66 protein-coding genes and 1 tRNA gene (1 of these 67 cut by a window edge) are annotated in these 53617 nt (G+C 68.2%); 16 read left to right on the top strand and 51 right to left on the bottom strand.

All coding sequences use genetic code 11. The features are described 5' to 3' along the window. The first annotated feature begins 8 nt into the window (after window positions 1–8). Both AC3IYI_RS17630 and AC3IYI_RS17625 read left to right on the top strand, forming a co-directional pair. Complete coding sequence (locus tag AC3IYI_RS17630; protein WP_489411080.1) at window positions 9–218, top strand: hypothetical protein; 210 nt, start codon at window positions 9–11, stop codon at window positions 216–218. A gap of 254 nt (window positions 219–472) precedes the next feature. Next, window positions 473–1105, top strand: a complete 633-nt coding sequence (locus AC3IYI_RS17625) for a sortase domain-containing protein (protein ID WP_489411079.1) — start codon at window positions 473–475, stop codon at window positions 1103–1105. Between the two features lie 132 nt (window positions 1106–1237). Here the strand turns inward: AC3IYI_RS17625 and AC3IYI_RS17620 are convergent, their stop codons facing one another. Next, window positions 1238–2218 carry a helix-turn-helix transcriptional regulator gene (locus AC3IYI_RS17620; protein ID WP_489411078.1) on the bottom strand — a complete coding sequence of 327 codons (981 nt, stop codon included), beginning with the start codon at window positions 2216–2218 and terminating at the stop codon, window positions 1238–1240. Window positions 2219–2515: 297 nt separating this feature from the next. Between AC3IYI_RS17620 and AC3IYI_RS17615 the strand changes: the two genes are divergently transcribed. The 5 genes from AC3IYI_RS17615 to AC3IYI_RS17595 all read left to right on the top strand — a co-directional run bounded on the left by AC3IYI_RS17615 (window position 2516) and on the right by AC3IYI_RS17595 (window position 8201). Continuing rightward, complete coding sequence (locus AC3IYI_RS17615; RefSeq protein ID WP_489411077.1) at window positions 2516–2806, top strand: hypothetical protein; 291 nt, start codon at window positions 2516–2518, stop codon at window positions 2804–2806. A gap of 178 nt (window positions 2807–2984) precedes the next feature. Then, window positions 2985–3155 (top strand): hypothetical protein, encoded by a 171-nt coding sequence (locus AC3IYI_RS17610; RefSeq protein WP_489411076.1) that lies wholly within the window; start codon window positions 2985–2987, stop codon window positions 3153–3155. 104 nt (window positions 3156–3259) lie between these two features. Beyond that, window positions 3260–3700, top strand: coding sequence for a transposase (locus AC3IYI_RS17605; RefSeq protein WP_489411075.1), 441 nt, complete (start codon window positions 3260–3262; stop codon window positions 3698–3700). Window positions 3701–3928: 228 nt separating this feature from the next. After that, complete coding sequence (locus tag AC3IYI_RS17600) at window positions 3929–5512, top strand: phospholipase A2 (protein ID WP_489411074.1); 1584 nt, start codon at window positions 3929–3931, stop codon at window positions 5510–5512. A gap of 304 nt (window positions 5513–5816) precedes the next feature. Further along, complete coding sequence (locus AC3IYI_RS17595; protein ID WP_489411073.1) at window positions 5817–8201, top strand: proprotein convertase P-domain-containing protein; 2385 nt, start codon at window positions 5817–5819, stop codon at window positions 8199–8201. Window positions 8202–9196: 995 nt separating this feature from the next. Here AC3IYI_RS17595 and AC3IYI_RS17590 read toward each other — a convergent pair. Further along, window positions 9197–9466, bottom strand: a complete 270-nt coding sequence (locus AC3IYI_RS17590; protein WP_489411072.1) for a hypothetical protein — start codon at window positions 9464–9466, stop codon at window positions 9197–9199. A gap of 50 nt (window positions 9467–9516) precedes the next feature. Then, a complete protein-coding gene (locus AC3IYI_RS17585) occupies window positions 9517–10272 on the bottom strand; it encodes a GntR family transcriptional regulator (RefSeq protein WP_489411071.1) in 756 nt (251 codons plus the stop codon). A 77-nt stretch (window positions 10273–10349) separates the two neighbouring features. On the opposite strand from AC3IYI_RS17585, the gene AC3IYI_RS17580 reads away from it, so the two are divergent. The 7 genes from AC3IYI_RS17580 to AC3IYI_RS17550 all read left to right on the top strand — a co-directional run bounded on the left by AC3IYI_RS17580 (window position 10350) and on the right by AC3IYI_RS17550 (window position 14542). Beyond that, window positions 10350–10631, top strand: a complete 282-nt coding sequence (locus AC3IYI_RS17580; protein WP_489411070.1) for a hypothetical protein — start codon at window positions 10350–10352, stop codon at window positions 10629–10631. 12 nt (window positions 10632–10643) lie between these two features. Beyond that, entirely contained in the window at window positions 10644–10886 is a 243-nt protein-coding gene (locus AC3IYI_RS17575) for a hypothetical protein (protein WP_489411069.1), read from the top strand. Further along, a complete protein-coding gene (locus AC3IYI_RS17570; RefSeq protein WP_489411068.1) occupies window positions 10883–11107 on the top strand; it encodes a hypothetical protein in 225 nt (74 codons plus the stop codon). Before AC3IYI_RS17575 ends, AC3IYI_RS17570 begins: the two co-directional genes overlap by 4 nt. 21 nt (window positions 11108–11128) lie before the next feature. Further along, window positions 11129–11824 carry a GntR family transcriptional regulator gene (locus tag AC3IYI_RS17565; protein WP_489411568.1) on the top strand — a complete coding sequence of 232 codons (696 nt, stop codon included), beginning with the start codon at window positions 11129–11131 and terminating at the stop codon, window positions 11822–11824. Beyond that, on the top strand, window positions 11821–12165 hold the full coding sequence (locus AC3IYI_RS17560; protein ID WP_489411067.1) for a hypothetical protein: 345 nt from the start codon (window positions 11821–11823) through the stop codon (window positions 12163–12165). The genes AC3IYI_RS17565 and AC3IYI_RS17560 overlap by 4 nt, the downstream gene beginning before the upstream one ends. 266 nt (window positions 12166–12431) lie before the next feature. Further along, window positions 12432–13631, top strand: coding sequence for an AAA family ATPase (locus AC3IYI_RS17555; protein ID WP_489411066.1), 1200 nt, complete (start codon window positions 12432–12434; stop codon window positions 13629–13631). Between the two features lie 35 nt (window positions 13632–13666). Continuing rightward, a complete protein-coding gene (locus tag AC3IYI_RS17550) occupies window positions 13667–14542 on the top strand; it encodes a hypothetical protein (protein WP_489411065.1) in 876 nt (291 codons plus the stop codon). Between the two features lie 645 nt (window positions 14543–15187). On the opposite strand, the gene AC3IYI_RS17545 is transcribed toward AC3IYI_RS17550, so the two are convergent. Both AC3IYI_RS17545 and AC3IYI_RS17540 read right to left on the bottom strand, forming a co-directional pair. Next, a complete protein-coding gene (locus AC3IYI_RS17545; RefSeq protein ID WP_489411064.1) occupies window positions 15188–15550 on the bottom strand; it encodes a hypothetical protein in 363 nt (120 codons plus the stop codon). Further along, window positions 15547–15945: an NUDIX hydrolase gene (locus AC3IYI_RS17540; RefSeq protein ID WP_489411567.1), complete on the bottom strand. Its 399-nt coding sequence runs from the start codon at window positions 15943–15945 to the stop codon at window positions 15547–15549. The genes AC3IYI_RS17545 and AC3IYI_RS17540 overlap by 4 nt, the downstream gene beginning before the upstream one ends. On the opposite strand from AC3IYI_RS17540, the gene AC3IYI_RS17535 reads away from it, so the two are divergent. Further along, entirely contained in the window at window positions 15889–17016 is a 1128-nt protein-coding gene (locus tag AC3IYI_RS17535; protein WP_489411566.1) for a tyrosine-type recombinase/integrase, read from the top strand. The two genes, AC3IYI_RS17540 and AC3IYI_RS17535, sit on opposite strands and share 57 nt — an antisense overlap. 58 nt (window positions 17017–17074) lie before the next feature. Here AC3IYI_RS17535 and AC3IYI_RS17530 read toward each other — a convergent pair. The 29 genes from AC3IYI_RS17530 to AC3IYI_RS17390 form a co-directional block, all read right to left on the bottom strand. Beyond that, window positions 17075–17147: transfer RNA gene (locus AC3IYI_RS17530), tRNA-Arg, on the bottom strand. A 349-nt stretch (window positions 17148–17496) separates the two neighbouring features. Then, window positions 17497–18540, bottom strand: coding sequence for a YgjP-like metallopeptidase domain-containing protein (locus tag AC3IYI_RS17525; protein ID WP_489411063.1), 1044 nt, complete (start codon window positions 18538–18540; stop codon window positions 17497–17499). A gap of 172 nt (window positions 18541–18712) precedes the next feature. After that, the gene (locus AC3IYI_RS17520) at window positions 18713–19120 is read right to left on the bottom strand and encodes a hypothetical protein (RefSeq protein WP_489411062.1); all 408 of its coding nucleotides are present in this window, start codon (window positions 19118–19120) and stop codon (window positions 18713–18715) included. A 70-nt stretch (window positions 19121–19190) separates the two neighbouring features. Further along, on the bottom strand, window positions 19191–20726 hold the full coding sequence (locus AC3IYI_RS17515; protein ID WP_489411061.1) for a ParB/RepB/Spo0J family partition protein: 1536 nt from the start codon (window positions 20724–20726) through the stop codon (window positions 19191–19193). A 61-nt stretch (window positions 20727–20787) separates the two neighbouring features. Further along, window positions 20788–21438 (bottom strand): hypothetical protein, encoded by a 651-nt coding sequence (locus AC3IYI_RS17510; RefSeq protein WP_489411060.1) that lies wholly within the window; start codon window positions 21436–21438, stop codon window positions 20788–20790. Between the two features lie 27 nt (window positions 21439–21465). After that, entirely contained in the window at window positions 21466–21825 is a 360-nt protein-coding gene (locus tag AC3IYI_RS17505) for a hypothetical protein (protein WP_489411059.1), read from the bottom strand. Window positions 21826–21867: 42 nt separating this feature from the next. Beyond that, window positions 21868–22683, bottom strand: a complete 816-nt coding sequence (locus AC3IYI_RS17500; RefSeq protein ID WP_489411058.1) for an adenine nucleotide alpha hydrolase family protein — start codon at window positions 22681–22683, stop codon at window positions 21868–21870. Window positions 22684–22753: 70 nt separating this feature from the next. Further along, complete coding sequence (locus AC3IYI_RS17495) at window positions 22754–23176, bottom strand: hypothetical protein (RefSeq protein WP_489411057.1); 423 nt, start codon at window positions 23174–23176, stop codon at window positions 22754–22756. Then, complete coding sequence (locus AC3IYI_RS17490) at window positions 23173–25320, bottom strand: hypothetical protein (RefSeq protein ID WP_489411056.1); 2148 nt, start codon at window positions 25318–25320, stop codon at window positions 23173–23175. The genes AC3IYI_RS17495 and AC3IYI_RS17490 overlap by 4 nt, the downstream gene beginning before the upstream one ends. After that, a complete protein-coding gene (locus AC3IYI_RS17485; protein ID WP_489411055.1) occupies window positions 25317–27158 on the bottom strand; it encodes a hypothetical protein in 1842 nt (613 codons plus the stop codon). Before AC3IYI_RS17485 ends, AC3IYI_RS17490 begins: the two co-directional genes overlap by 4 nt. Further along, complete coding sequence (locus AC3IYI_RS17480) at window positions 27155–28681, bottom strand: site-specific integrase (RefSeq protein WP_489411054.1); 1527 nt, start codon at window positions 28679–28681, stop codon at window positions 27155–27157. The genes AC3IYI_RS17485 and AC3IYI_RS17480 overlap by 4 nt, the downstream gene beginning before the upstream one ends. Window positions 28682–28765: 84 nt before the next feature. Next, complete coding sequence (locus AC3IYI_RS17475) at window positions 28766–29815, bottom strand: N-6 DNA methylase (protein ID WP_489411053.1); 1050 nt, start codon at window positions 29813–29815, stop codon at window positions 28766–28768. Window positions 29816–29970: 155 nt separating this feature from the next. Then, window positions 29971–30555 carry a hypothetical protein gene (locus AC3IYI_RS17470; protein ID WP_489411052.1) on the bottom strand — a complete coding sequence of 195 codons (585 nt, stop codon included), beginning with the start codon at window positions 30553–30555 and terminating at the stop codon, window positions 29971–29973. Continuing rightward, window positions 30552–31031, bottom strand: a complete 480-nt coding sequence (locus AC3IYI_RS17465) for a hypothetical protein (protein WP_489411051.1) — start codon at window positions 31029–31031, stop codon at window positions 30552–30554. Before AC3IYI_RS17465 ends, AC3IYI_RS17470 begins: the two co-directional genes overlap by 4 nt. 25 nt (window positions 31032–31056) lie before the next feature. Continuing rightward, window positions 31057–31539: a hypothetical protein gene (locus AC3IYI_RS17460; RefSeq protein WP_489411050.1), complete on the bottom strand. Its 483-nt coding sequence runs from the start codon at window positions 31537–31539 to the stop codon at window positions 31057–31059. Between the two features lie 130 nt (window positions 31540–31669). Beyond that, on the bottom strand, window positions 31670–33058 hold the full coding sequence (locus AC3IYI_RS17455) for a DUF3560 domain-containing protein (protein ID WP_489411049.1): 1389 nt from the start codon (window positions 33056–33058) through the stop codon (window positions 31670–31672). Continuing rightward, entirely contained in the window at window positions 33055–33276 is a 222-nt protein-coding gene (locus tag AC3IYI_RS17450) for a hypothetical protein (RefSeq protein WP_254386803.1), read from the bottom strand. The genes AC3IYI_RS17455 and AC3IYI_RS17450 overlap by 4 nt, the downstream gene beginning before the upstream one ends. Next, a complete protein-coding gene (locus AC3IYI_RS17445; RefSeq protein WP_489411048.1) occupies window positions 33273–33686 on the bottom strand; it encodes a hypothetical protein in 414 nt (137 codons plus the stop codon). The genes AC3IYI_RS17450 and AC3IYI_RS17445 overlap by 4 nt, the downstream gene beginning before the upstream one ends. A 53-nt stretch (window positions 33687–33739) precedes the next feature. Further along, window positions 33740–34141, bottom strand: a complete 402-nt coding sequence (locus AC3IYI_RS17440; protein ID WP_489411047.1) for a hypothetical protein — start codon at window positions 34139–34141, stop codon at window positions 33740–33742. 74 nt (window positions 34142–34215) lie between these two features. Then, a complete protein-coding gene (locus tag AC3IYI_RS17435) occupies window positions 34216–34527 on the bottom strand; it encodes a hypothetical protein (RefSeq protein WP_489411046.1) in 312 nt (103 codons plus the stop codon). Window positions 34528–34586: 59 nt separating this feature from the next. Beyond that, entirely contained in the window at window positions 34587–34895 is a 309-nt protein-coding gene (locus tag AC3IYI_RS17430) for a hypothetical protein (protein WP_489402139.1), read from the bottom strand. 86 nt (window positions 34896–34981) lie between these two features. Then, the gene (locus AC3IYI_RS17425) at window positions 34982–35353 is read right to left on the bottom strand and encodes a hypothetical protein (RefSeq protein ID WP_489411045.1); all 372 of its coding nucleotides are present in this window, start codon (window positions 35351–35353) and stop codon (window positions 34982–34984) included. A 116-nt stretch (window positions 35354–35469) separates the two neighbouring features. Further along, window positions 35470–35937: a hypothetical protein gene (locus AC3IYI_RS17420; protein ID WP_489411044.1), complete on the bottom strand. Its 468-nt coding sequence runs from the start codon at window positions 35935–35937 to the stop codon at window positions 35470–35472. A gap of 38 nt (window positions 35938–35975) precedes the next feature. Then, on the bottom strand, window positions 35976–36527 hold the full coding sequence (locus tag AC3IYI_RS17415; protein ID WP_489411043.1) for a hypothetical protein: 552 nt from the start codon (window positions 36525–36527) through the stop codon (window positions 35976–35978). 60 nt (window positions 36528–36587) lie between these two features. Further along, entirely contained in the window at window positions 36588–36920 is a 333-nt protein-coding gene (locus AC3IYI_RS17410) for a hypothetical protein (RefSeq protein WP_489411042.1), read from the bottom strand. 109 nt (window positions 36921–37029) lie between these two features. Then, window positions 37030–37896 (bottom strand): hypothetical protein, encoded by an 867-nt coding sequence (locus tag AC3IYI_RS17405; protein ID WP_489411041.1) that lies wholly within the window; start codon window positions 37894–37896, stop codon window positions 37030–37032. A gap of 88 nt (window positions 37897–37984) precedes the next feature. Continuing rightward, window positions 37985–39136: a PD-(D/E)XK nuclease family protein gene (locus tag AC3IYI_RS17400; protein ID WP_489411040.1), complete on the bottom strand. Its 1152-nt coding sequence runs from the start codon at window positions 39134–39136 to the stop codon at window positions 37985–37987. Window positions 39137–39204: 68 nt separating this feature from the next. Next, on the bottom strand, window positions 39205–40296 hold the full coding sequence (locus AC3IYI_RS17395; RefSeq protein WP_489411039.1) for an AAA family ATPase: 1092 nt from the start codon (window positions 40294–40296) through the stop codon (window positions 39205–39207). A gap of 37 nt (window positions 40297–40333) precedes the next feature. After that, a complete protein-coding gene (locus AC3IYI_RS17390; protein ID WP_327303021.1) occupies window positions 40334–40675 on the bottom strand; it encodes a hypothetical protein in 342 nt (113 codons plus the stop codon). 232 nt (window positions 40676–40907) lie between these two features. Between AC3IYI_RS17390 and AC3IYI_RS17385 the strand changes: the two genes are divergently transcribed. Beyond that, window positions 40908–41102: an antitoxin gene (locus AC3IYI_RS17385; protein WP_327303020.1), complete on the top strand. Its 195-nt coding sequence runs from the start codon at window positions 40908–40910 to the stop codon at window positions 41100–41102. A 72-nt stretch (window positions 41103–41174) separates the two neighbouring features. Here AC3IYI_RS17385 and AC3IYI_RS17380 read toward each other — a convergent pair whose 3' ends face one another. The 17 genes from AC3IYI_RS17380 to AC3IYI_RS17300 all read right to left on the bottom strand — a co-directional run. Then, a complete protein-coding gene (locus AC3IYI_RS17380) occupies window positions 41175–41768 on the bottom strand; it encodes a hypothetical protein (RefSeq protein ID WP_489411038.1) in 594 nt (197 codons plus the stop codon). Window positions 41769–42025: 257 nt separating this feature from the next. Next, window positions 42026–42520 (bottom strand): NUDIX domain-containing protein, encoded by a 495-nt coding sequence (locus AC3IYI_RS17375; protein WP_489411037.1) that lies wholly within the window; start codon window positions 42518–42520, stop codon window positions 42026–42028. After that, window positions 42517–42669: a hypothetical protein gene (locus AC3IYI_RS17370; RefSeq protein WP_489411036.1), complete on the bottom strand. Its 153-nt coding sequence runs from the start codon at window positions 42667–42669 to the stop codon at window positions 42517–42519. The genes AC3IYI_RS17375 and AC3IYI_RS17370 overlap by 4 nt, the downstream gene beginning before the upstream one ends. A gap of 239 nt (window positions 42670–42908) precedes the next feature. Further along, entirely contained in the window at window positions 42909–43229 is a 321-nt protein-coding gene (locus tag AC3IYI_RS17365) for a DUF6087 family protein (protein ID WP_489411035.1), read from the bottom strand. A 15-nt stretch (window positions 43230–43244) separates the two neighbouring features. Continuing rightward, entirely contained in the window at window positions 43245–45143 is a 1899-nt protein-coding gene (locus tag AC3IYI_RS17360; RefSeq protein WP_489411034.1) for an ATP-binding cassette domain-containing protein, read from the bottom strand. Window positions 45144–45256: 113 nt separating this feature from the next. Further along, complete coding sequence (locus tag AC3IYI_RS17355) at window positions 45257–45970, bottom strand: hypothetical protein (RefSeq protein WP_489411033.1); 714 nt, start codon at window positions 45968–45970, stop codon at window positions 45257–45259. Between the two features lie 25 nt (window positions 45971–45995). Next, window positions 45996–46685, bottom strand: a complete 690-nt coding sequence (locus AC3IYI_RS17350; protein ID WP_489411032.1) for a pentapeptide repeat-containing protein — start codon at window positions 46683–46685, stop codon at window positions 45996–45998. A gap of 60 nt (window positions 46686–46745) precedes the next feature. Then, the gene (gene amcA, locus AC3IYI_RS17345; RefSeq protein WP_422518430.1) at window positions 46746–46925 is read right to left on the bottom strand and encodes a multiple cyclophane-containing RiPP AmcA; all 180 of its coding nucleotides are present in this window, start codon (window positions 46923–46925) and stop codon (window positions 46746–46748) included. Continuing rightward, window positions 46897–48006 carry a cyclophane-forming radical SAM peptide maturase AmcB gene (amcB, locus tag AC3IYI_RS17340; protein ID WP_489411031.1) on the bottom strand — a complete coding sequence of 370 codons (1110 nt, stop codon included), beginning with the start codon at window positions 48004–48006 and terminating at the stop codon, window positions 46897–46899. The genes amcA and amcB overlap by 29 nt, the downstream gene beginning before the upstream one ends. Then, a complete protein-coding gene (locus AC3IYI_RS17335) occupies window positions 48003–48212 on the bottom strand; it encodes a hypothetical protein (RefSeq protein ID WP_489411030.1) in 210 nt (69 codons plus the stop codon). The genes amcB and AC3IYI_RS17335 overlap by 4 nt, the downstream gene beginning before the upstream one ends. 98 nt (window positions 48213–48310) lie before the next feature. Beyond that, window positions 48311–49165, bottom strand: a complete 855-nt coding sequence (locus tag AC3IYI_RS17330; RefSeq protein ID WP_489411029.1) for a helix-turn-helix domain-containing protein — start codon at window positions 49163–49165, stop codon at window positions 48311–48313. Between the two features lie 10 nt (window positions 49166–49175). Then, entirely contained in the window at window positions 49176–49694 is a 519-nt protein-coding gene (locus AC3IYI_RS17325) for a DUF6879 family protein (RefSeq protein WP_489411028.1), read from the bottom strand. Next, the gene (locus AC3IYI_RS17320) at window positions 49675–50082 is read right to left on the bottom strand and encodes a hypothetical protein (protein ID WP_489411027.1); all 408 of its coding nucleotides are present in this window, start codon (window positions 50080–50082) and stop codon (window positions 49675–49677) included. Before AC3IYI_RS17320 ends, AC3IYI_RS17325 begins: the two co-directional genes overlap by 20 nt. A 172-nt stretch (window positions 50083–50254) precedes the next feature. Further along, window positions 50255–51637 carry a UDP-N-acetylmuramoyl-tripeptide--D-alanyl-D-alanine ligase gene (locus AC3IYI_RS17315; protein ID WP_489411026.1) on the bottom strand — a complete coding sequence of 461 codons (1383 nt, stop codon included), beginning with the start codon at window positions 51635–51637 and terminating at the stop codon, window positions 50255–50257. Window positions 51638–51645: 8 nt separating this feature from the next. Next, complete coding sequence (locus tag AC3IYI_RS17310) at window positions 51646–52269, bottom strand: cysteine peptidase family C39 domain-containing protein (RefSeq protein ID WP_489411025.1); 624 nt, start codon at window positions 52267–52269, stop codon at window positions 51646–51648. An 18-nt stretch (window positions 52270–52287) separates the two neighbouring features. Further along, window positions 52288–53253: a D-alanine--D-alanine ligase family protein gene (locus AC3IYI_RS17305; protein WP_489411024.1), complete on the bottom strand. Its 966-nt coding sequence runs from the start codon at window positions 53251–53253 to the stop codon at window positions 52288–52290. 122 nt (window positions 53254–53375) lie between these two features. Next, window positions 53376–53617 carry the 3' portion of a helix-turn-helix domain-containing protein gene (locus AC3IYI_RS17300; protein WP_489411023.1) on the bottom strand. 232 nt of this gene lie beyond the right edge of the window, so only the last 242 of its 474 coding nucleotides appear in the window; its start codon lies beyond the right edge, outside the window — the gene reads right to left on this strand; the stop codon is at window positions 53376–53378.

Below are 53617 nucleotides of genomic sequence, written 5' to 3'. Positions count from 1 at the left end.
ACGACGGGATGAGCAAAGAGCAGAAGCAGGACTTCCATACGGCTGTCGCGAAGGCCGCGGAGGCGACCAACCTGCCCCGCGCCGTGCAACACGCGCACGGCTTCTCCGGACCGATCCGGAGCAAGGTCAAGGGCGGAGCGCACACGAAGGCGGAACTCAAGCGGGCCGGGACCCCGCAGGGCGACCGCATCGGCGAGCGCAGCAGAGGCCTCAGCTGACGGCGGGGCCGAAGTCTGAGCCCGCTTCCCTGTCGTGAATCTGATGATGTGGCCCTTCCGGCTCCAGCCGGAAGGGCTTTCGTCTGCCCCTGCCCCTGCCCCTGCCCCTGCCCCTGTCTCTGTCCCTGTCCCTTAACGGGTTCGCGGGGAGGTGTCCGGTCGGCTGTTACCTCACCGACGGACGACCTGGACATGACCCTCGTAACGTCGTGGTCGTCGCCACCGCGGGTGACGCCGACCCGAGGGAACCACTGATGCGCGCCACTGTCCGTACCGCCGCCGCCGCGGCGCTCACCACCCTCACCGCGTGCGGGACCCTCACGGCGTGCGGCGCCGGCAGCGGGGCCGGCAGCGCTGCAGGGCTGCCGCCGGACCCCGAGGTCGGCAGCACGGCGGCGCCCGCTCCCGCGGGCGAGGGCGCGCCCGCCCTCCCGAGGGCGAAGCCGACCGGGATGAAGATCGACGCGGCGGGCGTGGACGCGAAGAAGATGGTCGGCCTCGCGGTGGACCCGGCCACGGGCGAGCTCGGCGTACCGAACGCGGACACCGACGCGGACAACCCGGGCTGGTGGACCCAGGGCGTGACCCCGGGCGAGAAGGGGGCGGCCGTCCTCGTCGCGCACTTCGACACGAAGTACGGGCCCGCGGTGATGAAGAACGTCAAGAAGATCAAGCTCGGCGACCTGATCGAGGTGCCGCGCGAAGACGGGAGGACGGCCAGGTTCACGATCCGCGAGATCGAGGACGTCGCCAAGAAGGACTTCCCCACCGACAAGGTCTACGGGGACACCAACCGCCCCGAGCTGCGCCTGCTGACCTGCGGCGGCGAAATCAAGAACGGCCACCGCACCAACAACGTGATCCTCTACGCGGACCTGGTGGCCTGACCCCCCGCCTGATCCCGCCTGATCCCGCCTCACGACCCCGACCACACGAGACAGTTCCTTGACCCGTGGGCGGGGCGGGAACCTATCGTCGGCGGGCGGCGGTGACGAGAACGAGGAAGGCGATGCCCGGTGTCAGAGGGGGGAGTGCGACAGGTATCCGTGCTGGACCGCGCGCATTCCTGCCTGGAACCGGCTGCGGACGCCCAGGTGGGCGAGCAGCCCGGTGATCACCCGCCCCACGGTGCGCGTGGAGACGCCCAGGCTGTGGGCGATGGATTCGTCCGTCCGCCCCTCGGCCATGAGCTGCAGTACCGCGGCCTGCTGCCGGGTGAGGAGCTCGGGCTCGCAAGGCGCCGCCGTCGGCCCGAGCGGGGTCGCGGCCTCCCAGATGTGCTCGAAGAGCGTGACCAGCAGGGAGATCAGGCCCGGGCTGGTGACCAAGGCCGCCGCGGCCGCGGTGTTCGTCGCGTCGACGGCCACCAGGGCGCTGCGGCGGTCCACGATGGTGAGGCGGTTGGGCAGGACCGGGCTGGTGCGGATGTGAGCTCCGATGCTTTCCAGCCACGTCGCGTACTCCCGGGCGTGGTTGTCATGGCGGATGCTGTCGAGGTAGATGGTCCGCATCACGATGCCCTGCTCGACGTTGCGCAGGTTAAGCGGCCGGGCCGCCTCGATGCTCGCCGGCGACATCTGCGAGTCGGGGGCGAACGACAGCACCTCGGAGCGGGTCCCCGCGGACAGCAGCTCGATCTGGTCCCGGATCGCGTCGATGCCTTCCAGGTACCGGATTCCGGACTTGGAGGATTCCTGCGACGAGGAGTCGGCGATCTCGGCCATCAGGTCGACGACGGCGGCCCGCGTGGCCTCCATCCGCTGCTGCTGGGCGGCGAGTTCGGCCTGCTGGCGGGCTTGGAGCAGTTGGAGCGCGAGCTGCGGATCGATGGCGCGTCCCTGTCCGGGGTCGCCCTCGCCGCCGCCGCGCAGCAGCGCCATCTCGCTGAGGCGGACCAGTGAGCGGCGTACGTCGTCCGGGGTCAGGCCCAGCCGCTCCGCCAGCTCCAGGACTCCGTCCCGCGGATGGGCCAGTTTGCTTCGGTAAACCGATGCGGTCACATCGTCGAGCTCTAGTCGACCGAACATTGTCGCCCCACCCCTGGAAGACCCTGCATGGCATATCGCCGCAGCTCACATGGCCTGCGCGCGTGCGTCAGGCTAGCTTGCCCGGCCGCGCGATCGAAGGGTGTACGGCACCGAATTCGGCGGAGCTATCCGGTCGATCCGACGAATGCGGCGATGCCGGTTTCGCCGGCTCGCCGGTTCGCCGGTTGGGCCCCCTTTCCGCCCGTGTCGGCGGATTTCCCGCCGATGCGGCACGTTTAGTGAGGGAACGAGAACTAATCGGGAGGATTCATGTATCTGGTCCACGTGCACTTGAGGGCCCCCCAGGGGGTGGGCGACCTGCCACCCGGTGCGGAGGCCGCCCTCTCCGAGGTCCAGCCGGCGATCGAACTGGCCGTACGCCACGTGAGCGCGGAGGGCGAGCCGGTGCTCGGCCTCTACCTCCGGGCCCCTGACCTCCACTCCGCCGAACACTGGGCCGCGGTGGCCTGGAACCACGCCGCGCGCCGGATCGACGGGGCCGACGCGTGGACCCTGGTGAAGGCCGAGGTGCCGCTACTGGTCGTCGACGAACTGGCCTGACGAACTGGCCTGCCGAACTGACCTGTTGGACCGCCCTGTTGGATGCTCCCCAGCGCATCGTGTCGTGTGTAGGACATGTCGGGTCCAGGACACCCAAGAACCCTGGTTCACCCCTTTCACCTGCGGCAATCTTGATCACGTCAGCAGGAAACACCGCACAACTCGGGGGACCCCAGCCATGTTCAGCCGCCTCAAGACCGCCACGCTCCTCGCCGTCACCGCCACCGCGCTCCTCACCGGAGCCGTCACCGGCGTCGCCGCGCAGATCACCGGTTCGGACGGTGTGACGCAGCAGGCGGACTGGCGCTGGGACAGCGCCCCGCTCGTCGCCGACGGAGTGGACAGCTGACCACCGGCCTCCGGTCCGGCGGGAACAGGGTCCGCGAGGCACCGAGGGTGACCGCACCGGCCCGACGGGGAGCGCTTCCCCGCACCACCGGCCGATTCGCCTGGTTGTCTCCGACGGCCCTCTGGCCGCTCGCCCGGCACCTGCTCGCCACCGGTCCGGTCCGCCCCCAAGGAGGCGGCACCCGCAGGGCGGACGAGGAAGCCGTCTTCGCAGCGGTCCTGTACATCCTGGTGAGCGGCGAGTCCTGGCGCGCGCTGCCGAAGTCCTTTCCCGTCTCCTGGCAGAACGCCCACCGGCGGTTCGGCCAGTGGTGCGACGAGGACCTGTGGAACCGGATGGAGGCCACCGCCCGGGCCACGCCCCACATCTCCGCACCGGTACGGGACTGGGCCGAACGCGTCGCCGAGGCGGCACGGTCCCGCCGACCCGACCTCACGGACCGACCCGACCTCACGGACCGACCTGATCTCCTGGTCCGACCTGATCTCCCGGTCCGTACGGACCGTACGAGCCCTACAGCCCTCCGGGCCGCCCGGGCTGCCTGACCGCGCCGCCGGACGGGGCCCCTTCCGGCTCCGGTCCCCAGGCCCAGGCCCGGACCCCGCTCCGCCCCTCACCTGAACCTCCCTGCCACTCCCATGGCACAGCCGTGCCCAAGGGCAGGGCACTGTCCCCGCCCTGTCCGCAGGCACCGGCACAGACTTCTGCACCCCACCCGAACACCCATCGAGAGGTTTACCGTGCGCAGATCAGCGCTCCCCATAGTGGCCGCCATGTCCATGGCTCTGCTGCTCCCGCAGCAGTTCTCGGCCTCCGCCGCCGAAGAGGTGCCCAGCGCGCCCCTCGCCGCAGGCGAGATCCAGAACATCGGCCCCGGCATGTACCAGTCCGCGACCGACAGTTACCAGGTCTTCGAGAACGACGTCTCGGTCGGCCTCATGGGCCGTACGCACACCGTCGCCGGTCAGGCGCAGGGTGGGGTCTCGCAGGCCCAGGACGCACCCCAGACCCGCTCCGACCTCGGAGTCTTCGGTCCCAGCTGGGAAGCCGAGTTCGTCGGTGGCCAGCTGAACCGCAAGCTGACCCAGGACTCGGGGTCGATCACCACCACCGACCTGGAAAGCAGCGCGTACACCCGCTACGAACTGACCGAGTCCATGGACGGTCCGGGCGGCGGCAGCATCAACACCTACACGGCGTCCGACGGTTCGACCCTGGTCGAGAACGTGTCGTGGGACGACCTCGCCGGTGACATGAAGTCGAGCATCACCGAGACGCTGAACATCGCCATGGGCGCCGCGGCCGAGGGCGACACCGGCCCCGTCGGCGCGGACGGCAACCCCATCCCGGTGGCCGATCTCAAGCCCACGTACACCTGGAAGCAGGCGTCCGGCAGCGGTGACACCTGGCGCGTCACGAGCGTCGGCAACAAGGCGTACAAGGCCACCACGGTCTCCTACGACACCCAGGGCCGCGTCGCCACCGTCAGCGAGCCCGCCCGCGGTGAGACCCCGGCGAAGTCCCTCGCCCTGACCTACGCCACCGCGACCACCGCGACGGGCACGACCCTCGGTGACGTGGCCGGCCAGGTCAAGGAGATCACGGTCACCTCCGGCCAGGTCGCCCAGACGCTGGCCCGCTACACCTACGAGGCCTCCGGTCTGCTCCGCGAGGTCACCAACCCGGCCGAGGGCAGCGAGCTCAGCTCCTACACCTACGACGGCGGCGACCGTCTCTCGACCCTGACGAGCGGCGACGGCGGCAAGTGGGAGCTGACGTTCAGCGGCGACGCCGCCGCCCCGCAGGCCCATGAGACCAGCGATGTCGTCCCCGACGCCGGCTCCATCGCGCCCGGCCAGGAGCAGCCCGACGGGGTCAGCCCGCCCTCCGAGAACTTCATCGGCGGGGACATCACCGACCCGCAGGCCAACCCGCGCGCCTGCGGCTCCCCGGAGTCGTGGATCCGGTACTGGGGCAACTGCTCCACCCCGGTCGCCCATTACGGCTGGAGGTGGCCGTCCTGGAAGCAGACGCCCACCGGCTCCTGGGTCCGTGGTCTCAACTACGACCACTGCACCTCCTCGTATGACCGGCCCGCTGGCTTCGACTTCCGGGCCGCGTGCGACGCGCACGACTACGGCTACGGAACCATCGGCAACACCTACAAGGGCTACAGCTACTACCTGGACCGCAACAAGGGCATCGCCACCGACGTCGCGTTCTACAACCTGCTCCGCTACAACACCTGCCCGGCCTATTCCTGGTGGTCCCGCGGCGCCTGCAACAACCTGGCCTACAACTACTACCTCGGCGTCTTCTACGGCGGGCACCCGAGGAACGGCGCCGACGCCACCTGATCGTCCCGTCGATTCGCTCCGGCGAGTCGCCTGACGGACCCGTTCGACGGACACCGTAGGGGCCGGGCGCCCGACATCGCCGGCCGCCCGGCCCTACGTCCCCCTGAGGCTTCCCCCGGCCTTCCCCCCGCTCCCGGCTTCGGCGCCGCCTGACCATTCGGCCCCGCCCGCGCCTGAGCCCGCGTCACCCCCTCGCTTTCGCTTGACCCTTCGCCTGCCCCTTCGGCTCGCCCGTGTTGTCGCCCGAGCGCCCGATGGCCACACCCCCTCCCCCTTTCCGCTCCCCCTTCCACGGAGACACGAAGTGAAGAGATCCATGCGGGTCGCGCTCGCCGCCTCGGCGGCAGCCATGGTGCTCACCGCGATACCGGTCGGCGCCAACCCCTTCACCGGTTCCAGCCCGGCGTTCGCCGCGGAGGACAGCCCGGTGGACCCGCCGCTGTTCGACGAGACCCAGGACGGCGGCACCGTCCGCGTCAACGTCCTCCTCGACGGGCGGTCGGAACTCTCCTCGGCCTCCGAAGCGGGTGAAACCCTCGTCTCCTACGACAGCCTGCCGATGGTCACGCTCCGCGTGGACCGGGCCGGCCTGGACTCGCTGAGCGCCATGCCGGGTGTCGTCAGCGTCAGCGAGGACATCCCGGTCGAGCCGATGCTGAACGAGTCCACCGTCAAGATCGGCAGCGACAAGGCCGTCGCCGCCGGGAAGACCGGTGCCGGCAGCGCGATCGCCATCCTCGACACCGGCGTCGCCACCGGGCACCCGTTCCTGGCCGGCCGCGTCAAGGCCGAGGCGTGCTTCTCCGTCACGGACGCCGCGTACGGCGCCACCAGCCTGTGCCCGGACGGCACGGCCGAACAGGTGGGCACCGGCAGCGCCGACGCCGACAGCGGCCCGTGCACCACGGTCGGTACGGGCTGCTCCCACGGCACCCACGTAGCGGGCATCGCCGCGGGCAACGGAACCGGCGTGACCGGTGCACCGGCCCGCGGTGTCGCCCCCGGCGCGGACATCATCGCCATGCAGGTGTTCTCCAAGTTCACCTCGGACTCGTACTGCGGGCCGGGAGCCAGCCCCTGCGTCCTCAGCTTCACCAGTTCGCAGATCAAGGCGCTGGAGAAGGTCTCGGCCATGAAGAAGGCCGGCACCAACATCATCGCCGCGAACATGTCCCTGGGTGGCGGCCGCTGGACGGCCGCCTGCGCCGCGGACCCCCGTAAGCCGATCATCGACACCCTCTTCGCCGAGGGCGTCGCCACCGTCGTCGCGGCCGGCAACAACGGCTACACGAACGCGGTCAACGCCCCCGGGTGCGTGCCTTCCGCCCTCACGGTGGGCTCCACCACGGACGACGACCAGTTCTCCACCTTCAGCAACCGCGGTCCACTCCTCGACCTCGTCGCCCCCGGCACCTCCATCGTCTCCTCCGTTCCCGGCGGCGGGTTCGCCTCCAAGAACGGCACCTCCATGGCCGCCCCCCATGTGGCGGGTGCTCTCGCGGTTCTCCGCCAGGCCTACCCCGCCAAGAGCGTCGCGGAGCTCGAGGCGCTGTTGAAGTCCACGGGCACGCCCATCGCCGCGGAGGGTGGCACGGTCCCCCGCCTCGACATCAGCACAGTGGTCGGCGCAGGCGACCCGATCCCGGCCCCCGCCCCCGACCCCAAGCCCCGTCCTTCGCGCATCCTCAACGACACGAACTTCACCATCCCCGACCTGGCAATCGCCCAGTCGCCCATCACGATCGCGGACGTCCCCGGCCAGGCATCGAAGTCCATGCAGGTCCAGGTGAAGCTCACCCATGACTGGCTTCCCGAAGTGAAGGTCGACCTGATCGACCCGGCCGGCAAGGCCTACCCGCTCAAGGCAACGGGTGGGGCGCAGACCGGCGGCACCCTCGACACCACCTACACCGTGGATGCCAGCACCTCCCCGGCCAACGGCACCTGGAAGCTGCGAGTCGAGGACAAGTCCGCGGGCGGCACCGGCACCCTCGACCGCTGGTCGCTGACCGTTCCCACGCCCTTTGTGAACGCAGCCGTCACGGCCATCCCCGACCCGGGCACGGCGACCTCGGAGATCACGGTCAGCGGGCTGGCCGGCAAGGCCACCGGTGGGCTGCAGGTCGACCTCGACGCCACCCACATGTATCCCGCCGAAGTGAAGATCGACCTGATCGACCCGGACGGCAAGGCATACCCCCTCAAGTCGGTGGCCGTCGGCAGCACGATCATGAAGACCTACACGGTGGACGCCGCCTCCTCCCCGGCCAACGGCACGTGGAAGCTCCGCGTCGAGGATGTTTCCGCAGGAGCCACGGGCAGCATCAAGGGGTGGTCGCTGACCTTCCCCTCGCTCGAGAACCAGGTCAACCAGACCGTTCCCGATGCAGGTGACTTCTCCTCCGCGACCACCGTGAGCGGGATCGCTGGAAACGCGCCGAAGGACCTCAAGGTGTTCGTCGATGTCACGCACGACTGGCTCGGCGATGTCGCGCTCGAACTGAAGGACCCGAACGGCAAGATCTACCTGCTGAAGGAGTCCGCCCCGCTGGAAGCCGGCGGGAACCTCAAGAAGATCTACACCATTGACGGCAGCACCTCGCCCGCCGCGGGCACCTGGACCCTGCGCACCTACGATGTGTCCGAAGGCGGCACCGGAACGCTCAACGGCTGGTCCCTGACCTTCTGACAGGCCCTTTCGCCGCACTGTCAAAACCGCGTTCATCTCACGAAGGTGCCAGGCCGGAAACACCCGGCCTGGCACCTTCGCGCGTACGCCGAGCAGGCACGAGCAGTGCACCCGTCATCAATCCGGCGACCACGGCGACGGCCCGCTCCGTCGGACTCGATCGCGGGCTCTTCCGGCGTGCGGGCGGAGGCCGGCTCCTCGGCCGGTTCGAGGCCGAAGCGGCGTATGAGCGGCTCGCGGTGTTGTTCGGGTCCCACGCCAGGGCCCTGCGTACTGTGCCCTCGGCAGGAGAGGGTCAGCCTTGAAGTGCTGTGATCACTGCTGCGAGTGCTCCCAGGAGGGCCGCAACGGCTGTGATGCCCGCCAGCCACAGATGGGCTCGCCCAGGCTTCCCGTCATCAGGCTCGCCCCCGGGAGGGCTATCGGGATTCGACACGGTGTTCCTCCATGCGATCGGGCCTCCCCAGCGATTCCCATGCCGAGGACCTGTCTCGTGAGTTCCGGTCCCGTCCGGCCGGACGGGACCGGAACTCCGTTGGGGTCGGAACGTAGCAGTCCTCTGACCTGCTCATTTCTCAACTGGTGCAATTTCAGACGGCTTGCGGGGTGCGAGCTACGGCATACTCGTCCCCAACGCCAAGGAACGTGGGACACGTCTGTACTGCGTCATATGCCAGGGGGACGTGACGCGGGCTTGCTCGAACAATGCCGCGTATGGGTCTAATGGCCCAAATGGGGGCCCGGCCCACTTGGCTAGATTTCGCTCCCTCTGGAGAGGCCCACCCAGCGCGAAGCGGGGCGTAGATGCCAAAGACCCCCAGTCATGATCGACTGGGGGTCTTTGTCTTGTGCCCTCGGCAGGATTCGAACCTGCGACACCCGCTTTAGGAGTTCGATCAGGCACTCCTCGCCACCCGCAGCTCGCTACGTGCAGATGCTGCGGGGAGCCGCTCCCGGACGCGGTCATCCGCCCGTGTTGATGTCAGCGGTAGATGTCAGATCTCGTCCTGCAACTGCTCCAGGCCCTCCATGAACGCGTTGTGGAAGTCGCGCTCGGCGGCTCGACAGGGAGCGCTGAAGAACATGCGCTGGGCCTCGACGAGCCCGCATCCGACCACCTGCATGGTGACTCTGACGGCGTCCACTCCGTTGCAGTCCCGTTCGTTCAGGAACTCTTGCAGGGCGTCCCCGTCGCGGCTCGCCGCCCAGACGGGTCCGGCAGCTTCCGCCATGTCGACGATCCGAGCCATACGTACGGCATCCATGCTGCTTCCCTCTACTCCCGGGCCCGACAGGCAAGATGGCGTCAACCGCGCTAGCGGCTGATCGGAACCTCGTAAACGATCTCGCACAACGCGGCAGGAATGACGATGTCCGCCGTCTCCACAGGCTGGCCTTGGTCGCTGTAGTAGGTCCGCCGGATGTGGGTCACCAGTGCTGCCTTCTGGATGCCCAGAAGCGACGCCTCCTCGGCCGTCGCCTGCCGCGGCTCCGGCTGCTCCACCGCGTGGCTGACCGTGATCCCGATCTCGGCCATGCGGTTCACGACGCCCGCCCCGGCGTGCGGCCCACCCTCAGGCAGGACGACGAGCGTGCCGGCGGTGAGCTCGTACGGCTCCCAACTCGTCGACAGCTGCACAGGCCGGCCATCGGCAAGGAACTCGTACACGGTCCGCACACACAGCGCCCCAGCGTCGATACCGAGCCGAGCCGCGATCTCGGCCGGCGCGGGCACCTTCGCCTCGGTCCGGCTCTCCCAGTTCCCCTGCCGACCCAAGGCCTGCATGTCCGCGCGGAACGGGGACTCACCGGGCTGCTCGCGCGCTGAGGACCGAACAACCCGCACACGCTGACGGGCCTCGGCGACGTACGTCCCCGACCCCGCGCGACCTTCCAACACGCCCTGGGCGATCAGCAGCTCCTGCGCCCGGCGCACCACGTTCTCGCCAACCCCGCACTCCCCAGCGATCTGCGCCCGCGACGGGAGCCGATCGCCGACGGTCCACTCGTGCTCCGCGATCCGCTGCCGCAGTATGTCGGCGATACGGAGATAAGGCGGCTGCTCAGGCATGTAGAAAATCTAGTCCACTAGCTCTAATCTAGTTAACTAGCTTCACTCAAAGTGTTCGTCCGGCAACGGAGGCTCCTGTGCCCGCTTCGGAAGCAGCAAGGGCCGAGGACATCGCTGCCCGGCTGTCCGCCTTGGGACTGACCACGCAGGTGGAGGCGCACGCCCGCTACACGTCGATCGAAGCGGAGGTACCGGAAGCACTGCCCGCCTCCGCATGGCGGGAGGTCCTGGAAGTGGTGGCGGAGGCCGACCGATTCGGGCTCCTAGCCAGCAGCTTGACCGGCCGCACCCTATGGGCCGCCGTACGCAAAGCGGTCCCCGCGACGGGCGACGTCCGGGGACCTGGCCGACAGCAGTAGGAGCTGATCAGCATGTCGAACCGTATGGTCCCCACCCCAGCCCGCACCAGCGCCCGCCCCCTCCGGCCGGCCCCACCACCCAGCGCGGAAACCTCCCCCTACCGCTCGACCTCGTGCGCGATCGGCACCCACCCCGAATGCGCGCAGTCGTCCCCGGCCACGGCACCGGTCGGCGTACCCGTGATCTACGAGGCCTGCGACTGCCCCTGCCACACACCAGACGCCCGGTCCGACCCGCGGCGGGTGACCCAGTGAGCGGATGGACCCCAAGCGGCGCCCTGGCGACGAACGTTGAGATCACCTCGACCACCGTCCAACGCGGCGACGTAATCCAGGTAGGCGGCCAGCCATGCCGCGTCATCGACCTGATCCAACTCCCGGCCAGCGCCAAGCGACTCCGCTTCGAGTCGGGCGAACTCCTGACCATGCACGCCCGCACCCGCCTCGTCGCCCTACGGATGCGGAGGAACTGGTGACCCACCCTTCGCCCTCCCGCCATCGCCGAAGACCTCCGCAACCAGATCTCGACGGGCCGCCTGAAGGCTGGCGAACGCCTCCCCTCCGAGGCCCAACTCGCCGCCCGCTACTCGGTCAGCACACCCACGCTGCGGAGCTCCCTGGCACTCCTCCAGAGCGAAGGCCTCATCGAAAAGGTCCACGGCAGCGGCAACTTCGTCCGCCACCCCCTCCGCAGAATCACCTACGTCGGCGGTGGCCATGCGCCAAGCACACCCACCGCGGCCGAGGAAGTCCTCCAGACCACCGTCCGCGCCACCAACCTCCGAGCGCACGCCCCGCTGACCGCCCTCCTCAAGGTCGCGTCCCGCAGTCCCCTGACGGAGTTCCTCTGCCTCAGCCAAGAAGGAAGGACCCCGCACAGCCTGGCCCGCATCTACGTGCCCCGAGACCTGGTGCCGGCAGACATCCACAAAGGGCCATTAGCCGCACGACTGGCAGAGCGGCGCCCACCACTGGCGGCGGTCCGGGAAACGGTCAGCACCCGCCTCCCCACCCCAAACGAAGCGACGACCCTCCGCATCAGCGCGACCTCGGCCGTCCTGTCGATCACGCGCGTGGCGACGGACACCACCGGCCGCGTGGTCGAGGTGACCCTCCTGGTCCTCCCCGGAGACCGCGCCGACGCCGTCTTCACCAGTCACCACACGGCCAAAGCCAGGAGGGCGGAAGCATGACCCCCCACAACGAACTGCGACTCCTGCCGTGGTCAGGTCCGGACGGCAAGCCCTGCTTCCTAAGCGCCGACGACAACGCCGGCTACCTGTCCCGCCTCGCCGACAACACCGAAGCGGTGCAACTCGGCCTTGGACCGGAGCTCTTGGATCATGCCCTCGAAGTTCTCGCCAACGAGGAGGTCGACCCGGACGAGCTCCTCTTTCTGGCAACAGGCCTGGCTGGAGCCCTACGAGATGCAGTCCGTGTAGCAACGAGTCGAGGCCACCGCCTACCGATACCGGCTCCCTTCGCCGCCGAAGAAGGCGCCGTCGTCCCTCATGCGCCAACCGTCTCCGGCTAGCACCGCACCCCAATGACAGCGAAGCCCCCAGCGATCACTGGGGGCTTCGCTGTTCGCGGGCGGTTAAGGAAACGGCTCAGCCAGCAGCCAATCCACTGCGCCGTTGGGTCTGATCGAGCAGTGGGGTTTGCCCCCTCGTTAGGGGAAGCGCTGAGGGCTAGCACCGCTTGAAGTCCACTCGTACCAAACTTCGTTGAAACAGTACGAAGTGCTTCAGCTACCTGGCACGATGACGACGTAGTCCGTACAGAGGAGAGGTTGCTGCTGTGGCCACCATTCAGCCACGCTGGTACGTCAAGAGCGTTCACGTCGATGGGCTTGCAGGGCGTAAGGAGCCATACAGGCAAGAGCTCAACCAAGATGTGAATATCTTTTTTGGTCTAAATGGTAGCGGGAAGACGACTCTCCTGCGCATCGTGCACGCCGCTTTGAACGAAGAGGTGGCGTCATTGATGGGTGCCCCATTTGACAGCGCCACCGTGGAAATTGCCCTGCCGGAACATGATGCAGTAATTTTGCGCCGATTTGAAATGCCGGACGAAGAGTCGTTCGAATCAGCCATTAGGCGCGCACTCCCTTTGAGTCTACGCAACCGACCCAGTGCAAGATATTCGCCAAGGGCCGAGCGCGTAATCCAAGAGCTATTCTCCTGGACTACCACCTACGCCTTTCCTGAATCGGCAAAGCAGGACGAAGCAAGAATTCGGAAGCTCGTCGACTTCCCGCACAGATACCTCCCAACTTCGCGAATCTTTGACGTGCGGGACATCTCTTCAGAAGCTGGCGATAGGAATATCGACGAATTCTTCGCTGACTCAATCCAGCGATTGTGGTCCTCCTACTCAACTGAGGTTCTAGGGACCGTTAGGCAGGCTCAGGAGGAGGCTTTGGGGAGGATTTTGGCAGGTGTGATCTCGCCTGAGATGCAAGGCGCAGTGGGTCAAGACCTCGACTACGATAAAGCTTTCCGCCGTGTTACTAGCTTCTTGCAACGTCGCGGCGCCGCGCATCTCGTTCAAAATCAAGAAGAATTTTTGAGCAGGTTTGATACAGATCAGGCATTTAAGCGCGTAGTGCTTGACATCAACGAAGTCGAAGAGCAAATCGAGGATGCGCTCGAACCGAGAACTAAACTTCAGACCTTGGTGAGCCGGCTAATTTCAGGACCAAAGCAGATCAGCTTCCTGGACAGTCAGATCAGGGCTATTTCCTCTGACGATAAGGAAATTTCGCTCGAAAGGCTATCGTCTGGAGAGAGGCAGCTAATTCGAATCCTTGTCGAGGCGCTTTCGGCTGGTGGAAGGCCGATCATCATCGACGAGCCGGAGCTGTCGATGCACATCGACTGGCAGCAGGTTCTCATTGAGTCGATCCAGACGATTGATGAGAGAGCGCAAGTAATTACGGCGACACACTCTCCCGAAATCATGGCAGACATCGAGGATGAAAAGATCTTCCGACTTTGAGGCTACAGCATTCTCCGCGTGGGAAACTCAGGCAGATGCAGATGTCGAGTACCCAGTTCTTTGGGTATGTCGAGGGGATAAACGTCGATAGATATGTCCATGGAAGTAATTGTGAGCGCGCCCTCGATGGCCTGAATGTCGGGTATCGCATAGCGTCCGCCGAAGAATTGCCCGGACAGGCAGGCGGAAAGGCTCGACTGAGAACTTATTATGAAGAACTCCGGGATAGTTCTTCTCTGATTACCGACTTCAAGGGGAAGGTGACTGTCGTCGCCTTCTTTATGGACAAGGATGTCGACGATCGAACCGGCCTCAAAATATCATCCGATCATGTCTTCTATACTGATTTCTACGATGTGGAGAATCATGTATTTCATGAGGGTGACGTTGCGAGGGCAGTTGCCATCGGATGCAGCCTTCCCCCGAACTGGTGTCGCGAGGAATTTGGGAAGCGTGGCGATTGGCAGCAGCTGGCCGCAGTCCGTTGGAAAGAGTGGGTTCGCCTCTGCTTTACAGCTAAGGTCCTAGGCCTCCCGGGAGAGGCCAATTACCGTAGGCCGTCGCCCATCAACAGGCAACCTCATTCCATGGCTGACCCCGACTTGTCTTTCAGGCAGGAAGGGAGATCTCATGCGGCTTCGCGATCGGCGTCAATTTCCTGCGCCAATTGGAATGCCGTTCGGGATGAGGTGGACACCTACTATGCTTCCGGCGAATGGAATAAAGTCTTCAAGGGGAAATGGTATGCCTATATCCTCCAAAGCCAGGTGATCGATAACTGTCCCCAAAAGTTGGACACAAAACATCTGCAGTCAGTGCTCGTGATGCAGGTCGCGGCGACAATGACATTTGATAGCCCCTGGGCGCTATCAATGCAAGCCGGGATTCGAAGCCTGGTAACTGGGGCATGAGCGGATGTTCCGCTTAATGATTAGATCCCGACGTAGGTAGGTGCGGTGGCTTTGGCTGGCGTCATGCCAGAATTGGGGTCGAGCATGACCAGACGGCCCCTCCCTCGCAGTGTCCCTGTCCCGCATTGCAGCACAGGGTGTGGTTTTTGATCATCTCGACTGTCACAGCCCCTGAGGTCCTCGCCAATCGGAGCCACACGCCTCTGCAGTCGCGCAGCCACAGTCGGGCCCCGCTGTCATCCCGTCTGCCGTCGTCCCACACGTAGTGGTAGCGGGGCAGTCGTCAGGGGCCCAGGTGGAGCGCCCTGCTGGACGAACGACCTGGGCCCCTGGCGGCTGGTCTGCTACGGCTTGCCCTGGGACGACGGCAGACGGGATGACAGCCCCCACCCCAACCACAACGGAGCCGCGGTCGCACGACTGGCCCCCGCATCCCAGAGTCAGAGCGCCCCCGCCGGAGGCATCAGTCCTGACGGACGGCTCGCCGATCAGGCGGGGCTCATCCAGCCCATCAAGTCCTCAGCCATTGGCGCGCGGCCGGCGCCCCGGGCTGGAGCGGGGCGCAGACAGGAGCGCAGGCCCGGGGCGACGGCCGCGCGACGCCGCCTTGGCGGCGGAAGCGCCCTTGATGAAGTAGGGAAACTCTTATCGCGCGGTCTCGGCCCGGAACTTGTCGAGTAGACCGAAGAAGAGGTCGATGGCGGAGACGCTTCGGTCCTCGGCTGTGAGCTCGATGGCGCGTCCCCAGGTCAGGTTGCCGTAGTCGCTTCCGACGTGGTCGCGAAGCCATTCGGCGAAGGGGCCGTAGGTACTGAAGGGGGTGGCGTCCAGGTTGCCGCTCACCTGCATGGCCACGTCGAATCCGTGCAGCATCGAGTGCAGGTGTGTGACTGAAGAATGGGGTACGTACATACCCGGCCTCAGGCGCACGTTGTCCAGGAAGTCGTAGACGTCGCGGATCTCACTGATCGGCTTGGGAGCGGGCCGTCTTCTCGCGGAGGCGCTCACGCCGATGCCTTGAGCAGGTGGCGGCCGTCGTGGCTGCAGACGTGGGGGCCCGCATCGTCTAGGGCGTCCAGGAGGCGGATCGCGTAGACCTCGGACATTTGAGCAGTGACCTCTTCTGGGGTGAGCCAGGCGACCGCGGTCGATTCCTCCGAGGTGCGTTCGGTGCCGCCTGACGGCTTGCAGCGGAAGGCCAGGGCGACGATGCCTCGGGTGGTGTTCTTGTAGACCCCGGTGAGCTCGTCCACCTCGACCTCGATGCCCGTCTCCTCCAGGACCTCGCGGCGCACGCCGGCCTCCGGGGACTCGGCGAGTTCGAGGACTCCGCCCGGCAGTTCCCAATTCCCGTTGTCCGCGCGACGGATCGCCAGGTCCAGGCGGCCGTGTACGTCCTCCAGCCCGAAGGCACCCGGGCCCGGAAGTTCGCCTACGGCAAGACCTGGGCCGAGTGCGACGTGAAGCGACGGGACCTGCTCGCCAAGGTCGACCAGGGCGTGCCCGTGCCAACGAAGTCCGCAAAGCTCTCCGAGTGGCTGCCGTACTGGCTCGACAACATCGTCAAGCCGCGACGCAAGCTCAGCACGTACGACAAGTACGAGGCGCACGTCCGTCTGTACCTGGAGCCCATGATCGGGACCCGGCGGCTGGAATCCCTCGGGGTTGCCGACGTCCGGCGCTTCCTCGTCCAGCTGGAGAAGAAGACCACCGCTGCTACCGCCAAGGAGTCGCACCGAGTGCTGCGGACGGCGCTCACCGCCGCCTGCCGGGAGGAGCTGATCGCGCGCAACGTGGCGTCGCTCGTCGAACCGCCCCGGCCGCAGTCGCGGGAGCTGAGTCCGTGGTCCCTGGACGAGACGCTCGACTTCCTCGCCGCCGCCCGGACCGACCCGCTCTACGCGGCCTTCGTCCTCGCCATCACCATGGGTCTCCGGCGCGGCGAGCTGGTCGGCCTCCGCTGGACGGACCTCGACCTCGACAAGCGTGTGCTCTACGTCCGACAGCAGACCCAGCGCCGCCGCGGCGTCCTCTACGACGATGACCCCAAGGGGCGACGCCGGCGGGCGGTCCCGATTCCCGCGATGTGCATCGCCCCGCTGCGCTGGCACCGGATGCAGCAGGGCGGCCAACGAGCCAAAGCGGGGGAGAAGTGGACGGAAAGCGCGCACGTCTTCACGACCCGCACCGGCCGCCCGGTCGAGCCGCGCAACGTCTACCGGTCCTTCACCCGTGTCGCCCAGGGCGCCGGCCTCCGGGTGATCCGGCTGCACGACGCCCGCCACGGCTGCGCGACGTTGCTGACCGCCGCCGGGGTGGCGCCCCGCGTCGTGATGGAGATCCTCGGGCACAGCCAGATCAGCATCACCATGGACGTCCACACCCACGTTGTCCAGGACACCCAGCGCGAAGCGATCACCCACATGGACCGCCTGCTCAAGAGGCGCCCGGCCGGCGGTGGCCGTCCCCGTTGATGTCAGGCGTAGATGTCAAAGGCCCCCAGTCGTGATCGACTGGGGGCCTTTTCCCTTGTGCCCTCGGCAGGATTCGAACCTGCGACACCCGCTTTAGGAGAGCCGTGCTCTATCCCCTGAGCTACGAAGGCGGGTTTTCGGTCTGTGTCGGCAATCACCCTACCCGATAGGGGTGGTGAGCATCTACGGGTCACATTTCCCCAGGTCAGGCTGCGTGTGGAGGGTCTGAGCGGGAGCCCTGACCTTCCTGTTCCTGCCCACGTCTTCCCTGTCTTTCCTTGATCTTCCTTCCCCTTCTGTCCCCCGTCTGTCCCCCGCCGTTCCCCGGTTCTGTCCCCCGCCTGTCCCCCCGGCGCTACTCCACCGTGGCTGTGCGCTGAGGTTCTGAGCGGCGTATTCGCAGGTGAGAGGCCGTCTTCCAGAGTGCTGACGACCGCAATCCGTTCGCGATCCCTGGGTGATGAACGCGCGATGTGCATCTCAGCCGGGGAGGATCATGCGCTGGAGGCGTACGTCCCACGTGCACTCGCGGTAGAGCCGGTTCAGGTCGTACGCCGCGTCTTCATCGTCGGCGTTGCAGGGCTCGGAGTCGTTGGCGCCGTCGCGGTAGTAGAAGCCGTACTCCTCGCACTCCTCATCGCCGGGCCAGCGTCCGGACCAGAGGGTGAGGCAGCCGGTCCCGGGGTGGTTGCAGTCTCTGCGCTGGCGTCCGGTGAGGGCGCATCGCGCGAGGGTGCACCTGTCGGTGTGGAGGTGGCCGGGGTGTGCGTGGCACTTCGGGCAGGTGTTGCTCTGGGGGTTGGTGGACGGCTCGGGCTCGGGCGCCGGGTCGAGCTGGAGCCGGCCGAGCCAGAGTGCTTGGAGGTGCTGGTCGAGTTCGCGGCCGTCGGCGACGGAGTGGATATCGAGGGTGCGGTGGAGGAGTTCGCGGAGGTGGATGGCGGGGAGTTGGCTGAGGGCCCAGTGGAGGGTGAGGCTTCCGTCCTTGTGGCGGGTGATCCATCGGGTGCGGGCGCGCCAGGACACCTTGAGTTCGATGTCGGGCTTCGTGGTGAGTTGCGTGATCCGGCGGCCGTGATTTTTCAGCCATTCTCGGGTCTCGTTGGCGTAGAGGTTGATGAGGGTTCGGCGGGCATCGTCCTCGTTTGTCGCGGCGTGGTGGCGGAGGTCGAGGGTGGGGCCGAGGTCGGGGTGGGTGTAGGCGATGGCGGCGCTGGCGCCGGGCTCCTGTCGGGTGATGCGGAGGGTGTGGGGGCGGCCGAAGAAGGGGAAGGTTTCGCCGTTCTTGATGGTCTTGGTCGGGTTGTCGGGTGTGGTCTCGCAGAGGTGGGTGAGCTGGCGGTATATCCAGCGGCGTCGGCGGTTGACGAGCTCGTGGGCTTCTTCGTCGGTGGTGGTGTCGGGGCCTCGGACGATGATGTTGCCGGTGCTGGCTACGTCGAGTTCGAGGGTGGTTCGGTTGCTGGTGCGGATGGTGACGGAGACGCCGTTGATGTTGATGGTGCGTTCTTTCAAATAGGTCATTGCGCATCTTCCGGTTGGGGTGGGTTTTGGTGAGGGCTTGCGGTGGTGCCCTTCCCGCTCATATCTAAATTCTACTATGAACGAGAGGGGGGTCAACTGGGCTTGAAGAACGACTTCCCCTACCTGTCTCTCGCCGTCGCCTCGGCTTCGGCGAGGCGCGAGCGCGCCGCCTTCAGCGCGCGTCGGGTCTCCGCGAGCTTGGCTGCCCGCCGTATCTCGAGGTCCCGGAGTCTGGCCACCTGCCTCTCGCAGTGCTCCAGGTGCTCCGGTCGATGACGGCGCCAGGCCTGTGCGGCGAAGGGTCCCTCCGCGGGGTGACTGTCGTACTCCTCAGCTCCGCGAAGTCCAGGAACTCGACCTCCACGACGTACTTGGTGCGGCGGGGTTCGGGACCTGTCTCCAGGACGAGCTTGGGGAAGTCGGAGTGCCGGGCGGCCCAGTTACTGACAGCCGACCGGGTCACCCCGGCGAGCTTGGCGCCGGCCGCGAGGTGGATGAGTTCCTTCTCCCTGCCCTGGAATTCCGGCCGGTGCCAGGTCGCGGGTGTGGTGCTGTCCGTGGTGTTCGGGTTCTCGCTCATGGTCTGCCTTCGGGTGTGCGCCCGGCGGCGGCCTCGGTGAGGCCGCCGCCGGAGAGGTGGGGGAGGGGGTCTACTTGGACTTCTTCGGGCGGGGCTTGTACTTCTTGATGCCCTCCGCCAGGACCTCGGTCTCGACCTCGCTCAGCTTGTAGCCCTGCTCCTTGAGGAACGACAGCCAGGTCACCGTGTCCTGATCGATGTTGCGCCACGCACCGTCGTGCATGACCTCGCTCTCGAACATCGCTGCCACCTGGGCCAGCAGCAGGCGCCAGCGCCGCGTCTTCGCCGTGGTGGCGATCACCGGCCCGTACGGGTTGGCCACACGGTCCCAGTGGCTACGTCCTTCGTTGGGGTCCGCCATGTGGAGGAAGGAGCTGATCAGATCGGTCTTCGGGCGGGAGGCCGCCCGGCCGTAGCTGATGGAGGTCCCCGTGATCGTGGACAGGATCAGGACCCACGTCGCGTCGTTGGCCTCGCCGCCGGCCGCGCAGAGCTGGCCGATGTACTCGCGGCGCACGTTGCGGGCCGTCCTCCACGCCTTGTTGTAGCGCCGCACCTTGCGGACGGCCTCCAGCATCTCCGGCGTCGACTTGGGGGCCTTCGCCGCTGCGGACTCGGAGTCGGTGAGTTCGTGGTCGTACCGCTTCCAGTCCGTGCACAGCCACTCCACCTCGGTGTCGCCGGGAACCAGGGCGACCGCGTGGCCGGGGCACTCCTGGTGCAGTTCAGCCGTCATGGTGTTGCCGATGTCGCTGACGAGGTCGCTGAGGCGGCGCGAGGTGCCGTGCTCGCGGTTCGCGTTCCAGGCGACGACCGGGATGCCCTGGGCCTTGAAGTCCTCGACGAGGCGGGCCCGCTCCTCCTCGTCCTTCTGCTTCTGGCGGAGCTCGGCGAGGGCGTGTGCCCAGTGGCCGCGTGAGGAGTCACCTGCCTCCGTGTCCTTCCTCTTGGCGCCCTTGAGGGTGGTCAGGGCTCCCCCGAGGGTCTCGACGGAGTGGTAGTCGGCCATCTCCACCAGGTCGAAGGCGGCGGCGTTGGCTTCGCGCAGCGCGCGGTCGCTGAGCTTGGCCGCCTGCGGGGCGGCGGCGACCTCCTCGGGCTTGATGCCCAGGGCGCGGGCGGCACGCTTCTTGCGCAGCTTGCCGACCGGCATGAGGGACAGCTGTTCTGCGGCGTCGAGGACATCGAGGGCGGTCGCCTGGCGGCGGTGGACGTTCTCGATGACGGACAGGGCCAGGGCCTCGTCGTCCACGTCGCGCAGGTCCTCGCGGACGATGGCCGGCACGAGGCGGATCGGCTGTCCGGCTTCTATGGCTCGCTCGGCGGCGATGATTGCAGCCTTCATGCGGCGCTGGCCGAAGACAACGCCGAGGGCGCCGTCCTGCGCGCCGGTCTGCGGGCGCAGCAGCAGGGGGGCGTTGACGCCGAACTCCACGATGGAGTCGATGAGTGCCTGGTCGGGCTCGGTGCCGTTGTCGTCCTCGCCTCGGGTCTTGCGGTGGTTGAAGGGGTCGATCACCAGCTCGCGGGGGTCGTACCAGCCGAAGTGGCCTTCGTAGGCGGCGATGGTGGTCGGGGTGGTGGGCTCGATCGCGGTAGCGGTCATGGTCTTCGTCCTTACGGGTGGGGGTGCGGGCGGGGTCGCCGCCCGCACTGGTGGGGTCTTGTCAGGCGCTGGTGGTCGTGGTCGTGCGGGTCGTGGCGCGCTTGGTGGCCCTGGGGGCTCCGGCGGCCTTGGCGGTGCGGCGCACGGTGGTGGGCTTCGCTGCTGTGGCTGCCTTCTTCGGCTTGGCCGCGGGGGCCTTCCTGGGCTTCGCCGGGGGCTTCGCGGCGGTCGGGGCCGTGGGCGTGGTGTCGGTGGGCGGGTTGCTCGGTTCGGCGGTCTCGTCGACGGTCGGGGTGTCCTGCGCGGGCTCGCTGCCGGCCGGGGCCTGCTCGGTGGGCTTCTCGGTGTCCGCGTCCGGCGGAGGGTGGGGGGTTCCGCTCTGCTGGAGCTTGGGGCGGTGGCCGTCGAGGGCGGGGAGCAGGCGGTTCCCGATGGTCTTGAGGAGGGTGTCGCTGGTGGCTTCGGAGTCGCTGAAGACGGCTCCCGCGTTGTAGGTGGGCTGGCCTTCCATGTGCAGGGAGGTCTGGGCGCCGACTCCGTCCCACAGTCGTCGGACGCTGATGGTGTGGCCTGCGGTGTGGTCGAAGCTGATGGCTTCGGCGTCGGTGGTGTCGTCGGACTTCGTCCAGGTGTCGCCGAGCCGGGCGGCGATCAGGTCGCCCAGGATGTAGAGGTCGACGAGGGACAGGCGGGGTGCGGTGCCGGTGCTCATGTGGCATTCCCCGAAAGGGTGGTTGGTCTAGCGGGGCTGGCAGGCTGCGCGGATGGTCTCGGCGGCGTCGTGGGGCAGGCCGGTGAGGGCTCCGGCGGCCGTGTATCCGGCGAAGACGACCTCGCCTTGGATCAAGTGCGGCAGTGGTGCGGCGAGTTCGTCCACGGCGCGGGCGGCGTGGAGGTTGGGTTCCTGCCAGTCGCGGTGGGCGCGGGCCAGGATCACGATGTCGGGGTCGGTGGGCTGCCGGATGAAGTCGACGGCCTGGATGCTGTCGAGGAGGGCGCGGCCGATGATCCGGATCTGCTGGCTGTGGACGGTGCCGATGTCCAGCTCGCGGATGTTGCCGTTGAGGTCGATCCGCAGTGCAATCTCCGGTCCGGTCACGGTGTGCTCCTCCTGGTTGTGGCTGGTGGCTTCCCCCTCAGCTTATATCGAAATTCTACTATGCATGAGGGGGGTGTCAACCACATCGCAGCAGGTCAGAGGTGGGGCAGCTAGGTCATGCACCAGCCGGAATCGCAGCCGACATCCATCGGTAGCTCCTCCTGCGCCGCCGTCACCGCCTCCGCCAGAGGGCGGCCGGTCCGCGTCAGGAACACCGGATCGCGATCCAGGGCGGCCCGCCGGGCGATCAGCGTCTCTTCCAGCTCGCAGGCGCGCTCGAACAGCACGGTCCCGGAGCAGCTCCGACCAGCCCGCCAGAGACTTCAGCGGACAGAACCAGCACGCCGATTTCGACGGAAGTTCGAGACCCTCGTCGGCGATGACGGACAGGCAGTCCACCCGGCGCATCCGCAGGTCCAGCAGGGGGTAGGTGATCCGCTCGTACTTCTCGACGTGCCGGTTCGACGCCCTGCTGATCTCGTCCAGGGAGATCCCGATCCCCACCTCCGCGGGCGTACCCGGGCCGGCGCCGCGCTCGCGCAGCCACCTGCCCGTCACCGAGATCTTGAAATCCTTGGTGCACGAGCGAGTGCCCGGGGCCCCGTTCGACATCCGCACGGGGATCGGCAGGGACCGCGACCCCGGCCGCATCAGCCGCCCCCACAACGTCTCGCGCCGCCCCGAACGCGTGACCCGATCCAGGACGTGCAGGTCGAGGCCGTGCGCGCGGGCGTACGGGGCGGCGACCCTCTCCACGTAGTCGAGCGTGCGCGGGTCCTCGCTGTCCTCGCCGACGTTGGCGAAGAGGAAGGTGCGGTGCGGGATCTGACGGCGGGCCGCCAGGACCATCAGCCCCATGCTCTGGGCGCCTCCACCTCTGTCACCTATTCGGCGCTGTTGCATCTCGCTGGCGCGGAGCGCCAGCGGTTCAGCTCCGGTGCGGTTCCCTCTGCTCGGCGGACAGTCTGTGGACGTTCGTCGGAAGGGACTGGGCTGCCCGGAGGTGGGCGAGTTCAGTGCTGAGGGCGTGGATGACTTGGGCATAGACCTCGTTTCGTTCGATGAGTTCGCGATTGTGCTGGCGTAGCCGTGTGTTTGTGGCTTCGAGGTCGTCGACTTTGGCTTTCAGGTTTTGGAATGCAGTGGGGATTCCGTTGACGGTTTCCCGGGTGGTTTCGAATTCCTTCCGAAGGTCGGGGTGTTTGTGGGTGAGGACCCATCGCTTGACTCCGGCTTCGGCGGCGAGTTGGACGACGGTGAGGGCGCCGCTTGAGCGGGTGGGGGTGCCAGCGAGGAGGCGTTGCATGGCGGCCTGGATGGCGTCACGTTCGAGTGCGCGGTGGGTGCTCACGGGCGAGGCTCCTGATGGGTGGTGATGATCTTCTGGAGTCGGGCGAGTTCGTGCTGCTCGCGGGCGTGGCGGATTGGCGGGGCGAGGGGGTCGTTGATGATGGCTTCGAGGGTGTTGGCGCGGTCGCGGAGGTAGTCGATGTCGCGGTCGGTGCGGGCGATGTTGACGCAGGACGGCTTGCAGTCGTCGATGTCCGGGGTGTGGCGGGTGCTGCGTTCGTCCGCGCTGAGTCGGCAGGCGGCGCGGGCTGGGTCGAGGACGCAGGTCATGCCTTGCCCGGGGAAGATCTGCAGGTCGGGGTTGGTGAGCATGCTGTGGGCTTCGCGGGCGGTCCGTAGGACGCGTCCGGAGAATCCGGCGGCGGCGTTCACGCGGTGGCGGTAGGTGTCGGCGGCGGGGCCGCTGACGTGCTCGCCGGCCTGGAGTTGTTCATGGGCTTCGGCGAGGGTTTCCAGGCGGGCGAGCCATTCTTCGAAGGCGAGGTCGTCGGGGAATCCGGAGGCGTAGTTGCCCGAGTAGCCGAGGGTCATTTTCACGCGGACGTGACCGTACTGAATGGCCGCGGCGACGAGGCCGCGGGGGCGGCGCGCGATGAACCAGGCGAGTGTTCGGCGGAGCCTGCTCAGGGCGATCTTCGGATTGGTGGGGTCGGCGGGGATCATGTCGGGATGGTTCCGGGCTGTGCAGTAGTCGTTGATCCAGCCGATGAGAGTGTTGATGTCCTTGTTGCCGAGGGAGTCGTTGCGGGCTTGTCCGACGCGTTCGCGGAGAGATGCGGCTCGGGATCGGCCGTTGACGAGGATGGTGTTGGGGAAGAGCAGTTGGGCTTCGTGCAGGCGTTGGAGCACGGTGACGGCGGTGGCAACGGGGGCGGTGACCACCCAGGGGTCGGTGCGGTGTTCGCCTTCGGGGTTGGGGTTGCCGTCGGGGTTCCGGACGCCTTTGAAGTGCCTGCCGCGCAGGAGGATCAGGCCCGTGGCCGCGTCGTGCTCGATACATCCGCGTTCGAGGTTGAGTGTCTCGCCGGGACGTTGCCCGGAGAGGTAGCTGACGAGGACCAGGCAGGCGGTGCTCAGGTGTCGGGCCAGGACGGGGGCCTGGTCGTAGGTGATGTGGGTGGTGAGCCAGGGGCTCCCGTCGAGTTTCCCGTTGATGGGTGTGGTCAGGTAGGTGTCGTCGGCGACGGGCAGATCGCAGGAGGCGATCACCTGGTGGGCGTTGCGCGTGATCTGGGCGCCGAGCTGGAGACTGAGGAAGTAGGTGTTGACGATCAGGTTCCCGTCCTCGTCCTGCCGGCCCGGCAGTGAAAGTCCGCGGGCGCGGTAGTCGTCCAGGAGACTGGTGATCATGAGCGGGATCGCGTTCTTCCCGCGCCGCTTGCCGGGCGGGGGCGCGTCCTCGCGGCTCGCTGATCCTTTTCGGCCGCGGTTGGAAAGGATCTTGTACTCGTCGAAGGCCGCGATGATGTCGTCGGCGAAGTCCTCGGTGAAGCGAAGGGCCCATTTCAGCAGGGCGGTCATGGTCGCGGGGTGGACCCGGGGAGTTCGGTTCTCCTCGCTGCTGCGGCGTTGGCCGAGGATGTCCTGGACGCGTTCGCCGTTCCAGGGCGGGGCCTGCGGCAGCCGGTCGTCCTCGTCGGGCAGCAGGTCACGCAGGGTCCAGGTCCGAACGACGGCAGCGAGGAGGTCCTCGCGCAGGTCGTGGGAGACGGCCGCGGCCTTGATGTCGGCGGCGTACTCGTCCAGGTCCGTGGCGGTGACTTGTCCGAAGCAGGTCAAGCCCCGGCCGTCGAGCCAGTGGGCGAAGCTCTTGAGGAACCGGCAGTATCCGACGACCGTGCGGATCGCGGGCCGCGGGGTCCCGGGCAGGAGACCGGTCCCGTCGGGGTCCTTGTGGTTGATCAGCAGCCAGACCAGCAGCTTGACGGTGTGCCGGAAGGCGGGCGGGGTGCCGTGGAAGTCGATGCAGACACGGGAGGCGTGCGCGTGGAAGAGCGCGGGGGTCAGGTTCCAGCGGTCCTGCGCGAATACCGCCAGGTCCCCGGGGGCGGTGCCCGGCCGCAGGGGGCGGGTGGCGAGCACCATTGTCGTGGGGCCGGGCAGCAGCCGGCGTACTACCGGTGCAGAGATGGTGGCGGGGGTCATGTCAGGTCAAGTCCTCGGGTCAGGAAGCGGTCGACCAACTCGTGGTCGCCGGGGGTAGCGCCGTCGCGGGCATCCGCGATCACGGCGGGCGAGTAGTGGCCGAGCAGGTCCGTCAGCCGGGCGGCGGGTTCGGCCAGGCGCTCGGCCCAGCGCAGGGGTGTCATCTCCTGCCGACGGGCTTCGAGCGCGTCCAGGACCAGAACCTGGACCGGCAGATGGGCCGGTGTCGCCCGGGCACATGGGCAGGACAGGCAGAGCAGGAACGAAGCCGAGCAGGGCTTGCCCGCCGGTGTGAACGGACTGGCCATCGGGTCGGTGCAGCCGGCGAGGACTGTGTCCAGCCGGCCGGCGATGAGCTGCTGGAGAGCGGCGGCATCCAGCCCGTGGCGGGCGGCCACGGCCGAAGGATCCGTGCGAGCCTCGGTGATGTCGTGGGCGGAGAGCACGGGGATCGCCGGCGCGGACCGGGCCCGTGCCACCTGCTGGTCCAGGACGTCGGCCACCACCTTCTGGTATTCGGCCAGGTTTCCGCGGTTGCGGGCCAGGTACTCGTTCGCCAGCGTCGTCTCGGTGTGGGCGACCGGCCGCTGATTGATCTCCAGCCAGGTCAGCCGCAGCCGCCGGCTGTCGATGTGCAGCGGCACCGGCCGTCCCTCGCCGTCCGGCGTGTCACCGGTCAGGCCCGCGGACCTGCCCCACAACAACATGAGCGACTTGGGAAGACCCTTGCGGAAGCCCCGGCCCTGATTGCCCTTGGAGCAGTGGAAGGCAAACAGCGCGTCGGTCCCCAGGCGGGTTCGGGCGTCGGCGGCCAGGTCCAGCAGCAGGTCGTAGACACCGAACGGAGTGTTCAGGTCCTCGCGCCGCTCACCCGCGTCGTTCGGGACATCGCGCAGAGCCACGGTCATGGCTGCCCTGCGACTGCCTCGGCGAGGCTTGACCAGGTCGATCTGAGCGGTCGGGGTGCCCCCGGCATGGGCGTCGGGACGGTGGTGAGCGGTGGTCGCCGCCGCCAGCGTCGAGTAGTTCTGCCCGGTCAGGCAGAGCAGCAGGACCGCGGCGGCGCCGATGTCGTGGTGGGTCAGGTGCAGGCGGGAGATCACGGCGTTGACTCCGCCGGCCCGCCGCACGGCCTCCTGCTCGATGGAGACCCCGTTCCCGTACCGGGGGATGTCCCCGATACGGTCGACGTGATCCAGCAGCCGGGCTGTCTCCCACGCCTGCGGATCGCTTGCCTGGTCGATCTGGCCGGCCCGCCAGTCGGCCAGCAGCCGGCGGCCGGACCGGATGCGCGTCGCGGCGGCCCGTAGTTCGGACCGTGCTCGCGCGGTGATGCGCCGGAACTCCGCCTCGCTGTAGCTGACGGTGGGCGCATCGCACTTGGCGAACCGGGCCGTGGCCAGGCGGGCGGCGAACTCCGCCGGCGGATCGGGAGCGAACCTCAGGATCGACCGCAGGCCGGAGACGTCCCGGTGCAGCGTGCTCGCCCCTGTCAGCAGATACCCGTCCAGGTGGACCGCCCTCAGCTGGTCGGGGGCCGTCGGCGGATTCGATAGGCCGGCCAGATAGCGGCAGAACCGCCTCAGAATGCTCACTGTGTCCAGGGCCGACGTGGTGGTCCGCCGAGTCCCGGCCGGGCCGGTCACCCCGAGCACTCCCAAGGCCATCCACTGCCGCAGTTCCGGTGCGACGGGCAGCACCGACAAGTCGATGTCCACCGCCTCACCACCGCGTTCGGGATAGAACCGCACCAGGCACTGGCCCTCGTCGACGAACAGCCGCTGCGGCGGCCGGTATCCCGCACCGGGCAAAACCGCCCGGCGTCCCGCCCCGCTCACGTATCCGCTCCCGCTGCCGGGGCGGTGACGACGCGCGGGTGGCCGGCGAACATCTCCGCCATCAGCTCCGCCAGTACCGTGCCGTGGGCGTGCTCGATCAGCAGAGAAACATCCAGGTCGCGGAACGGCTCCAGATACACGTCCATCGTGGTGGCCACGTCCGCGTGCCCCAGCAGCGTCTGCACCAGATGCCACGTGTCGCCGAATTGGGCCCTGAAGTCCCGCAGTTCATCGGCGTCCAGGTGGGCGAAGCGCCGCTCGTAAAGCAGTCGACCCACCGAGAACCAGCGCAAGGCCATCGAGTGCCGAAGCATGTGGGCGGTCGCTGCCACCCCTTCGAGACCGGCCCGGGCCACCCTCTCATTCGCGGTATCGAAGGTGTGCTGCCAGCCGCGGGGAGCCCTCGGCAGCCCGTCCTCGTTCAGCCACAACGCCGCCGGGGCCAGACCCGCAGGCGTCTCCAGGAAGATCCGGCCCCGCATCCGGGGCGACAGCGCGTCCAGCGGAACCCGCACCAGCTGACCTGCGGTATCGACCAGCTCCAGCCGCCGCTGCCCCAGCACCCGGCGCAACACCAGAACCCCGGACAACCTCTCGTAGCGGTCCGTCCGCCGGGCCCGGCGGACCGCCGCGGCCCTCTCGCCCTCGCAATACCCCAGAGCGTCATCCAGCACCGTGCGCGGCATCCAAAACCGCCGCCCCCGCCCGCCCTTCGCGCAGGCCGCAGCCAGTCGGGACGTGAAGTACGACCGGCCCGCCCCTTCTCCGGGAAGCTCCAGCATCAGGACGCTGGCCCACTCCGTCAGCCGCAGCCCCGTCCCGTACAACCCGTCGGCGAAAGCGCAGTCCCGCTGGCTGTTCCGGCCCCGCCAACCGGCCACTTCCCGGCCGGCCCGGTCCAAACCCCGCAGCCCCACGTCCCGCCACATCGCGTAGCCGCCCGGATCAAGCCACTTCACATCCCGGTCCCGCTGAACATGCGGCGCCGCCTCGAAACCGGCGGCTCCCGCGTACGGAGCCGGCCGCTGACGCACCACACGGACCACCGGATTGCGTACCCCGAAACGGGCCACCGCCCAGTCGTAGAACGCGCTGACCGCATCCAGGTTGTCCGCCACGGTTCCCCCGGCCACCCGCTCGGGGTTCGACTCGTCCGTCATCCGCCAGAACTTGAAGCCCTCCACGTCCTCCGCGCCAGCGGTGTCCCAGCGGCTCCCCACCGCGTCCAGGAACCCCAGCCACGTGCACAGGGCGTACCCGTATTTCTCCCGCGTTCCCTCCGCCCGATTCCGCATCCGCAGCGATCCGAAGAATGCGTTCACTTCCGGGACCACGCGCCCATCGGAATTGATCAGGAACTCCTGACCGGCCCGAATTCCAGTGTGCGATGCGAATTCGGGCAGGCTCGGAAGACCGGCCAGCACCGGATCGCTGGCGTACCACGACACCTTCCGCTCGGGCTCGAACCGGCGCAGGCCCCACAACCCAGACTGTTCGCCGACACTCGGCAGTTGCTCGTTCATGGCCCGGACCGAACCACGGCGACCAGCCCAGATGGGATGCAACACGCTGAACTCGGTACAGACCCAGGCCGAAACTGATCGCCTTCACGCTGCCACGACCTGCTCGAAGAGCTGCTGCGCGCGCCGGATCCCGGCGATGATGCGCGCCTTGCCCAGTATCTCGTCTCGGTGGGCTATCACGGCGCGGGCCTGGGCCTGGGCGTCCTCGACGGCGCGCGGGTTCACCAAAGCGTCATCGCAGGCCACGGTCACCCGCATGCCCATGCCCCAGACGATCATGTTGACGGCCGCGCACGCGGCGGCGATCTTGTCGATGTCGACCATCGACCACTGGAAGTCGGCCGGGTCGAATCCGAGACGGCGAAGGCGCTGGGCTGCCGCGCGCAGCAGGCCGCCACTCCCGCCGGCCGGGTCGTGGATGTGCTGGCCCGTCTCCGGCTTCTTCGACTCCATCGACACCGACACCACCACCTCGGCCAGCCCGTCGGCCACCGTCGGTGGGGTGTGGTACTCGCCGAGGCCCTGCTGGGCGCTGTTGCTGCGCAGCAGCATCATCACGTGCGACAGGGTGTCGGTGTGGGTCCGCTCGTACGGGTCGGCGTGTCCGGTCAGGTCGAGGATGCCGCCCTTCAGGGCGGCTTGCGTGACGGCCCGGACGGCGTAGATGCGGTGTTCGTCGACCGTCCTTTCGTCGTTGAGCCACTCGTGGAGGATGCGGGCCCGCTCGATGAGGTCGGGCCGGTGTGCCCAGTGCTGCGCCCAGATCTGGCGGTACATCTCGATCAGCTCGCCGCCGTTCAGGCCGAGGATCTGCGCCTTGAGGTCCGGTCCGGCGGAGTCCTTCTGCCGCACAAGGGCGAGAGCGGCCACAAGCCCGATCGGAACGGCGATGTCCGGGCCGCCATGTGCCCGGTTCCACGCCCCGGTGACGGCCTCACCAAGGGCGAAGGCCTTGGCGTGGAGATCGTGCGTCCCTGCGGGCTTCGGCTTGGGCTCGGACCGAAGTGGCGGAGTCGCGGCCGCGGTTGCGGTGGGAGCGGGCCGCGGAGCCGGGGCCGGTTTGGCCGCGAAGGTCCGAGGCGCCGGCGAGGGCTCGGGCTCGGCGTTCGCGAAGAGATCCAGTTGCAGGGACACGGCTTCTCCTTGGTGAGGGGGTGCTGAAACGGGGCGACCCGCCCCGCCGGGGAGGCGGGGCGGGTCGGGAGCCGGAAGGGGTCCCCTCCAACTCATATCTAAATTCTACTATGAATGAGGGGAGGGTCAACCTCCCCGAAATGGGCTCGGGCAGGTCAGCCCTCGTCGACCCAGACCATTCCGTACGGGGTCTGCCGCAGCATCGACATCGCCGCCTTGTGGATGTCCTCCTGCATGGCCACCCAGTTCACCGCGCCAAAGGTGTCGCGGTACGCCTCGATCTCCCACTGCTGCGGGGAGCCGTTGAGGCTGGCCATGATCTCCGGGAGGCCATCGCCGTGTCCGACCAGCCGCTCACGGAACTCCGCGTGCGCGTCCCTCAGGAGCTCCCTCCATGCCTCGTCACGGGGGCCGCGCCCGAGGTCGGCGCCGGAGGTCCAGCCATGGAAGGCTGATACCGCACCGACCTCCCGCAGGGCCGCCCAGGCGACCGCCCTCTCCTTCGAGCGGAGGACCGGTACGTACGTCAGCTCGTACAGCTGAGCCTGCGGCCAGTCGTCGCCGGGCGAGGTTGTGCTCGCGGCGTCGTGTGGCGCCGCCGCCTCTGAGCGTGCCCAGCCGCGGGCGCCCATGCGGCGAGCGGGCACGATGCTGCGCCACTCCAGAGGGGTGTCCGGCTTGCGGAAGCGGGCGCGCCATACGCCTCCCGTCGGCGCAGTGTCCCGGCCGGCGCCGCTCACCGCCCGCCCTCCAGGAGGGTGATCTTCGCGTCGAGCTTCGTCTTCCACCGCTGGAACGCTGCCGGGTCGCAGGTGCGCAGCTGCTCCATCAGTAGCACGGCCCTGGCGGCGTGGGTGCTGCGCTCCCGTGGGGTCACCGGCACGTGAACCACTTCACCCTGGCGTCCGGAGGGCCACGAGGGGACCTCGGAGTCCGGAGTGGCCATGGCCACACGCCAGTTCAGGTTGGCCTCCAGGAGCCCAGGTGTCTGGGAGGTGATCGGCTCTGCCTCCATCGCGTTGAGGAAGTCCGAGTGCGCGGGCATCTCGAGGACGGGTCCGCCCGCGCAGTTGTCGGGCATCTCCACCCACACGCGCTGGCCGTATGCCGGATCCGGCGCGACCTCCAGTACGTATCGGTTGTAGGCCAGCCATGTGCCGCAGGTGGTGGACAGGTATAGGACGCTCACGCGGTCGCCCATCTTGTACGGGGTCATGTGACTGCTCTCGGGTCGGGGCGGGTCAGGAGCGGGGGAAGGCCCTCAGTGCGGCACGGCCGCGCCGGGCTGTGGCCGGGCAGGGGCCGAGCAGGTGTTCCGTGAGCGCGACGGCCTTCGCCTGCTCGCCGTCGTTGTGGGCGAGGAGCAGCAGGTGGGCGGCCGCGAAGAACTCCTGCGCGGTGGTGGCGTGACGGACCCGGCAGGAGCAGGAACCGCTGTCAGTTGAGGTGAGGGCTTCCAGGAGGCGAGGGAACTCGGCCTTCGGGGCGCACCCGGAGTGCCTGCCCGGCGGCTGGGCTCGCCGCAGGTGGCTGTAGAAGCGGACGCCCTGCCAGCCGCACAACATGCAGGCCACGGGCCAGTTCACATCGGACCCCGGGTATCCCCCCAGCGGGGCCCATCCCAGGGCGTCGATACGGGCAAGGGCCAGCGCGGCGGAGGTCATGTTGCGCGGGCTGGGCGGGAGTTCGAAGAGGTGGGCGTTCAGGTAGTCGGTATCGGGCATGCGCGTCTCCCCGGAGTGGATGTATGGAGGGCGGCGAGGGGGTGGTGGTAGGGCCACCCCCTCGCCTTATATCTGAATTCTACTATGAATGGGATGAGGGTCAAGCCAGCTCAACCCACTGGGCAGCCACCTACATGACCGGCTGCTCCGCGGCCGCCGGGGCAGGCTCGATGGCTCGAACGATGCCGCCGCCCCGGTAGACGGTCCAACTGCTCTGGAAGGCGTATCCGTGCTCGATCAGCAGCTCGGCGATCTGGGATTGCAGCGTTCCCGACCACTCGGGCGCGATGCACGCCGGGTCCACCGGTCCCGGGATGGTCACCGGCGGATGATCTTTGTGCGGCTGGCCACGGCCGTTGAGCCACGTGACCGTCCCCACGCGCGACCCCGGCCTGCATTCGAGCTTGATCCGCTTCGGGCCCGCCGGGCCACTGCGCTGCTTCGGCTTCTTCGCCTTCGCCGCCGCCTGCGCCTCGCGGATGAGGCCGGCCGGGGCCGCCTCCGAGGCTTCGCGGGCGGACTTCGTGCCCGGCACCACGCCGTCCGCGAGAAAGGCGCGCATCGCCTCGCCCGGGCATCGCCCCCGCACCTGCGTGTAGTCCGCCGAATGCGACCCGACCCGACCGCCGTCGAACGTGGCGTCCTCCAAGGTCATCACCCGCTTGGGGGCCAGCCGCAGATTCCAGGCGACCGACAGGGTCTTCGGGTTGACCCTTTTCACCTCGTACCAGGAGTTCAGGTACAGCACGAAGTCGCCGGGCGCGAAGTCGTCGGGCTCCCAGAGCTTCACCCCGTCGGCCTTCGCCTTCTCGATCACCTCCTCCCAGTGGGCGATCTCCTCCTTCAGGTCCCGGACGTACCGGGAGTGCCGGTCGCCCGAGTCCCAGCCCTTCTCGGCCGCTTCCGAATGGTGCCGCTCCTGCTGGCGCAGGTCGGCGCGCAGCTTCTCCAGCCGCCGCAGGGTGCGCTGCGGGTTGTTCCGGTGCGCCTTGAAATTCTCGGCCGCCCGGGTGCGGTCGGCCCAGTAGCCGGCCCGGTCACCTTCGGCTATCCCGGCCCGCATGTTGCTGTCGATCCGCGCGGCGTCCCGGCGGGCGCGACCCTCGCTGTGGTGGCCGACGAGGATGGGCTGGCCGAAGGGGATGCTCTTTGCGATCTGGCGGGCCGCATCGAGCCGGGCCTCAGCGGAGAGGCTGGCGCGGTCCGCGCGGTCGCCGTACCTCTCGGCACGGTCATCGGCGCGGTCCTCGCGGTCGGCCTCGGCCTCCTTGAAGGTGCGCCGTGTGTCCTCGTCGATCTCGACGGTGACCTCGTGACCGGCCTCGCGGAGCGCGGCGGCCGCGCCGTTGATGCTGCAGGTGTCGGCCTCCTTGTCCCGGGACTGGCGGATGTAGAGGCTGCCGAGGGAGCGGGAGAACCAGAAGCCGTGGTCCCGGACGATCTCGAAGATGCCGTCCCCCTTCCGAGAACCGCTGAGGAGCGTGCCTTCGAGGCGCGTGTGAGAAATCGTGATGGTCACGATGAAGTTCCTTCCGATCCGATCTGGGTGAGTCGGCCGACGGGGTGCCAGCCTGCGTAGAGGATGTGGATGACGGGGTCGTCCGCGGTGAGCTCGCACAGCGTTCCCCAACGGTGGGCCTGGACCTCGGTCACGAAGAAGGCCACGGTGTCCCCGGCCTGGTCACGGACGTTCTCACCGTCCTCCTGGCGCAGCCACACGCGGGACCCGGCGTTCATACCGGCCACCCGTCGGACATGTGGACCGCGAGGGTCAGGGTTGCGACGAGCGATATCTCCAAGTCGTCCCGGTCGAAGGCGAGTGACTGGGCGACCAGGAAGTGAGGGCCGATGCGGTGCGCGAAGTGGGCCCGCTCGGTCATGCCGGCCCGAGCTGCTGCGTCCGCGGCCTCTGCCAGGTATGAGGCGTAGCGCAGGGCATCGTCCTCGGCCTCGCCGAGGAACGCTCCGCGGGCCTCCCACGCTGCCTGGAGGAGCAGCGTCCGGCGCGTCTCCGGCCCGGTGTGCTGCCACAGCTCCAGTAGCCCGCCGTCCTTCGCGAGCTCAAGAGGCGTACGGCGTTCGGCGGGTACGCGCAGGAGCGTGGCGGCCGTGATCAAGGCGGTGCGGGTGATGTAGAGGTCGAACACCTCTGGCTCCATCCGGGGTTGTAGGTGCGGGCGGCCCGTAGGCGTCGCGCCGGTCACTGGTCGTAGGGGATGAGCGCGGTCATCGCCAGGGACAGCTGGTGGGAGACCTCGAGGTCGGGGCCGAAGGCCAGGAGGTGGGCCAGGAGCATGGCCTCGTGCTTCGTCTCTACGAAGTCCTCGGCGCTCCCGGCCGGGTTGGCTGCGGCCCAGGCCCGAGCGGCGGAGGTCAGGGCGTCCGCGAGAAGGGACTCGTCGGTGCCGTCCTGCACGATTTCGACGGAACGGGCCGACCAGCTGATCAAGAGCAGGACGGTCTGGCGATCCTCAGGGGACAGCCCCCACCAGGTCATCCGCATCTGTGGAACAGCAGCGAGCAGTCGGTGGGCGTGGGGGTGCGGGCTGGCTGACAGGTTCCGGGCCGTGTTGCGGAGCTGTTCGAGGAGTACGGCAGTCATGGGGCTACTCGATTCCGGGAGGGACGGGCGTGGTGTCGGCGAGCTGGCCTTCGGTGGCCCAGCGGGGGTGAGGGTCATCGGCGGGCGACGGTGTGCGCGCGGGACGGGTGCACGAGGCGGGCCGCGGCCATCAGGTTTTCGGCCTCGCACCGACGGCCGAGCTGGAGGAGCGCGCCGACTTCGAACATCGTCAGCCAGCTGCAGGCCGGTATCGCGGCGGCGAACTCTTCGTAGTCCTGGGCGTGCTTGTGGCCCGGCCGGCGCGACCAGGCGCGGCGGGCGACGGTGTGCGCCAGGGAGGCGGCGCTCTGGGTCTGCGCGTTGCTCAGGTTCAGCGTTGCGATGATCTCCGCCGTTCCGAGGAGCGGCAGGTGCTTGAAGGACATGTGGTTCTTCCGAGTCCAAGAGGTGTGGGCGGCGCGCCCGTGCGGGCGCGCCGAGGGGTTCAGTCGTTGGCCCAGCCGAAGAACAGCCAGCCGTTCTCGGCGCTGGACGTGGTGACCGGCAGAGCTCCCGCCGGTCCCCACTTGTCGTCGATGCGGGGGTCGTTGGCGGAGATGAGTTCCATTGCCCAGCCGATGGCGTAGGCCTCGGAGCGGCGGACGTCATCGATGACGACGTAGTGGTCCTTCTCGGCGATGGAACCGCTGCAGCCCCCGGAACCGTGCTCGTGCAGGGCTTCGTTGCGGGTCTTCATGAAGGCCTTGGCTACGTCGTCTCCGGTGACGACGTCGAAGAAGGTGATGGCGCCCATCGGGGTCTCCAGGTGGTGTGGCGGGTGGCGGGTGGTGGCATGGCGCGGCCCGCCCCGGTGGCGGGGCGGGCCGGGGAGAGGTGCGCTCAGCGGATACGGACGCGGCTGCGGTTGGTGCGCATCGGGCTCGCCGGGCGGCACAGGGCCGGGGCGGGAGCGCGGCGGACCTCGGCCAGCAGCCGATCGACCGGGTTCAGGAAGGGCGCAGGGGCCGCCATGACGTTCGCGACCGCTTCGTCGAGCACCTCGATGCGGATGGTCGGGAACTGCTGGCTCCAGCGGCTCATCGCCTCGCCGTCGGCTTCATCCAGCCCGGCGGCCACGGCGAACTCCGCCCACTGGACAGCCATGTTGACCGAGGCCCACGTGAGCGCGACTTCCGCCTGCTGCTCGGTGATGGCGTAGTTGCGGGCGACGTGCAGGACGGCGATCGGGTCGGGGATCGGGATGCTGTTCACGGGTTTCCTTCCGGCTGGTCTTCGGACGGGGCTTCCCCCTCCTGATACCTGAATTCTACTACCTCTAGAGGGGGTGTCAATGCAAAGTGGCAGGTCACAGGCCCGATGCGTCGACGCTAGGCTGCGGCTGGCGCTACCTTGCGGGCGCTGAGTGCGCCCCGCTTGCGGATCGTGGCGGCCCCCGCCGCGCGGGACTGCGCGCGCTGCGCCGTGACGCGGCACTGCCCGCAGAGCGGCTCACCGTTGCGCCGGTGCCCCTTGACGCCGCTGCTCTCCCCGCACACGCCGGCCCGCGAGGGCAGCCCCTTCGGGAGCGCCGGCGCCGACGCGGCCGAGGCGACGACCCTTCCGTTGATCCACACCCGCGCGGAGCACACGCCATCGAACTGCGAGCCCTGCGGCCGAACCCGGTCGTAGCACTCGGCCAGCACCGGGCAGCCCAAGCAGGTGCGCACCAGGGGCTCGGTGAGCTCGCCCAGCTCCTTGGCGGACTTGCGGGTCGCGGGAGGGTCGAAGACGAACTCCTCGACGCCGACGCACGGCGCCAGTTCCATCCAGGACGTCGTGGCGGTCGAATTGATCACGGCTGGCACCTTCTCGGCGGGCGGGCGGGGCGGGTGGGTCAGAACAGGGCGGGCTGGGGGTGCGGCGCGGGCGTAATGGCCTCCTTGGCCGCCGACGCCCTCAGGGCCAGGCGGGCGGCGGTGCGCGACCACGGCTGGTAGGCGAGGGCCCGCCACGCCTCCGGGTCCCGGAAGGGGACCGGCCCGCGGTGGTAGGCCCGCTCGTGCGCTGCCTCGTCGTCCACGGCCTGGCGAAGTGCTCCGTAGCGAACGGGAGTCAGGCGTTGGTCGATCAGCTCGGAGGCGTCGACCCAGGCCACGAGGCCCGACCTGATCCCCGCGGGCGCCTCGACCTCGTAGGTGAAGCCGCGCGGTGCCCGGGTCCAGGTGCACAGGGCTCCCGCCTCCGGCTCGCCGGGAACGCGGCGCATCCGTAGCCGCCGGCCGGGGTCCAGGAGCTGCTGCTCACCCCACTGGGCGCGCTGGTAGTTGTACGGCAGGTCCACGAACGCGGCGAGCTGTGCCGGAGTGAAGAAGTCCCGGACTGCCATCCGGACGTCGTCACCGGTGAGCGCCGTGCCGACAGCCGGGGCGGCGGCGGGAGGCTCCATGAAACTACTCCAGGTGATGTGTAGTGGCCTATTTCTAGGCCACTACACGCGGTTGAAGGGTCAGGCGTACTGGAGCAGGCGGGAATCGGCGAACTCCTGCTCTCGTACCTGCTCAAGTACGGCCGTCAGCGCGAAGCTGACCTGCCAGGGCATTGCGGTCATCGACAGTCCGAGTCGGGGCCGGCGGTCGGTGAACTCCCGTACGGAGACCAGCGTCCACCCCTGCGTTCCCTGCTGCTTCTGCGCTGTGACCTGGAAGTGGTCGACGTAGAGGTGGATCGTCGACCGCCGGGTGGAGCTCTTGACGTGGATCTCCCAAGAGCGGGTCAGGGCGTCCATCAAGTACTCCGGTGCCACGGTGGCGCGGCCCTGGCTGATCTGAGGCTGGTTCATGCGTTCTCTCCAAGAGGTATCGCGGGCCCCTCCCGTGTTATCTAAATTCTACTATGTGGGGTAGGGGTGTCAATCAGGCGATGGCGTCAGGATACAGAAAGATCGTGGCCTATTGCTTGTTCCGGGGGTTCACCGAAGCCGAGGCCTCCTTCGCCGCCCGCGACCGCACACGGATCTCCGCGATCGCATCCCTGGCCACCGACGACAACGGCGCCCCGTCGGAACGGACTTCGTTCAGCACCTTCTCGTCCCGGGCCCGCTCCCGCGCACGAGCCGCCTCCTTCTTCACCCGCTCCTCATCCGCCCGCTGCTGACGAGGACTCGTCCCGCAGCCACGGCAGGACCGCCCACCGCCCTCCGGGTGCGCCGAGCACCGCCCCGGCTCCTGCGGCGCTGCCGGGGTCTCCTCTGCTGCGGCAGCGGGCTCCCCAGCAGCGCCAGCTGCGGGGGTTGGGGGGTTCTTCTTTGAGTACTTGCTCTGGTTACTACCTATAACCCCGGGCGAACCAGCGGCCGGAGAACCAGACCCCGGGGAACCGAACCCCGAAAACCCGGTTTCGGTGCCGACCTCGCCCTCAAGGTTCGGCCCGGCCGGACTCGGCCCCGCCGGAGCCGGGCCCCCGGCCTTCCGCCGGCGTGCCGCCCGCCGCTGCTCCGCCTCCCGGAACTCCTCCGCCGCCCACTCCTGCGCCTGGTCGTAGACCTCGGTGACCCGATGGAACGTGCCGTCCGCCAGGCGCTCGGTCACCACCCGGTAGTACCCGGCATCCCGCAACTCCCGCAGCGCCGTCCTGACCGCCTCGATGCCCTCCTTGCCCGCTTTCGAGATCCGATCGGCGGCAACCTTCCACGAGTCCGGCTTGGCCAGCAGGTACGCCAAGATGCCCCGGGCCCGGAAACTCAACCGCGCATCCTCGAGCGTGGCCGTCGGCAGCACGGTGTACCCGGTGCTGAGGTGGCGGCGAAGAATGGTCACGGGGAGCCTCCAAGGGCATATGAGCGGTGTAGCTGGGTGCGTTGGGGTCATCGGCCGCCCCGCACGCGCGAGGCGGCCAGGGGTGCCATCAGGCGGCCGGACGGGCCTTCGAGACCTTGATCGACCGGGGCGACTTCTTGCCTGGCGCCTTGCGCATCGGCACCGTCATGCCGGCGCGGCGCATGATCCGGACCATCGCCTCCTGGTCGGGGACCATCGGCACGGCAAGGTCGGCGTCCTCGAACGCGCCGACCATCGCCTCGACGTCGGCCTCTTCCTTGTCCTTGCCGCCCTCCCACCCGAGATGGTTGGGGCCGTAGTTGCCCTCCGGCGAGTCGTCGACCATGGCGCGGACGAGCTTCTTCACCTGGTCCGCCTCCCTGCCGCGCTCGCAGGCGCGGACGTAGCGGTCCAGGGCCTTCGCCCGGTCCTCGTCGTCGTGAATGAGCAGGGTCTGTGCTGGAGTCCCCGGGGCCGCGTCGGGCCAGCACGCGGAGAGGAACGCGCAGTTGTCGCAGATCGCGGACAGCTGCGGCCCGTCATGGTCGCGGCGCAGCTCTTCCGGAGCCGGGGCCTCGATCACCCGGTCCACCCACCAGCGCGCCTCCGCCGCCAGCCACTGGTCGAACGGGAACTCCTCGACGTGCTCCTCGCCCGTGTCCCGGTTGACGAACCGGAACCGGATCCGCTCGACCTGTACCGGCCCGAGCCGGTGCAGGTACCGCTGACCGGGGATGTCCGCGAAGCCCACCGTGCACAGCAGGCTCGCGTACAGCAGGACCTGCCGCATCTCGGCGGCCGTGGGCCCGAAGCGCACGACCCGGTCCCAGATCCGGCCCGACTTCGTCTTCACGTCCTCGACCGTCAGTTCCGCGGCAGCAACCTTCGGCCGGTGCCGCTTCGGGAGGCGCCCGGCTGTCGCCGCGTCCAGCTGCACGACATCGATGTGCCCGCGGATCGTGTCGTCCTGGACCGTCCGCTCCACCAGCCACCCGTACTCGCGCCGCGCGTCCTCCAGCAGGCCCGTGTGGATGTACGTGCCGAGGATCGCGGTCTTCTTGTCAGGGGTGTTGGTCCGGGCAGTGCCCGCCAGGATGTACCCGGCCCGGCGCATGCAGATCGTGTCCGACGCCCCCAGCTGGGTCTGTACCGACCGGGGCCGGCGTGCATCGGCGGCGTGCGCGGCCTCCCAGATGGAAACCTGCGAGCGGGCGCGGGGCCTTATGGCCGTTGTGGTCATGAACAAGCTCCAAGAGGTGCGCCGGGCCCGCCCGAGGCGGGCCCGGCGAAGCGAGGTGGGGGAGGGGATCAGGCGGCTTCGTGTTCGTCGAAGGCCGTTCCCGGCGGTGGCTCCTCGCCGTCCTCGGCTGCGGCAGCCCGCAGGCGCGCGGCATCGCTCGTCGGGCCCACGAGCGGCTTCGGGTTCTGCAACGCGACGGCCTTCTGCTCGATGGAAGCCCGGATCACCAAGACCTCCTCGCGGCTGAGGTTCTCGGTCCCCTCGATCTGCTTCCACAGCTTCTTCAGCTCGCCCACACCGGCAGCGGCCGCCTCGTTGACCTTCGGCAGCCACGCTTGCGCGAGGTCACCCGTCAGTTCGGGTGTCGCCCTCGGCTGGTTGTGGATCGCGCAGCCCATCCACCCGAACACCAGCTGCTCGATGGTCAGGTCCGGCGCGTTCTTCGGCTCCCCGCCGCGCGGCACCTCGAACTTCAGGGAGCGGGCGCCGATGATCTGGGGGTCCTCGTTGCGGCGCAGCCGAACCCAGACCGTCGAGTCGAAGGCGAGGGACTTGTGGCCCTCGACCCGCCAGTCCTTGGTGCGGGGGATCGGGTCGCCGTTGCCGTCGACGGCAGTGACCTCCTTGCCGCGTGCGAGAAGGATCACGATGCCCGGCATGGTGCGGACGAGGTACATCACCTTGCTCCACCGCTCGGCGGCGTCGTTCCACAGGTTCATGGACGGCTTGACCTCGGCGTCCGGGTCCTTCCGCAGCTTGTTCTGGCCCGAGATCGAGCGCCTGGCCCGATCGTTGGTCCAGTTCACGAGCATCCGCCACAGCATCGACACCGAGTCGATGACGAGGACCACCGGCTTCTCCTTCGCGGCGGCCGCCCGTTTCGCCTCGGCGTGCACGGCCTCGATCTGGCCGAGGATGTCGCGGTAGCTGCCGTCGTGGTCGATGAGCAGGTAGTCCGCGCCGGGCACGTTCACGTACTCGTCGGCGGTGTCCTCGCCGAGCTCCAGCCAGTACGCCTGTCCGGTCTTCTTGGATCCGGTGAACGTGGCGGCCGTGTGGCTCTTGCCTGCCTTCTCCTCCCCTTCGAGGAGGATCACCGGCCAGGGGATGACACCGGTGGGCTTTCGGGTGCGGAGCTTGGGGACGGGCTGGGTGGGCATGAACTACTCCAAGAGGTGTGATGTGTAGTGGCCTATTTCAGGCGCTGCGCAGGCCTCGGGTCTCGAAGACCGACGACCATTCGGGGTGCCGCTCAAGCAGTAGGCGGGCGTAGCGGGACCGGTAGTCGTTGTTCAGCTTCCAGACGTCGCCCCTGGTGGCCCTGCCGTACTCGTAGCGCAGGACCTCGAAGAGCATTCCGATACCGACGCGCCTCAGGCCTCGGTCGACGCAGTCGGCGGTCATGGCTTCCAGCTTCCCGAGGATCCAGGGGTTGAGCTGGTGGAACGCCTCGAAGCGGTCCTGGATGCTCAGCGGTTCGCCGGCCCGGTCCGGGTGGCGCAGCGGCGCCATCGGCAATTCGAGCTGCATGGAAGTCATGAACTTTCCCCCTCTTGTAAGTAGTGGCCTATTTCTACGTCACTCCGGCGTGGTGGATCAACCGCATCGCCCTGCCTATATCGCAATTCTACTATCCATTAGGGGGGTGTCAATCAACACCCGGAGAGCCGAGACGCCCGGCCGTCAGCGCAGGCTGAGCGGCAGCCTGCGGATGCGAGCCCGAACAAATGCCGCAATGCTGGATCCGCCGATATCCGTAAGGAGAGCCGCCATGTCGATGCTCGACAAGCTCAAGGGCCTGCTCAAGGGCCACGAGGACACAGCCCGGCAGGGCGTAGAGAAGGCCGGAGACGCCTTCGACGCGAAGACCCAGAACAAGTACCAGGGCCAGACCGACATGGTTCAGCAGAAACTCAACGAGCAGCTCGGCACGGACAAGCCCGAAGGACGCCCGCCGCAGGCGTAAGACAACGAGAACCGCCCTCGCCGGTCCCGCAGGACACGACGAGGGCGGCCGCCCGCGACGAAGGCGAGACGCCTACGCCTCGGAGTCCTCCGCCACGGCCTTCTTCCCGCGCGCCTTGAACGACGACCCCGGACCTTCGTACGTGCCGGTCCGCAGCCGCTCCGCGACCGACTCGTTCAACTTCCACTCCCCAGGGCTGCGGCGGGCCTCCGCGGAAACCATCACCGTGTGCTCCGCACCGGCGAGCACCGTGTCCAGCAGCCACAGCGACGACCCCGACAGCGAGTAGTCCGCCGCCGGCAACTGGCCGCGCGCACTCGTCCGCGCCGCCTGGCTCACCTTCACCTGGCTCACGCCGAACAGCTCCGCGTACTCCTGCGCGCCGACCAGAGGCGGCAACTCCGCAGCCTTCATCGGCTTCGACGTCGCACCCTGCTCCTCGACGAGCTTCTCGAGCAGGCCCTGATCCAGCTGCCGGCCACGGCTCCCCGGCGGAAGCGCCAGGTCGATCACGAGACCGCCCGGCCAGTACGGCTTGCCCGAGACGATCACCGCGTCCTCGTACGAGAGCACCCCGCCAGGAACCCACCGGTCACTCACGGCCGTGGGGGCGATGCCGTACACCTTGGCGATCTCCTTGCGGCCCATTACCAGCGGCTTCGCCACGACAACCCCACCTCTCTCCCGAATCTTCCATAGCAGAATACGGGTAAAGCGGTCGGGCTGCACACGGGCCCCGGAAGCGTCCCCGCCGCGCCGTTAGACTGGGGATCACACTTTCCAAGAGGTGTACGGAAACGCCCCCGCCAATCAGCCGATGCTCGGGGGTTTTTCCGTATCCGGCGCCACCAGCCGCGCGACCGGGACGCCCAGGCACTGGACGTATCCTCTTCTGCCCGTTTCCATCGAGCGGCAGCGACCTGCTACGACACCTCATGCTCCAGGTAACAGGCCGTCCCCGTCCGCCGGGCATAGGCCACCGCGCACAGCCGCCGGTAGCCGGCCGAACCCATGGCACGCCCCCAGCCCGACAACGCGAGAACCTTCACCTCGCTGTGCTCGTCGGGGTCGAGCACGATGCTGCCGATCTGCTCATCCGTGAGCCGCCCGCCATCGAAGACGAACCCGATCTTGTTGACGGTCCAGTCACCCAGCGGGGGAAGGAAATGCACCGCCAGGAGCTTCGGATCACCGCCGAAGGTGAGACCGGTCTCCTCTAGCGCCTCACGCTGGGCACACTGCCAGGGGGTTTCCCCTTCATCCTGGTTGCCCCCCGGCCATTGCCAGACCTCAGGATTCCGGGCCGCACGTAACTGGATCGGCCGGTCCCGCTCGTCGGTCACGAAGAAACAGGCGTACGCGGTCGCCTTCGGGAGGGTGGCGATGTACTCCTCCGGCGGGAGCCAGACGCCGCTCACGGCGCCTCCACAGAGACCGCGTCATCGAAGGTCGGCTGCTGAGGCAGGAACCGGCTCGACTTCTCCGCGATCTGACGGGCGAAGTAGTCAGCCGCGTCCGGGCGCATCCGTGCGAGCGCGACCAACGCCGTGATCGCTGTGTCCGCCACCTCGGCCTGCACGTCCTCCCAGGTGCGACTGCCCCTTGCGCGGATTGGTTCCCCGAACACCTACGACGGCCTGGGCCGCCTCCCCGAACTCCTCCCCGATCTTGAGGACCTGCAAAGTCCACTGCTCCTCGATGGGCAAGGATCGCCCGGAGTCACCGGCTTCGAAGGTGGCGGCCAGCTCGGTGATCGTCTTCCACAGGTCTTGCATGAGTTCCTCGTCTCGTTTCGGGTGGGAAGGGTCAGGTGCGGCGGTGCCGGCCGCGTCCAACGCGCAGCGGCAGCGTGCTGTAGCCGGGAACGACAACAGCCTCTGCCGGAGCGGTCGGGGCAACGAGCCGTCGTGCAGCGGCGTAGTCGGGGACGATCGTGACCGGCTCCCAGACGAAGCCGTCCCAACGTTCGATGCCCCTCGGCTCCTCGGGCCGGACGTGCCCGCCGCGGGCCGGGCCTTCGGCCAGAGAGACCGCCCGGAGCTCGCCGACCTTGCGCCTGCGGTCATCTCGACGAGCAGCCCACGCCTCCAGCGGTTCGTCAGCCGGATCGGCGGAATCGAAGGCCATGACGGAACTCCTTGCTCAGTTCTGGGTTCGGGGAACGGGAACGACACCGGGGCGGTCGCTTTGCAGCTCCATGAGCTCGCGGAACAGGCCGGGCTGCGAGCACAGTTCCGGATAGGTGCCCTGCTGGACGACCCGACCCTTGTCGAGGACGACGATGCGGTCCGCGATGGCCACGTTGGCGAGGCGGTGCGTGATCAGGACGATCGGCCGTTCGTTGGCGATGGCGCGCAGCCCGGTGAAGATGCGGTGCTCGGCTCGGGCATCCAAGGCGCTGGTGGGCTCGTCGAGAACAAGGAACCCGATGCGGAAGAACGCGCGGGCGATGGCCAGGCGCTGCCACTCACCGCCCGAGGCCTCCTCCCCGCCGAACCACTGCTTAGCCAGGAGCGTGTTCAGACCGGACCGGAATCGGGCGATGACCTCCGAGGCGCCGGACCGCTCGGCCGCGATCAGAACATCTCCGTCATCCTCGCCCCTCGGCTGCCCCAAGGTGATGTTGTCGCGGGCGTTGAACGGCCAATGCGCGAAGTTCTGCGGGACGACCGCAGTGTTCGCCCACAGGCTGTGCGCCTCGTACTCCTTGATGTCGACGCCATCCCAGGTCGCCGAGCCGCTGTCGGCGAGGTATAGGCCGGAGAGGATCTTGGACAGGCTGGTCTTGCCGGAGCCGTTCTCTCCGACGAGCGCGAGGATCTCCCCGCGTCGGACCTCCAAGGTGACCTTCTCCAGGGCGGGCCGATCAGCACCGGGGTAGGTGAAGGACACGTCCTCGACCCGGACGACGGTCGGCGAGACGGCCTTCTTCGTACCCCGGGAGATGCGATGGCCGCCGGCCTGATCGGTGAAAGCGACCCAGTCGTCGAAGTAGAGCCCGGTGCGGAACAGCTGGGTGCCGTAGCCGACCATGCCGCGCAGCGCGCTGCCCACCGACCGCAAGGCGAAGACGGCGGTTCCTCCGGCCGCGATGCTCATGTGGCCGGTCGCGAGCAGAGCAAGGAGCGCCCCCCACATCAGGGCCGCAGACAGGCCTGACGCGCCGGCCCCGAGCAGGGCGTAGCGGGCGCCCCGGTGGATCGCCTCATCGGTGGTGGCGTCCACGCGGGCCCCGATGGCCCGGTAGCGGTCGAGGAGGAAGTCGGCCATCGTGCCCGAGCGGACCTGGTCGGCGGTCTCTTTGTCGGCGATGTACCAGCGCAGATGCCCCAGGGTGCGGCGTTCGGCGGCCAGAGAGCGCCCGGCTTCGTAGTGGATACGGGCTGCCTTCATGCTCGCGATGCCCTGCGGCAGGACGGCCAGGAGAAGGAGGGGCAGGAGGACCGGGTGCAAGATGAGGACCACGCCCGCGGAGGCGATGAGCGAACCGAGGCAGGACATCAGCTGCTGGGACTCGGTGATCAGATCGCGGGCCACATCCGCACCACGGTCGGCGTTCTCCCAGGCGTCGTTGAAGCCGGGATGGTCGTAGGCCACAAGCTCCGAGTTCACCGCGGCGCTCAGCATCTTGAGCTCCGCCTCCCGGGAGATGCGGGGAGAGAGCCGGTTGGAGATGTTGACGATCGCGATGCCGAGCAGGGCTCGCAGCCCGGCGGCGGCCGCGAGCAGCGAGATCGACGGCAGGGCCTCCTGAAGGCGGGCCCCGATGTCACCGGACGAGATCAGGGCGGTGATCGTCTTCGTAGTCGCCAGAAGCCCGGCGGCTTCAAGAACGGCCGAGACGGCCTGGCAGGCCAGAAGCAGGGAGACGGCCCGCCGGTCCACGCCCCACCCGAGCTGAAGGCCGCGGCGAACCAGCTGGGGTAACCGGCGCGTCATCGCCCACGTGGTCATGGGCCTGCCCTCCAGAGCGGCCAGGTTCCCAGGCCGGAACCGGTACTCCTCGTCGGCCCCCGGTTTCTCCGTCTCCTGATCGGTCACGTCACTCTCCATCGCTCTGCTGTTCTGGCTGGTCAGAATGTAGGAACGGGCCACCACGAAGGACTCGCCCGACCGGATTCCACCCGATCGAGTCCGACGCCTCCGACGCGCCGTTATATGAGGCTGGGGAGAACTCCAGGCGCCCACCGGCCAAGCCAGAACGCGGCCACGGATGACGCGGCGAGACCCTCGGTCGAGCCGTCATGGGGTATCAGCTCGGTTGGGGCGATGTACCCCTCGCCTGGATCGAGACGGATACGGAAACACCGCATCGCGCCCCCTGCGGCCATCAGCGCGCGCACGTCATCGGTGTGGGGGTAACGGCTGCGGTAGTCGGTGTGGACCGCCCGGCATACCTCCTGCGCGTCGAGGTCCCCGAGCAGGATGTACCGGGGGCCGGGCCCGAGGTTCAGGCAGAGCCGCCGCCGACCAGTGGCCTTGTCGGCGTAGGAGAGCCTGTCCCAGTTGTCGAGGTGAATGCCGATGAGACGGCCCACTTCGTAGTTGTCCGTGGTGGTGACCATGTCCGGCCACGCCGGGGCCTGGCCCAGGTGCAGGGCCTCCGGATCGCCCAGCGGAGCCACAAGATCCTCCAGGGCGCCGCCGCCGAGGTGTGGCGGACGGACGATCTCCACAATCCTCTCCGGGGCCGTCGAGGCGTCCACGGACAAGGCGCGCGTGAGGGCGTCCGTGAGGGGGCTCCAGGCCCCGCCTGGAACGACGGCGCCATCCTCGTAGCGGGCATCCGCGCGCGCGATGCGGACCTGCGTGTGCTGGCACCGTGCGCGTAGGGCAGCAGGATCATGGAACGCGATGTTCAGGGGCATGGCGTGGGTCCTCCAGAGCAACAGGTCACAGGTCGCCGCGGATCGGATCGCCGTAGCTGACCTCCAGGTCTGCCATGAGAGCCTGGGTGAGTTCGTCGGCTTGGGCGGGCGTGATGAGCACCTTGTTCAGGTGGGCGGCCCCCGCGACCTGGGAGAGGTCGCTGCCGCGGAGATCCAGACCGGTATAGCGGCCTTTGCCGAAGTCGGTCGATCGCAGCGAGCAGCTGTGGATCGCCGCCCCCGTCAGGTCACACTCCGTGAATGTGGCCTCATCGAGGCTGCACTCGGAGAATGCGACAGGGCCAGCCGCGCGTACCTTCTCGAAGGTGGCGTAGTCGAGTCGGCACTTCTCGAACAGGACGTTCTCAAGGCTCAGCCCGCCAAGCATCCCGCCCATGATCTTGCAGTCACGGAACACGACGCGGCTGAGCTTGCTGTCCCGCCACTGGAGCGAGGACAGGTCGCATCCGACGAACTCGACTCCGTTGACCCGAACATCGTCGAAGACGACCCGCTCCGCGCGTAGCCCGCTGATACGGCCGGTGACCAGCTGTGTCGACGCCAGCTCCAGGGAACGGACGTTGACGCCCATGTACTGGAAGTCCTGGACGATGCCGCGGCCGGCTTCCAGAGCGGCCACGTTGGTCAGGTACAGGCCGGGCTCTTCGAGATTGGGCAAGGTCACCGTGGTGTGACCGAAGGTGCGGCTCTCCATCGGGATGCTCCGTTCGTTCGGGCTGGGTGGGCCGCCAGACGGTGGCCCACCCAGTCGGTTCTACTTCTTGTTCCAGTTGTCCCAGGTCGCCTTGTTGTCGAAGGCCGGCGTGTTGTTCACCCAGGTCGGCCTGTTGTCGAACTTCGCGCAGGGCGGGAGCGGAGCCAGGGATATGAGCTCAAGGAAGCCCTCGGAGAGCTCGGTGACGCGGTCAGTGAGTGAGGGCGCGGGAGCGGACATGACGGGTGATCCCTTCGAAGAGTGCGATCTTGGAAGACGTGCAGTACCGGGTGCGACCGCCGTCGAGGCGGTGATCGTGTTCGAAGTACCGGTTCGCCGCGTGGCCTCCACCGCAGAACGCGAAGTACGGGCAGGCTGCGCGGCAGGAGTCGACCCCTGCCCACAACTCCGTCAACCAAGGCGTACGAGCCTCGGCTTCGGCCAGCAGCACGTGCAGTGGATCGCTCAGGACGTTGCCGGTGGTGAAGTCACCGAAGCGTGCGTCCTGGTAGCCGGCGAGTTCCGGCGACAGGAGTACGACACCGCCGTCATAGGCCACGGTTGGGAGGGGGTCCCACACCACGGTGGTGCTGCCGGCGTGGTCGCCACGGTTCAGTACCGTGCGGGCGAAGTCCAGAACCCGGGTCACCTCCCTCACCGGAATGCTCGGGCTGGCCTGCCAGGCGGAGGCCAGTGTTTCCCAGAACCGGACCACCTCCTCGGCGTCCCGCTCCTCTGTGAGGTTGGCGCCCTCCTGCTCCTCGATATTGACACCGACGGACGTGCAGCCCAGGTCCGCGAAGAACTCGTAGAACTCTCCGGCAAGGGCAGCGTCAGGCTCGGAGACGACCGCGATGGCCGAGAAGGGGATGCCGTGGCGCTGCAGCCGCTCGATGCCCCGCATGATCACGTTGAAAGCGGGGTGTCCGGCACTGGTGACCCGCTGGGTGTTCATGTGCGCGGGGCCGTCGATGCTCACGCCGACGCTCATGTCGTGCTCGATCAGGAACTCGCACCAGGCGTCATCGATCAGGGCGCCGTTGGTCTGAACGGTGTGCTTCACCCCCTGGAATGGAGCCATGAGCGCGGCCAGATGATCGCGGCCCGCCGCCAGGGGTTCCCCGCCGTGCCAGACCACCTCGAAGGCAGCGTTCGATCCCGCCCACGGGTTCACGGACCGGGCGACGGACTCCGCCACCGAGACGGGCATGAGGTGCTTGGTCTTCCGGAATGGCAGATAGCAGTAGGAGCAGTCGAGGGGAAGGCACTGGGTTGTGGGCTGCATGATCACCGCGCCCGGCGTCGCGGCCAGCCGCGTCACTGGTGGTCCTGGATCCAGTGGGCCAGCTGGTACGCGACCGCGGGCGAGCAGCTGCCCAGGTCGACGTAGAGCCGGCCCTCGGTGCTGCGTGTGCTGTGGATCGAGGGCAAGTCGATGCCGATTGAACTGAACGCTTCTGTCAGGGAGTCGGCCGCGTTGCCGGAGATGGTGTCTTCCAACGACGAGGGGGCGTCCTTCGTGCCCACGCGATCACCACCGATCTTGATGGGAGCTGTTTGGGGTGGTGACAGCATGGTGAGGTGGGGGCCGCGGGCTCAAGAAATTTGCAGGGGCTTGCAGCCGGTCATTCAAGTGCGTTGATCGCCTCGGTGATCAACGCGCGAGCTGCCTTGCCGTAGACGGCGATCCGGGCGAGCTCCGCGAAGATCCGGGCGTAGGTGGCCACTTCGGACGGCTGGACCAGCGTCACCTCGGCGGAGGCCAGTTCAATGACGACGCGCTCCCCGTCGTACACCCAGAATCCCTCGTTGGGCCACATCACCCGCTGCGCGCCCATCGGGATCACGCCCAGGCTGACCTGCTGCCACAGCGAGACGGTCATCAGGTGCCCGAGCTGGGCGGCCATGGTCTCTGTGTCCCCGAAGCGGGCTCGGAGCGCGGTCTCCTCCACCACGATGCCGAACTGGCGCCCGGCATCCCGAAGGACGGCGGCCTTGCGGACAGCACGCACCTCGGCGGCTTGCTCGGCATCATCAGGGATGTTCCAGAAATCGATGATCCGGCCCATGAGGGCCCGCGCGTAGGCGGGTGTCTGGAGAAGGCCAGGCACCACGCCCGGCTCGTAGATACGGAAGTGACGGGTGCGCTCGTAGCGTGGCAGAGCAGCCTCCTGCACCGGGGCGAGACCGTCACCGAAGACGCGCCGCCACTCCACGTACATCTCTTCAATGCTGCTCGCTGTCGCCAGCAGATCCGCGTAGTCCTCCGGGGCTCCGCAGTACTCCGCGTAGGTGAGCAGGTCTTCCTCGGTCGGCGACGACACAGCGGTCTCGAGTCGGGAGACCTTCGACTCGCTCCAGCCGGCACGGGCCGCGAAGGCCCGTGCCGTCTTGAAGCCGCCCGCTCGGCGCAACTCGCGCAGGCGCGCCCCCAGGCTCCGACGGGCCTCATCTACTGCGGGGAATGGGGACGCGGCCATGGGAGGAGGGCTAGCTGGGCTTGTAGTCGGCGTGCGGGACCGCACGCTCCCACACGGCTTCGAACGAGCGGCGGCAGAGGTCCAAGACCACAGGATCGGTGGTCAGCTCCCGCCACTCCGGCTTGATCGTCCCGTCGCCGGCGAAGTGCTGGACGAGGACCTGGGAATCGTCGAAGATCCAGAAATCGTTGCCCGGGAAGCCGATGCCCGTGGTGTTGCGGCGCGACAACCACCGAATGTCCTCACCCGCGGACACGTTGGCGTCGGAGATGAAGTGCTCCCAGCGGATGTAGTCGCTGTCGGGGGTGCAGAACAAGCGGGCTCTTCGGATAGCCACCCCACGAGCGGTGGTCTCCCGCACCAAGCTCAGCCAGGCCTGAAAGTCTTCGTCATCGGCAAGGAGATCTTCCCGCGAGCCGTCCCGCCACGCATCGAATGCGGGATCGGGCATGTAGGCATCCCGCATCTCCAGATGGACGGCGGAGTGCTGAGCGGAGGCCAGGAGCTCCCTAAACGTCGGCGGCGCCACGATCCTCCTTCTCGAAGAAGGCCACCATCCTGCGGGGCAGCTCGATCACGTCCTCGTGATCGGGAAGGGAGAGCTGGGCACGCCTCTCGGTGTCCAGGACCTTCCGGCCCTGCACCATGTAGGTGTCGCGCTCTTTGCCCAGGTAGATCGTGGGGCTGTCGCTCGCCTCGGGGCTCTTGCCACGGTCTTCCTGCTCGAAGAAGGCCACCATCCTGCGGGGCAGCTCGATCACGTCCTCCTGGTCGGGCAGCCCGAACTGGGCCCGCCATTCGGTGTCCAGGACCTTCCAGCCCTGCACCACGTAGGTGTCGCGCTCGTCGTCCAGGTAGATCGTGGGGCTGTCGCCCGTCTTGCTCTCGGGGTCCTTGCCAAGCATGCGCAGAGCCATGGTGCCCTCCTCGCTCGGGGTGCTGCCGGGTCACTCGGGTGAAATCCTTGCACTGAACTCACCTGTAACGCACGAAAATTGCGCCAGTTTGCAGGCGGCGGCATTTCGCCGAAAACGGACACGACTGGGCCCCGCTGCAGAACAAGCGCAGCGGGGCCCAGTCGGACGGCTCCTACATCGCAGAGGCGCCGGCGAGCTCCCGAGCTACCGCTTCGAGCCCGAGCGAGTTGGCACCCTTGACCAGGACCACGTCACCGGGCCGCAGCAGACGCTGGATCTCCTCGACCAGCGGCACACCCTGGTCGGCCTTCGAGGCGGTGAGTCCCGCGGCCTGCATCGCAGCCAGCATCCGATCCATGTGGGTGCGGCCGATGCCGATCACCTCGGCCGGACCGAGACGGACCACGTGCTCGGCCACCTTGTCGTGCCAGGCGTCCGCCTCGTCGCCCAGCTCCGCCATCTCCCCAAGGACCGCGACTTTCCGGCGAGTCGGCCCGGCGATGTCCCCGAGGGCGACGAGCGCGGCGACAACGGATTCCGGGCTGGCGTTGAAGGCGTCGTTGATGACGGTGACCCCGTCCGCCCGCGTGGTGACCTCCATGCGGCCGCCGCTGGAGATCTCCGCTTCGCGGAGCCCCTGGGCGATACGGTCCGCAGGGATTCCGGCTGCGATGGCGGTGGCAGCGGCAGCCAGGGCGTTCAGCACGTTGTGCCGGCCGTGGACCCGCAGGTCGATCCGACGCCGCATACCTCCGTGGACGAGCACGAAGTGCGGGCGCCCGTCGAGCTGGACACCGACCTGCTCCGCGCGGACATCGCAGTCCTCACCGAACCCGAAGGTGATGACCGTAGCCTCGGTGTCCCCAGCCATTCCGAGTACGAGGGGGTCATCCCCGTTGAGGACGGCGATCCCGTGCGCGGGCAGGGCCCGGACGATCTCGGCCTTCGCGTCGGCGATGACCTCGCGGGAACCGAACTCCCCGATGTGCGCGGAGCCCACCCCGAGCACGGTGGCGATGGACGGCCGGGCGACATCGCACAGGCTGTCGATGTGTCCGAGGCCGCGAGCGCCCATCTCCAGCAGGAGGTACCGGCTGTCCTTCTCGACCCTGGAGACGGTGATGGGGAAGCCGATCTCGTTGTTGAACGAACGAGGCGTCGCCACGGTGGGGCCGTCCAGCTCCAGGATGGACTTCAGCAGGTCCTTGGTGCTGGTCTTGCCCGCCGACCCGGTCAGCCCGATAACCGTGCCGGTGTAGGCGTCGGCCACACGCTTGGCGATCTGGGACATCGCGGCCAGTACATCCGGTACCACGAGGGCAGGAGCGCCGACGGGGCGGTCCGCGAGGACGGCGACAGCCCCGGCCTTCACAGCCTGCGCGGCGAAGTCGTGCCCGTCGAGCGTCTTGCCCTTGAGGCAGCAGAACAGGCTGCCGGGCGTGATCTCGCGGGAGTCGAATACCAGCGGCCCGGTGATGTGACTGCTGTGATCGTCAACGACGTCGAGGTGCCCGTTGGTGACGAGGGCGGCGATTTCCAGAGAGAGGGGGATCACGGGTGCTCCTACTGTGCGGGGCCCAGGACGACCCCCCGTCCGGCGAAGAACCGGCCGAGGTCCGTCCTCGGGACCTGGTGGAACTGCTGTGACTGCTCCGGGAACCCGGAGGGGTTGTGGATCGCGATGTGGTCGGGACCGGCGCCGACGGCGAGCACCAGGTGTCCGCCGCGCTGTGCCGGGCTGGGGTCGAGGGTTCGGATGGTCTTGTGCACGGAGAGCAGCACCAGGCGCCCGCGGGATACCTCGGCGTCCACCTCCTCGACCGACAGCTGGGGCCTGGTCTCGGCGAACAGGCCCCAGCGGGAGGCCACCCACGCGGCGAACGGTGCGTAGATCAGCCCGTGCACCTGATCGCCGTCGCGTACGTACGCTCCTGCATCAAGGGCCTCACGGACCAGCGGCACCGACGCGGGCACAGGCTGCCCGAAGTGCCCGAGCGCCATCCGTAGGCACGCCATGCCGCACATCCGAGGCGCCCAGAAGGCGTACTCCTCGGCCGTGTCGGCGCCGGATGACTCCCACAGCGGATCATCGGCCGCCGAAGTGGTGCCCAAGACGAACTCGGGCACCAGGGACGGCGACTCCCACTGGGAGAAGTAGGGGACATGGTGGGTCGTTGCAGCGGTCATGTCCCCACTCTGCCGCCGTCAGGGAACGTACGAGACCTTCGTGAACGCCGTGTCCAGCACTGCCTTGATCAGCTGGACGTACGACACGCCGGCCGCGGCGGCCATCGTGGCCAGGTTTCCGGCCTCGCTGAGCCCCGGAACGGTGTTCACCTCCAGCACCGGGCAGCGGCCGTCCGTGCCGATCAGGAAGTCCACGCGGCTCACCCCGTGCGCCCCGATCAGCCGGTGTACCTGCAGCGCGGTCTCCACCACCCGCTGCTCCACCTCCTCCGGCAGCTCGGCCGGGCAGGTCTCGTGGCGAAGGCCCCGGTCGTGCTTCGCCTCGTAGTCGTAGAACGCTCGATCCGTCTCGCAGGTCAGCAGCGGCAGCACGACGGGGCCGCCCTGGTCGAGGATGCCGACCGTGCACGGGGTGCCGTCGATGTACTCCTCGACCATGTACTCGGCGTACGGCTGGTCGCGCCGCGCCCGCAGCAGCTCAGTCAGCTCCTCTGCGGTGCGGGCGATGCCGGCGCCGAGGCTCCCCCCGCCGCCCGCGGGCTTCACGAACACCGGGTAGCCGAGGTTGAGCTCGACCGTCGTCAGGGTGGTCTCCACGGAGTGCTCCGTCAGCACCGTGATGGACTTGGGGGTGTCGATGTTCCGGGCCGCCAGCAGGGTCTTGAACGTCGGCTTGTGCATGCCGAGCGCGGAGGCCAGGACACCCGAGCCGGTGTACGGGATACCGAGCTGTTCCAGGAGGCCCTGAATCTTGCCGTCCTCGCCGCCGAGCCCGTGGCAGGCGAGCAAGGCGACGTCGATGCGTTCCCGCAGGCCTGCGCCGAGCTCGCGAACGTCGCCCAGGTCGATCATCTCGGCCCTCATGCCGGCGCCCGACAGCGCCTTGAACACGGCCTCGGCGCTCGCGATGGACCCGGGCCGCTCGGGAGAGTCTCCGCCGTACAGGACGCCGATCCGGCCCCCGTAGTGGGATTGGTCAGACATGTACGCTCCTGGTGATTGGGGTGTTGCTCCGATCGAAGGCGTCCCGGCCCGGTGCCGTGCCCGCGTACGCGGTGGAAGGCTGAGCGGGCCGCATACCCGCGCCGGGACGCCGTGGATGCCCCTTACGGGGCTGACTGATGGATGGTCTGTTCGTAGGCCGTGAGGTGCCCCATCGCCCACGCACGCTTGATCGCGTACGCAGGCCTGTCCGTAGCGTCCAGGGCGGCCAGGAGATCGCCGTACGTCTCGCGCAGGCGCCACTCCGTCCATCTCACCTGCGCCTGCATGTCCACGACCGTCAGCCCCTCCGCCAGGTAGCCAAGTACACGGACCTGCTCCTCGGTCAGGGGAACGGGCGGTTCGG

Source organism: Streptomyces sp. GL_148, assembly GCF_057834205.1.
The sequence above is the reverse complement of the archived record's forward strand: the minus strand, read 5'-3'. Positions and strand labels throughout refer to the sequence as shown.

What these genes read in the sequence shown, in the direction of transcription:
- AC3IYI_RS17630 (WP_489411080.1), top strand. Translation starts at nt 9, where the DNA reads ATGAGCAAAGAGCAGAAGCAGGACTTCCATACGGCTGTCGCGAAGGCC.
- AC3IYI_RS17625 (WP_489411079.1), top strand. Translation starts at nt 473, where the DNA reads ATGCGCGCCACTGTCCGTACCGCCGCCGCCGCGGCGCTCACCACCCTC.
- AC3IYI_RS17615 (WP_489411077.1), top strand. Translation starts at nt 2,516, where the DNA reads ATGTATCTGGTCCACGTGCACTTGAGGGCCCCCCAGGGGGTGGGCGAC.
- AC3IYI_RS17610 (WP_489411076.1), top strand. Translation starts at nt 2,985, where the DNA reads ATGTTCAGCCGCCTCAAGACCGCCACGCTCCTCGCCGTCACCGCCACC.
- AC3IYI_RS17600 (WP_489411074.1), top strand. Translation starts at nt 3,929, where the DNA reads ATGTCCATGGCTCTGCTGCTCCCGCAGCAGTTCTCGGCCTCCGCCGCC.
- AC3IYI_RS17590 (WP_489411072.1), bottom strand. Translation starts at nt 9,466, where the DNA reads ATGGATGCCGTACGTATGGCTCGGATCGTCGACATGGCGGAAGCTGCC.
- AC3IYI_RS17585 (WP_489411071.1), bottom strand. Translation starts at nt 10,272, where the DNA reads ATGCCTGAGCAGCCGCCTTATCTCCGTATCGCCGACATACTGCGGCAG.
- AC3IYI_RS17575 (WP_489411069.1), top strand. Translation starts at nt 10,644, where the DNA reads ATGTCGAACCGTATGGTCCCCACCCCAGCCCGCACCAGCGCCCGCCCC.
- AC3IYI_RS17560 (WP_489411067.1), top strand. Translation starts at nt 11,821, where the DNA reads ATGACCCCCCACAACGAACTGCGACTCCTGCCGTGGTCAGGTCCGGAC.
- AC3IYI_RS17550 (WP_489411065.1), top strand. Translation starts at nt 13,667, where the DNA reads ATGCAGATGTCGAGTACCCAGTTCTTTGGGTATGTCGAGGGGATAAAC.
- AC3IYI_RS17525 (WP_489411063.1), bottom strand. Translation starts at nt 18,540, where the DNA reads ATGACCTATTTGAAAGAACGCACCATCAACATCAACGGCGTCTCCGTC.
- AC3IYI_RS17520 (WP_489411062.1), bottom strand. Translation starts at nt 19,120, where the DNA reads ATGAGCGAGAACCCGAACACCACGGACAGCACCACACCCGCGACCTGG.
- AC3IYI_RS17515 (WP_489411061.1), bottom strand. Translation starts at nt 20,726, where the DNA reads ATGACCGCTACCGCGATCGAGCCCACCACCCCGACCACCATCGCCGCC.
- AC3IYI_RS17510 (WP_489411060.1), bottom strand. Translation starts at nt 21,438, where the DNA reads ATGAGCACCGGCACCGCACCCCGCCTGTCCCTCGTCGACCTCTACATC.
- AC3IYI_RS17500 (WP_489411058.1), bottom strand. Translation starts at nt 22,683, where the DNA reads ATGGGGCTGATGGTCCTGGCGGCCCGCCGTCAGATCCCGCACCGCACC.
- AC3IYI_RS17490 (WP_489411056.1), bottom strand. Translation starts at nt 25,320, where the DNA reads ATGACCCCCGCCACCATCTCTGCACCGGTAGTACGCCGGCTGCTGCCC.
- AC3IYI_RS17480 (WP_489411054.1), bottom strand. Translation starts at nt 28,681, where the DNA reads ATGAACGAGCAACTGCCGAGTGTCGGCGAACAGTCTGGGTTGTGGGGC.
- AC3IYI_RS17465 (WP_489411051.1), bottom strand. Translation starts at nt 31,031, where the DNA reads ATGACCCCGTACAAGATGGGCGACCGCGTGAGCGTCCTATACCTGTCC.
- AC3IYI_RS17460 (WP_489411050.1), bottom strand. Translation starts at nt 31,539, where the DNA reads ATGCCCGATACCGACTACCTGAACGCCCACCTCTTCGAACTCCCGCCC.
- AC3IYI_RS17450 (WP_254386803.1), bottom strand. Translation starts at nt 33,276, where the DNA reads ATGAACGCCGGGTCCCGCGTGTGGCTGCGCCAGGAGGACGGTGAGAAC.
- AC3IYI_RS17440 (WP_489411047.1), bottom strand. Translation starts at nt 34,141, where the DNA reads ATGACTGCCGTACTCCTCGAACAGCTCCGCAACACGGCCCGGAACCTG.
- AC3IYI_RS17435 (WP_489411046.1), bottom strand. Translation starts at nt 34,527, where the DNA reads ATGTCCTTCAAGCACCTGCCGCTCCTCGGAACGGCGGAGATCATCGCA.
- AC3IYI_RS17430 (WP_489402139.1), bottom strand. Translation starts at nt 34,895, where the DNA reads ATGGGCGCCATCACCTTCTTCGACGTCGTCACCGGAGACGACGTAGCC.
- AC3IYI_RS17415 (WP_489411043.1), bottom strand. Translation starts at nt 36,527, where the DNA reads ATGGAGCCTCCCGCCGCCGCCCCGGCTGTCGGCACGGCGCTCACCGGT.
- AC3IYI_RS17410 (WP_489411042.1), bottom strand. Translation starts at nt 36,920, where the DNA reads ATGAACCAGCCTCAGATCAGCCAGGGCCGCGCCACCGTGGCACCGGAG.
- AC3IYI_RS17400 (WP_489411040.1), bottom strand. Translation starts at nt 39,136, where the DNA reads ATGACCACAACGGCCATAAGGCCCCGCGCCCGCTCGCAGGTTTCCATC.
- AC3IYI_RS17395 (WP_489411039.1), bottom strand. Translation starts at nt 40,296, where the DNA reads ATGCCCACCCAGCCCGTCCCCAAGCTCCGCACCCGAAAGCCCACCGGT.
- AC3IYI_RS17390 (WP_327303021.1), bottom strand. Translation starts at nt 40,675, where the DNA reads ATGACTTCCATGCAGCTCGAATTGCCGATGGCGCCGCTGCGCCACCCG.
- AC3IYI_RS17385 (WP_327303020.1), top strand. Translation starts at nt 40,908, where the DNA reads ATGTCGATGCTCGACAAGCTCAAGGGCCTGCTCAAGGGCCACGAGGAC.
- AC3IYI_RS17365 (WP_489411035.1), bottom strand. Translation starts at nt 43,229, where the DNA reads ATGGCCTTCGATTCCGCCGATCCGGCTGACGAACCGCTGGAGGCGTGG.
- AC3IYI_RS17355 (WP_489411033.1), bottom strand. Translation starts at nt 45,970, where the DNA reads ATGCCCCTGAACATCGCGTTCCATGATCCTGCTGCCCTACGCGCACGG.
- AC3IYI_RS17350 (WP_489411032.1), bottom strand. Translation starts at nt 46,685, where the DNA reads ATGGAGAGCCGCACCTTCGGTCACACCACGGTGACCTTGCCCAATCTC.
- amcA (WP_422518430.1), bottom strand. Translation starts at nt 46,925, where the DNA reads ATGTCCGCTCCCGCGCCCTCACTCACTGACCGCGTCACCGAGCTCTCC.
- AC3IYI_RS17330 (WP_489411029.1), bottom strand. Translation starts at nt 49,165, where the DNA reads ATGGCCGCGTCCCCATTCCCCGCAGTAGATGAGGCCCGTCGGAGCCTG.
- AC3IYI_RS17320 (WP_489411027.1), bottom strand. Translation starts at nt 50,082, where the DNA reads ATGGCTCTGCGCATGCTTGGCAAGGACCCCGAGAGCAAGACGGGCGAC.
- AC3IYI_RS17310 (WP_489411025.1), bottom strand. Translation starts at nt 52,269, where the DNA reads ATGACCGCTGCAACGACCCACCATGTCCCCTACTTCTCCCAGTGGGAG.
- AC3IYI_RS17305 (WP_489411024.1), bottom strand. Translation starts at nt 53,253, where the DNA reads ATGTCTGACCAATCCCACTACGGGGGCCGGATCGGCGTCCTGTACGGC.